Origin of the sequence: Pseudonocardia acidicola (genome assembly GCF_012911935.1) — a bacterium.
In the GTDB taxonomy this organism is placed as follows: domain Bacteria; phylum Actinomycetota; class Actinomycetes; order Mycobacteriales; family Pseudonocardiaceae; genus Pseudonocardia; species Pseudonocardia acidicola.
Genome location: NZ_JAAXLA010000042.1, coordinates 1 through 57,671, shown reverse-complemented (window position 1 = coordinate 57,671; position 57,671 = coordinate 1). Strand labels below are relative to the sequence as shown.

The 57,671-nt window shown below is 74.4% G+C and carries 50 protein-coding genes (1 of these 50 running past the window's edge); 31 read left to right on the top strand and 19 right to left on the bottom strand.

Annotated elements, in window-relative coordinates:
* Both HF526_RS21170 and HF526_RS21165 read right to left on the bottom strand, forming a co-directional pair.
* On the bottom strand, positions 1-2,200 hold the 5' portion of the coding sequence (locus HF526_RS21170) for an HAD hydrolase family protein (protein WP_169383283.1). 479 nt of this gene lie to the left of the window's left edge; 2,200 of the gene's 2,679 nt are visible here — the first part of the coding sequence; the start codon lies at positions 2,198-2,200; the stop codon falls past the left edge of the window.
* Between the two features lie 121 nt (positions 2,201-2,321).
* Positions 2,322-2,630 carry a putative quinol monooxygenase gene (locus HF526_RS21165; RefSeq protein WP_169383282.1) on the bottom strand — a complete coding sequence of 103 codons (309 nt, stop codon included), beginning with the start codon at positions 2,628-2,630 and terminating at the stop codon, positions 2,322-2,324.
* 240 nt (positions 2,631-2,870) lie between these two features.
* On the opposite strand from HF526_RS21165, the gene HF526_RS21160 reads away from it, so the two are divergent.
* The 15 genes from HF526_RS21160 (at position 2,871) to HF526_RS21090 (ending at position 17,271) form a co-directional block, all read left to right on the top strand.
* Complete coding sequence (locus HF526_RS21160; RefSeq protein ID WP_239028964.1) at positions 2,871-4,568, top strand: PucR family transcriptional regulator; 1,698 nt, start codon at positions 2,871-2,873, stop codon at positions 4,566-4,568.
* A 136-nt stretch (positions 4,569-4,704) separates the two neighbouring features.
* Positions 4,705-5,013: a WhiB family transcriptional regulator gene (locus tag HF526_RS21155; RefSeq protein ID WP_169383280.1), complete on the top strand. Its 309-nt coding sequence runs from the start codon at positions 4,705-4,707 to the stop codon at positions 5,011-5,013.
* Between the two features lie 54 nt (positions 5,014-5,067).
* Positions 5,068-5,556 carry an Hsp20 family protein gene (locus HF526_RS21150; RefSeq protein WP_169383279.1) on the top strand — a complete coding sequence of 163 codons (489 nt, stop codon included), beginning with the start codon at positions 5,068-5,070 and terminating at the stop codon, positions 5,554-5,556.
* Between the two features lie 13 nt (positions 5,557-5,569).
* On the top strand, positions 5,570-6,109 hold the full coding sequence (locus HF526_RS21145) for a YflT domain-containing protein (RefSeq protein WP_211177572.1): 540 nt from the start codon (positions 5,570-5,572) through the stop codon (positions 6,107-6,109).
* 4 nt (positions 6,110-6,113) lie between these two features.
* Positions 6,114-8,012, top strand: coding sequence for a molecular chaperone DnaK (gene dnaK, locus HF526_RS21140; RefSeq protein WP_169383278.1), 1,899 nt, complete (start codon positions 6,114-6,116; stop codon positions 8,010-8,012).
* Between the two features lie 9 nt (positions 8,013-8,021).
* Positions 8,022-8,660: a nucleotide exchange factor GrpE gene (locus tag HF526_RS21135; protein ID WP_169383277.1), complete on the top strand. Its 639-nt coding sequence runs from the start codon at positions 8,022-8,024 to the stop codon at positions 8,658-8,660.
* Positions 8,661-8,676: 16 nt separating this feature from the next.
* Entirely contained in the window at positions 8,677-9,765 is a 1,089-nt protein-coding gene (locus HF526_RS21130; protein WP_169383276.1) for a DnaJ C-terminal domain-containing protein, read from the top strand.
* 14 nt (positions 9,766-9,779) lie between these two features.
* Positions 9,780-10,133 carry a chaperone modulator CbpM gene (locus tag HF526_RS21125; RefSeq protein ID WP_169383275.1) on the top strand — a complete coding sequence of 118 codons (354 nt, stop codon included), beginning with the start codon at positions 9,780-9,782 and terminating at the stop codon, positions 10,131-10,133.
* Complete coding sequence (clpB, locus tag HF526_RS21120) at positions 10,124-12,754, top strand: ATP-dependent chaperone ClpB (protein WP_169383274.1); 2,631 nt, start codon at positions 10,124-10,126, stop codon at positions 12,752-12,754. Before HF526_RS21125 ends, clpB begins: the two co-directional genes overlap by 10 nt.
* The gene (gene trxA / locus HF526_RS21115) at positions 12,751-13,293 is read left to right on the top strand and encodes a thioredoxin (RefSeq protein WP_169383273.1); all 543 of its coding nucleotides are present in this window, start codon (positions 12,751-12,753) and stop codon (positions 13,291-13,293) included. The genes clpB and trxA overlap by 4 nt, the downstream gene beginning before the upstream one ends.
* Complete coding sequence (locus HF526_RS21110) at positions 13,290-13,730, top strand: hypothetical protein (protein ID WP_169383272.1); 441 nt, start codon at positions 13,290-13,292, stop codon at positions 13,728-13,730. The genes trxA and HF526_RS21110 overlap by 4 nt, the downstream gene beginning before the upstream one ends.
* Positions 13,727-14,011 carry a UBP-type zinc finger domain-containing protein gene (locus tag HF526_RS21105; RefSeq protein ID WP_338051635.1) on the top strand — a complete coding sequence of 95 codons (285 nt, stop codon included), beginning with the start codon at positions 13,727-13,729 and terminating at the stop codon, positions 14,009-14,011. Before HF526_RS21110 ends, HF526_RS21105 begins: the two co-directional genes overlap by 4 nt.
* A 37-nt stretch (positions 14,012-14,048) precedes the next feature.
* Positions 14,049-15,761 carry an FAD-dependent oxidoreductase gene (locus tag HF526_RS21100; RefSeq protein WP_169383271.1) on the top strand — a complete coding sequence of 571 codons (1,713 nt, stop codon included), beginning with the start codon at positions 14,049-14,051 and terminating at the stop codon, positions 15,759-15,761.
* A 28-nt stretch (positions 15,762-15,789) separates the two neighbouring features.
* Entirely contained in the window at positions 15,790-16,239 is a 450-nt protein-coding gene (locus tag HF526_RS21095) for a DUF1931 family protein (RefSeq protein ID WP_169383270.1), read from the top strand.
* A gap of 48 nt (positions 16,240-16,287) precedes the next feature.
* Complete coding sequence (locus tag HF526_RS21090; protein WP_169383269.1) at positions 16,288-17,271, top strand: AraC family transcriptional regulator; 984 nt, start codon at positions 16,288-16,290, stop codon at positions 17,269-17,271.
* On the opposite strand, the gene HF526_RS21085 is transcribed toward HF526_RS21090, so the two are convergent.
* The 4 genes from HF526_RS21085 to HF526_RS21070 all read right to left on the bottom strand — a co-directional run bounded on the left by HF526_RS21085 (position 17,262) and on the right by HF526_RS21070 (position 22,066).
* A complete protein-coding gene (locus HF526_RS21085) occupies positions 17,262-18,908 on the bottom strand; it encodes an MFS transporter (protein ID WP_169383268.1) in 1,647 nt (548 codons plus the stop codon). The genes HF526_RS21090 and HF526_RS21085 overlap by 10 nt on opposite strands.
* A gap of 11 nt (positions 18,909-18,919) precedes the next feature.
* Entirely contained in the window at positions 18,920-19,837 is a 918-nt protein-coding gene (locus HF526_RS21080; protein WP_169383267.1) for a SigB/SigF/SigG family RNA polymerase sigma factor, read from the bottom strand.
* A 127-nt stretch (positions 19,838-19,964) separates the two neighbouring features.
* Positions 19,965-21,086, bottom strand: coding sequence for a zinc-dependent alcohol dehydrogenase (locus HF526_RS21075; RefSeq protein WP_211177571.1), 1,122 nt, complete (start codon positions 21,084-21,086; stop codon positions 19,965-19,967).
* Entirely contained in the window at positions 21,080-22,066 is a 987-nt protein-coding gene (locus HF526_RS21070) for a Gfo/Idh/MocA family protein (protein WP_211177570.1), read from the bottom strand. The genes HF526_RS21075 and HF526_RS21070 overlap by 7 nt, the downstream gene beginning before the upstream one ends.
* Before the next feature lie 51 nt (positions 22,067-22,117).
* Here HF526_RS21070 and HF526_RS21065 point away from each other — a divergent pair, with 51 nt between their 5' ends.
* Complete coding sequence (locus HF526_RS21065) at positions 22,118-23,296, top strand: glycosyltransferase (protein WP_169383266.1); 1,179 nt, start codon at positions 22,118-22,120, stop codon at positions 23,294-23,296.
* A gap of 20 nt (positions 23,297-23,316) precedes the next feature.
* Here the strand turns inward: HF526_RS21065 and HF526_RS21060 are convergent, their stop codons facing one another.
* The 3 genes from HF526_RS21060 to HF526_RS21050 all read right to left on the bottom strand — a co-directional run bounded on the left by HF526_RS21060 (position 23,317) and on the right by HF526_RS21050 (position 26,980).
* The gene (locus HF526_RS21060; protein WP_211177569.1) at positions 23,317-24,477 is read right to left on the bottom strand and encodes a hypothetical protein; all 1,161 of its coding nucleotides are present in this window, start codon (positions 24,475-24,477) and stop codon (positions 23,317-23,319) included.
* Positions 24,478-24,609: 132 nt separating this feature from the next.
* Complete coding sequence (locus tag HF526_RS21055; RefSeq protein WP_169383265.1) at positions 24,610-25,485, bottom strand: tryptophan 2,3-dioxygenase family protein; 876 nt, start codon at positions 25,483-25,485, stop codon at positions 24,610-24,612.
* A gap of 31 nt (positions 25,486-25,516) precedes the next feature.
* A complete protein-coding gene (locus HF526_RS21050; protein WP_169383264.1) occupies positions 25,517-26,980 on the bottom strand; it encodes a cytochrome P450 in 1,464 nt (487 codons plus the stop codon).
* Between the two features lie 108 nt (positions 26,981-27,088).
* Here HF526_RS21050 and HF526_RS21045 point away from each other — a divergent pair, with 108 nt between their 5' ends.
* The 9 genes from HF526_RS21045 (at position 27,089) to HF526_RS21005 (ending at position 34,773) form a co-directional block, all read left to right on the top strand.
* On the top strand, positions 27,089-27,682 hold the full coding sequence (locus tag HF526_RS21045) for a TetR/AcrR family transcriptional regulator (RefSeq protein ID WP_211177568.1): 594 nt from the start codon (positions 27,089-27,091) through the stop codon (positions 27,680-27,682).
* Positions 27,683-27,819: 137 nt separating this feature from the next.
* Positions 27,820-28,902, top strand: coding sequence for an amidohydrolase family protein (locus HF526_RS21040; protein ID WP_169383263.1), 1,083 nt, complete (start codon positions 27,820-27,822; stop codon positions 28,900-28,902).
* Positions 28,899-30,029, top strand: coding sequence for an amidohydrolase family protein (locus HF526_RS21035; protein WP_169383262.1), 1,131 nt, complete (start codon positions 28,899-28,901; stop codon positions 30,027-30,029). The genes HF526_RS21040 and HF526_RS21035 overlap by 4 nt, the downstream gene beginning before the upstream one ends.
* Entirely contained in the window at positions 30,026-30,505 is a 480-nt protein-coding gene (locus HF526_RS21030; protein WP_169383261.1) for a Rieske (2Fe-2S) protein, read from the top strand. The genes HF526_RS21035 and HF526_RS21030 overlap by 4 nt, the downstream gene beginning before the upstream one ends.
* A 7-nt stretch (positions 30,506-30,512) precedes the next feature.
* Positions 30,513-30,725: a hypothetical protein gene (locus HF526_RS37015; RefSeq protein ID WP_169383260.1), complete on the top strand. Its 213-nt coding sequence runs from the start codon at positions 30,513-30,515 to the stop codon at positions 30,723-30,725.
* An 83-nt stretch (positions 30,726-30,808) separates the two neighbouring features.
* Positions 30,809-31,579 (top strand): FCD domain-containing protein, encoded by a 771-nt coding sequence (locus HF526_RS21020; RefSeq protein WP_169383259.1) that lies wholly within the window; start codon positions 30,809-30,811, stop codon positions 31,577-31,579.
* 89 nt (positions 31,580-31,668) lie between these two features.
* Entirely contained in the window at positions 31,669-31,830 is a 162-nt protein-coding gene (locus HF526_RS21015; RefSeq protein WP_169383258.1) for a hypothetical protein, read from the top strand.
* Positions 31,831-32,241: 411 nt separating this feature from the next.
* Entirely contained in the window at positions 32,242-33,870 is a 1,629-nt protein-coding gene (locus tag HF526_RS21010; RefSeq protein ID WP_169383257.1) for an FAD-dependent monooxygenase, read from the top strand.
* A 48-nt stretch (positions 33,871-33,918) separates the two neighbouring features.
* Positions 33,919-34,773 carry an SDR family NAD(P)-dependent oxidoreductase gene (locus HF526_RS21005; RefSeq protein WP_169383256.1) on the top strand — a complete coding sequence of 285 codons (855 nt, stop codon included), beginning with the start codon at positions 33,919-33,921 and terminating at the stop codon, positions 34,771-34,773.
* A gap of 49 nt (positions 34,774-34,822) precedes the next feature.
* Here the strand turns inward: HF526_RS21005 and recD are convergent, their stop codons facing one another.
* From recD to HF526_RS20980, 5 genes are all read right to left on the bottom strand, one after another.
* On the bottom strand, positions 34,823-36,718 hold the full coding sequence (gene recD / locus HF526_RS21000; RefSeq protein WP_169383245.1) for an exodeoxyribonuclease V subunit alpha: 1,896 nt from the start codon (positions 36,716-36,718) through the stop codon (positions 34,823-34,825).
* Positions 36,715-40,089 carry a UvrD-helicase domain-containing protein gene (locus HF526_RS20995; protein WP_169383255.1) on the bottom strand — a complete coding sequence of 1,125 codons (3,375 nt, stop codon included), beginning with the start codon at positions 40,087-40,089 and terminating at the stop codon, positions 36,715-36,717. Before HF526_RS20995 ends, recD begins: the two co-directional genes overlap by 4 nt.
* A complete protein-coding gene (recC, locus tag HF526_RS20990) occupies positions 40,086-43,475 on the bottom strand; it encodes an exodeoxyribonuclease V subunit gamma (RefSeq protein WP_169383254.1) in 3,390 nt (1,129 codons plus the stop codon). The genes HF526_RS20995 and recC overlap by 4 nt, the downstream gene beginning before the upstream one ends.
* 46 nt (positions 43,476-43,521) lie before the next feature.
* Entirely contained in the window at positions 43,522-44,973 is a 1,452-nt protein-coding gene (locus HF526_RS20985; RefSeq protein ID WP_338051634.1) for an SDR family oxidoreductase, read from the bottom strand.
* Between the two features lie 74 nt (positions 44,974-45,047).
* On the bottom strand, positions 45,048-45,431 hold the full coding sequence (locus HF526_RS20980) for a DUF6319 family protein (protein ID WP_239028953.1): 384 nt from the start codon (positions 45,429-45,431) through the stop codon (positions 45,048-45,050).
* Between the two features lie 175 nt (positions 45,432-45,606).
* Here HF526_RS20980 and HF526_RS20975 point away from each other — a divergent pair, with 175 nt between their 5' ends.
* Together HF526_RS20975 and HF526_RS20970 are read left to right on the top strand one after the other, a co-directional pair.
* Positions 45,607-46,077, top strand: coding sequence for a MarR family transcriptional regulator (locus tag HF526_RS20975; protein WP_169383253.1), 471 nt, complete (start codon positions 45,607-45,609; stop codon positions 46,075-46,077).
* The gene (locus HF526_RS20970) at positions 46,074-46,529 is read left to right on the top strand and encodes a universal stress protein (RefSeq protein WP_169383252.1); all 456 of its coding nucleotides are present in this window, start codon (positions 46,074-46,076) and stop codon (positions 46,527-46,529) included. Before HF526_RS20975 ends, HF526_RS20970 begins: the two co-directional genes overlap by 4 nt.
* Before the next feature lie 14 nt (positions 46,530-46,543).
* Here HF526_RS20970 and hrpB read toward each other — a convergent pair whose 3' ends face one another.
* From hrpB to HF526_RS20950, 4 genes are all read right to left on the bottom strand, one after another.
* On the bottom strand, positions 46,544-49,069 hold the full coding sequence (hrpB, locus tag HF526_RS20965) for an ATP-dependent helicase HrpB (protein WP_169383251.1): 2,526 nt from the start codon (positions 49,067-49,069) through the stop codon (positions 46,544-46,546).
* Positions 49,070-49,105: 36 nt separating this feature from the next.
* Complete coding sequence (locus tag HF526_RS20960; RefSeq protein ID WP_169383250.1) at positions 49,106-49,453, bottom strand: DUF3040 domain-containing protein; 348 nt, start codon at positions 49,451-49,453, stop codon at positions 49,106-49,108.
* A gap of 54 nt (positions 49,454-49,507) precedes the next feature.
* On the bottom strand, positions 49,508-51,208 hold the full coding sequence (locus tag HF526_RS20955) for a carbamoyltransferase C-terminal domain-containing protein (RefSeq protein WP_169383249.1): 1,701 nt from the start codon (positions 51,206-51,208) through the stop codon (positions 49,508-49,510).
* Between the two features lie 116 nt (positions 51,209-51,324).
* Positions 51,325-51,723, bottom strand: a complete 399-nt coding sequence (locus HF526_RS20950; protein ID WP_169383244.1) for a hypothetical protein — start codon at positions 51,721-51,723, stop codon at positions 51,325-51,327.
* A gap of 169 nt (positions 51,724-51,892) precedes the next feature.
* On the opposite strand from HF526_RS20950, the gene HF526_RS20945 reads away from it, so the two are divergent.
* The 3 genes from HF526_RS20945 (at position 51,893) to HF526_RS20935 (ending at position 55,254) form a co-directional block, all read left to right on the top strand.
* Positions 51,893-53,095: an acyl-CoA dehydrogenase family protein gene (locus HF526_RS20945; RefSeq protein ID WP_338051633.1), complete on the top strand. Its 1,203-nt coding sequence runs from the start codon at positions 51,893-51,895 to the stop codon at positions 53,093-53,095.
* Positions 53,088-54,260 (top strand): acyl-CoA dehydrogenase family protein, encoded by a 1,173-nt coding sequence (locus HF526_RS37010; protein WP_169383248.1) that lies wholly within the window; start codon positions 53,088-53,090, stop codon positions 54,258-54,260. Before HF526_RS20945 ends, HF526_RS37010 begins: the two co-directional genes overlap by 8 nt.
* Before the next feature lie 112 nt (positions 54,261-54,372).
* Positions 54,373-55,254 carry an endonuclease domain-containing protein gene (locus HF526_RS20935; protein ID WP_169383247.1) on the top strand — a complete coding sequence of 294 codons (882 nt, stop codon included), beginning with the start codon at positions 54,373-54,375 and terminating at the stop codon, positions 55,252-55,254.
* Between the two features lie 44 nt (positions 55,255-55,298).
* Here the strand turns inward: HF526_RS20935 and HF526_RS20930 are convergent, their stop codons facing one another.
* Positions 55,299-56,099 carry a cyclase family protein gene (locus HF526_RS20930; RefSeq protein WP_169383246.1) on the bottom strand — a complete coding sequence of 267 codons (801 nt, stop codon included), beginning with the start codon at positions 56,097-56,099 and terminating at the stop codon, positions 55,299-55,301.
* Between the two features lie 103 nt (positions 56,100-56,202).
* On the opposite strand from HF526_RS20930, the gene HF526_RS20925 reads away from it, so the two are divergent.
* Positions 56,203-57,671: ATP-binding protein (locus HF526_RS20925; protein WP_275404123.1), on the top strand; the 1,469-nt coding region annotated here is incomplete at its 3' end.

Here is a 57,671-nt window from a genome sequence, read left to right as displayed (position 1 = left end):
GTCCGCCGCCGGCGCGGCGGACCCGCACGCTGTGGCGGTAGGCGTCGTCGACGCTGACGCCCGGCCGGGCACGCAGCGCGATCCGCAGCCGGTCGAGCACGGCCAGCCGGTCGGGGCCCAGCAGGCTGACGGTGGTGGCGGTGTCGTGCCGGTAGGCGACGGCCCCGTACTCGGCCACCCCGCCGGCCAGCCCGTACGCCGCGCAGCGCGCCCAGACGTCGGGCAGCGACCGCCCGGTCACCGGCACCGGCCGGAAGCCGTGCCGGGACAGCGCGTGCACCGCGCGCAGCGCCGTCGGCGTGGTGATCGGGAAGCCGAGAGCGTCGGACTCGACGACGCCGTCGAGGTCGAGTGCGCACAGCGGGCCCGCCGCCACCGGCGGAGCCGGGTACAGCCGGGTCAGGTACCGGCGCACGGCCCGGCTGCAGGCCGCCGCGTCGGCCGGCCGGCCGGTGATCGGGTCCTGCAGGTGCACCAGCTCGTAGAGCAGGTAGGCCTCGGCGCCGCCGGCCGGTCCCGCGCGCAGGGCCTCGTCGATGTCGTCGTCCGGCCCGCCGGGGGCGGCCCCGGCCAGGTCGTAGCGTGCGTCGTAGGACGCCCGGTCGGTGTTGGCGAACGCCTTGGTGTCCGGGTCGGTCTTGCGCAGCCGGCCGTCGCCGTCGCGGTACCAGTGCGACAGCGACGTCGCCCCGTCGATGACGGACGGCCGGTCGGGCCGGCACAACCGGCGGGCGGCCGGGTCGAGCACGGGCTGGCGCAACAGCAGCCCGGCCCGGCCGAAGCCGCGGGCCGTCAGCCGCGCGGCCAGCTCCCACACCGGCTGCTGGCCGTTCATCCGCAGGCTGCGGTCGGTGACCGCCGGCAGCGCCGCGGCCCGGGTGTGGACGTGCCGGGCGATCTCGGCCGCGTCGGCCGCGGTCGGCGCGGTGAGCCGCTGCTCGGGCGCGGGTGTCGCGCGGTAGACCAGCCCGTCGCGGAAGCCGTAGGTCGGCGCGACCAGCCCGGACAGCGCGGCGGCCACCGCGATGGCGTGCCGCCCCAGGTAGCCCTGGCCGCTGCCGGCGACCTCGACGAGCCGGCTGCGGCCGTCGACATCGACGGCGTAGGTGACCGCGAGGTGCCCGCGCTCGCCGCTGCTCGGGGTGGGGGAGAGCTGCCGCACCGTGAGCAGCGGGGCGGGGAGGCCGAGCAGCTCGGCCAGGGCCGCCCGCACGGCCGCCGGGTCGAGCTGCCGATGCACCGCCCAGTGCCGGTAGGGCAGCGTCTCGGCGGGCAGTGCGGTGAGTCCCGCGGGCGGGTCGTCACCGAACAGCGGAAGCAGCAGGACCGGTCGTGGCGCGCCGTGCCGGGCCAGCAGCGCGATCGTCTTGCGGTAGGCCGACCCCGTGTTGGGCGGGTCGTCGACCACGGCCACGGTGGCGCCGGCCGCGACCGCGGTGCGCAACCGGTGGCCGTCGCCGGGCAGCAGCAACCGGCTGGGGCGGACGGTGAGCGCCGACGCGGGCGTGCCGCGCCGGCGCAACTCCGCGGCGACCAGCGGCGCGAGGTAGCTGCCCGAGGTGCGGATCCCGACGATCACGCACCCGCCCACGGCGCGGTCCGGGCGGGCGAGCAGGCGCTCGGCGAGCGCGCCCATGTCGGCGGGGGCCAGGTCGAAGCTGCGGAAGCAGGACGGCATGCGCAGCAGCTCGCTGCGCAGCGCGGGTGGCAGGTCCCCGGCCTCGGCGGCCAGCCGCCGCACCGTGAGCTGCAGCCCGGTGGGGCCCGGCGCGTACGCATCGCGGTGCCGCTCTCCCGGTGCCCCGGCGGCGGCCACCGCGTCGGCCAGCAGGTCACGCACCCGGCGCGCCTGCTCACACCAGCGCAGGGCCCGGCGGTTGCCCGGGGGCAGCCTGCGCACGGTCTCGAGCCCTTCGGCCAGCAGTCCCGCGAGGTGTCGCGGGCCGCCGCCGAGCATGCCACCGGCGCGGCGCAACGACAGCACGTCGCGTTGCAGGTGGTCCTCCACGATCTGCACGGCGCCGGCGGCGAGCAGGAAGGCGTCCAGTGCATCGTCCGCGTCGGTGCACCGGACCAGCCGGTCGACGAGCTCGGGGAGGTCGGCCAGCAGGTCGGTGACCAGCAGCGCGTCCGGCGGCGCCGCGCGGGCCCCCACGGTCGGGCTGAAAAGACCGTGATCCCGGTCGGTCCGCGCGGGCATGGGCGCACGCTGCCAGCCGGGCCGTTAACGGTTGGCAAAGTGGCGGTGAACCCGTCGGCACCCGTTCGGACGAGGCGACGAACGGTCGGACGAACGGTCGACGAGGGGCGCCGGAGGGCGTTCAGGGGAGCTTGGTGGCCAGCACGTCGAGCTTGCGGATGTGGGGCTCCGCGGTGAACAGCTCCGCGGAGCGCCCCATCAGGGCCTGTGCGACCTTCCCCTCGAGGTGTGCCTGCCGGCCTGCTTCGTCTGCGAACACGTCGAAGATGCCGTAGGTCGAGTCGCCCAGGCGGACGGCGAACCAGGCCATCGTGCCCGGCTCCTCGTCGACCAGCGCCTTACCGTCCTGCAGGAACTGCTCGATGTCGTTCTCCTTGCCCGGTCGGGCCGTCATCGTCACGAGCAGCCCGACGGTGGGGTTCGCGGCCATGCTGGTTCCCTTCGGCGATATGACGGAGCCGCCAGCGTGGCGGGACGCCGTGGCGCGCCGCTTTCGCCCGCCGGGGCCAAAGCGCGGCACGACCCTCACCCCCCCAGCACGAAGAACACCGCCGGCCTCGACAAATCCGGTCGAAGGGAGTGCGCTGGTGCGCGTGAAAGCCGATACTGGGTCGATGCCGCGCCGGCTGAGCACTCGGGGCGTTGTCCGGACGAGTCCCGGGTGACCTTGATGGTCGCCGGAATCGTGGGCACCTCGCAGACACGGGAGCAGCTGTCCTCGCTCCGTGCGCTCGTCGTAGTGGGCATGATGATGTTCCGTGGGGGCGGTGCCGAGGAGATCCTCCGCCTGGCCATGACGTCCGTGCCCTCGTTGTGCCGTGGCTGGACACACGCGATCCACCTCGTCGACGGTGACGACCTGCAGCCGTCGGTGGTCGGAAGCCCGCGGCCCCCGGATCCGGCGCTGTTCGACCTGGCCGGCGCCGAGGGGCCGGTGCCGGTGGAGGGCGCGGCCTGGGGCCGGGCTCTGCCGCTGTCGGGCTTGGGCCGCAGCCGCGGCTACCTGGTGGTCGGCGCCGACGGGGAGCCCTCGGAGGAGGAGCGCTTCCTGCTGCGGGTACTCGCCGAGGAGGCCGGGGCGGCGCTGGCCACCGCGGCCCTCGTGGCCGAGCAGCAGCTCCAGGCCGATGAGCTGCGCCGGTTGAGCGACCGGCTGGCCGGGGCGAACGCCCAGCTCACCAAGTCCGTCAGCGACCTGGAGCGCCGGAGCGCGGTGCACGAGACGCTGAACCGGGTACCGGCCACCGGTGATCGGGCGGCCGGCATCGTGGCGGCCGTGCACGAGCTGACCGGGCTGCCGGTCGTCGCGGAGGACCGCTTCGGCAACGTGCTCGCGTGGTCGGGGCCCAGTCGCACGAAACCGGTTCGCAAGGTCTCCGCCCGGCAGCGGGCCGATGTCCTCGGCCGCGCGCAGCGCGACGGGCGCCCGGTCCGCGACCGCGATCGGCTGGTCGCGCTCGCCCAGCCGCGCGACGCGGTGCTCGGCGTGCTGAGCCTGATCGATGCGGAGCGCACCGCCGGTCCGCACGAGGTGCTCGCCCTCGAGCTGGGCGCGACGATGCTGGCGATGGAGCTGGCCCACCGCCAGGGCGTGGCCGAGGTGGAGCTGCGGCTGCGCCGCGACCTCGTCGAGGACCTCATCTCCGGCACCGACGAGGACGGCGCCGTCACCCGGGCCCGGGCGCTGGGTGTCGACCTGCACCGCTCGCACCGGGTCGTCGTCGTGCGCGGCCGGCCCGGGATCGGGGACGAGGCGGTCGCCAACGCGGTGCTGCACGCCGCCCGCGGCCTGGACGCCGGGTCCTTGATCGCCCGCCGGTCGGGGTCGGTGATCCTGCTGGCGAACCGCCCGGCCGGCTGGGGCGACGAGCACCGTTGGCACGAGATCCACGCGGCGGTCAGCCGGCACCTGCGTTCCTCCGCGGTGTCGATCGGCGTCGGCGGGCACTGCGAGCGCCCCGCGGACTTCCCGCGTTCGTGGCAGCAGGCCGAGCGTGCGCTCGCCATCCGGCAGCGGTCCCGCAACCCCGAGGGCATCACCGCCTACGAGGATCTCGGCCTGTACCGGGTGCTCAGCGACAGTGACGGGGACGCCGAGGTCGACCGGTTCGTGCGGGAGTGGCTGGGCGCGCTGCTCGACTACGACACCCAGCACCACTCGGAGATGGTGCGGACGCTGTCGACGTATCTGGACTGCGGCGGGAACTACGACGAGACGGCCGCCGGGATGTCCATCCACCGCAGCACGCTGCGCTACCGGCTGCAACGTATCCGTGAGGTCAGCGGATTCGATCTCGGCGACGTCGACCACCGGTTGAACCTGCATGTCGCGACGCGCGCGTGGAACCTGATGGCGGAGCCGGGCTGACCCGCGGCGGCCGGGGTTTGCCGGCCCGGCCCGGCCGATCCCCGGTGGTGGTCCGTCCTGACGGATCGACCGCGCCGACCAGCGTTGGCTCCGCCGGGACCAGGTAGCAGCCTCGTGCCGCCCGCACCATCGGTCGATGACCGAGTGGATCGATCGGGCGGCCTGTCGCCAGTTCGACGCGGAGCTGTTCTTCCCGGTGGGTTCCGGCGCTCCCGCGAAGCGCCAGACAGCACGGGCGAAGGCGGTCTGTGCGTGCTGCCAGGTGACCGCCGAGTGCCTGGATTTCGCGCTGCGTAACGGCGAGGTCGACGGCGTCTGGGGCGGCCTCGACGCCGAGGAACGCCGCGCACTGCGCAACGGTCGACCTGCGGGGGCGAAGTCCGCCGACGAGGTTGCATCCGTGGGACCGATACCGCACGGCGGCGGCGCTGCGACGGTGGGCTGAGCTCGGTCGTGCCGAGCGGCCGCCGAGCACAACCAATACTGCTGGAGGCCCGCTGTGACACTCATGCGATTCGATCCGTTCCGTGAGCTCGACCGGCTTGCCGAGCAGGCTCTGCACACCGGCGCCCGGGCCCTGCGCAGCATGCCGATGGAGGCCCTGCGGCGCGGCGACGAGTTCCTGATCTTCCTGGACCTCCCGGGTGTGCTGCCCGACGACGTCGACGTCACCGTCGAACGCAACGTGGTGAGCATCCGGGCCACCCGGGCACCGCAGCGTCAGGAGGGCGACGAGGTCATCGTCGACGAGCGGCCCTACGGCCAGTTCGCGCGGCAGCTGTTCCTCGGCGAGAACCTCGACCCCGGCCGGCTCTCGGCCGATCTGGAGAACGGGGTGCTGAACCTGCGGATCCCGGTCAGCGAGCAGAGCAAGCCGCGCCGGGTGCCGCTGGGCGGGCAGCCCACGGCCACCACCGCCGACACGTCCGGCGCCGGCGCGTCGGACACCGCCAACCAGCAGTCGACCGAGCAGTCGACCACCGTCTGATCCGGAGGTCACGATGACCGAGCAGCCGAGCTCCCCAACCGGGGCGACATCCGGTCCGGCCGCGAACAGCGCGGCCGTACCGGGCGCCCGGGCTCCCGCCGAGCAGCGGCCCCGGCGGGCGATCGCATCCTTCTTCAGCTACGCCGAAGCCGAGCGGGCGGTGGATCGGCTGGCCGATCTGGACTTCCCGGTCGAACGGGTCGCCATCGTCGGACGTGACCTGCAGATGGTCGAGCAGGTCACCGGCAAGATGACCCTCCTCAGGGCCATCTGGCGCGGGGCCCTCAGCGGCGCCATTCCCGGCGTCCTGATCGGCTGGATCTTCGGACTGTTCAACTGGATCAACCCGCTGATCTCCGCCGTGCTGCTCGCGCTGTACGGGCTGATCTTCGGCGCGATCGTCGGCGCCATCATCGGCGGGATCGTCTACGCGGTGCAGCGCGGCGAACGGGATTTCGCATCGGTCACGATGATGCAACCCCAGCACTACGACCTGGTTGTGGACGAGGAGGTCGCCGACGAGGCGGCCCGGCTGCTCGGCATGGGGGTGTGAGGAGATGGCCAGGGCGGCAGGTATCGACCTGGGCACGACGAACTCGGTGATCGCGGCCTGGGAGGGCGGCGAGGCGCAGGTGATCCCGAACGCGGAGGGGTCCCGGACCACTCCTTCGGTGGTCGCCTTCACCGAGAACGGTGAGCGGCTGGTGGGCCAGTTGGCCCGCCGGCAGGCCATCCTGAACCCGAAGGGGACGATCTACTCGGTCAAGCGCTTCATGGGGCGCAAGTACGAGGAGGTCGAGGAGGAGGCCAAGCAGGTCACCTACGACGTCGTGCCCGACGAGAACGGGAACGCGCGGATCAAGGTCCGGGACAAGCTGTACGCCCCGGAGGAGATCAGCGCGCTGATCCTGCGCAAGCTCGCCGACGACGCCGGGCGCAACCTCGGTGAGAAGGTCACCGAGGCCGTGATCACGGTGCCGGCCTACTTCAACGACGCGCAGCGCACCGCCACCCGCGACGCCGGCCGGATCGCCGGCCTCGAGGTGCTGCGGATCATCAACGAGCCGACGGCGGCGGCGCTGGCCTACGGGATGGACAAGCGCCAGCACGAGACGGTGCTGGTGTTCGACCTCGGTGGCGGCACGTTCGACGTCAGCATCCTCGACGTCGGCGACGGCGTCGTCGAGGTACGGTCCACCTCGGGTGACACCCACCTCGGTGGGGACGACTTCGACCGGCGGATCGTCGACTACCTGGCCGATCAGTTCCAGAAGGAGAACGGGATCGACCTGCGCCAGGACCCGCAGGCGCTGCAACGGCTGTACGAGGCCGCGGAGCGGGCGAAGATCGAGCTGAGCTCGGTCACCCAGACCCAGGTCAGCCTGCCCTTCATCACCGCGGACGCGACGGGCCCCAAGCACCTGACCGCGACGCTGAACCGCTCGACGTTCGAGCAGCTCATCGCCGACCTGATCGAGCGCACGATGGGTCCGGTCAAGCAGGCGATGTCCGACGCCAAGATCAGCGCGGACGACATCGACGAGGTCATCCTCGTCGGCGGGTCGACCCGGGTCCCGGCCGTGCAGAGCCTGGTCCGCCGGCTCACCGGCGGCAAGGAACCGAACATGACGGTCAACCCCGACGAGGTCGTGGCCGTCGGCGCGGGGATCCAGGCGGGCGTGCTCAAGGGCGACGTGCAGGACGTCCTGCTGCTCGACGTCACCCCGCTGTCGCTGGGTGTGGAGACCCAGGGCGGCGTCATGACCCGGCTCGTCGAGCGCAACACGACGATCCCGGCCCGGCGCAGCGAGACGTTCTCCACCGCGGCGGACAACCAGCCCGCGGTCGACGTGGTCGTCCTGCAGGGCGAGCGGGAGCGGGCGGCGGACAACCGGGTGCTCGGCCGGTTCCAGCTCACCGGCATCCGGCCGGCCCCGCGCGGCGAGCCGCAGGTCGAGGTCACCCTGGACATCGACGCCAACGGCATCCTCAACGTCACCGCGCGGGACAAGGACACCGGCGCCGAGCAGGGCATCACGATCTCGGAGAGCTCGAACCTGGACTCGAGCGAGATCGACCGGATGGTGACCGAGGCCGAGCGCAACCGGTCCGCCGACCAGGCGCTGCGCCAAGAGGTGGACGCCCGCAACGAGCTCGACCAGATCGCCTATCAGGTGCAACGACGGCTCGACGAGCTCGGCGACGCCGCGCCCGCACACGAGCGGGCCAGGGCCGAGATGCTCGTGGCCGACGCCCGGCAGGCGGTGCAGGACCAGGCGCCGCTCGACCGCGTGCGCGAGCTGACCAGCGAGCTGCAGCAGGTGTTCGCCGGGTTGCAGGCCGCCTCGGCCGGCGCCGGTGCGGGTGCCGCAAGTGGTGGTCCGGCCGGCGGCGCGGCGCGCGAGCCGAGCAGTGGCGACGACGACGTGATCGACGCCGAGTTCGATCGCAGCTGAGGTAGGCCCATGACTGAGCAGCTGCCGGAGCAGAGCTCGGGGACCCCGCGTCACCCGGCCCAGTCGGAGTCTGACCGGCAAGAAACGGTCCGACAGGCGCCGGAGCAGCAGGGCCCCGAGCGGGAGCAGCCGCACGCCGGGGTGGTCGCCGATCCGGGGCCGGCGGCCGCCCCGGTGGATCGGGCCGGGGAACCGGCCACCCCGGCCGACCGACCTGATGCCGCCGAACTCGAGGACCGGTGGCGGCGCGCCGCCGCCGACCTGGACAACATGCGCAAGCGCTTCACCCGGGAGGTGGGCCGCGAGCGCGCCGCGGAGCGGGCACGCGTGGCGGCGGCGTTCCTCCCGGTGCTCGACACGATCGACCTCGCCCTGGAACACGCGGGGGCCGACCCGAAGTCCATCATCGAGGGCATCCGGGGGGTCCGTGACCAGGCGGTGGCGATCCTGGCGCGGCTGGGTTACAGCCGCCAGGACGAAGCGGGCGTGCCGTTCGACCCGGCTCGGCACGAGGTGGTCGGCGTCGTCGAACCCGACGCCGCCGGCGCCCCGCCGGGAGCGGTCGTGACCGTCGTCCGGCCGGGGTACGGCGCGCCGGAGCAACAACTGCGTCCGGCCGCGGTGACCGTCGCGCAGTCGTCCGGCTGATCGGCGGTGATCACTGATGGCCCGTGACTACTACGAGGTGCTCGGGGTCTCCCGGGACGCGGACGCCGCGGAGCTGCAGCAGGCCTTCCGGCGCCTGGCCCGGGAGAACCATCCCGACGTCAACAAGGACCCCGCGGCCGAGGAGCGGTTCAAGGAGATCAACGAGGCGTACAGCGTTCTCGAGGACCCGGAGAGCCGGCGCAAGTACGACCGCTTCGGGGAGAACTGGCGCCACGTCCCGGACGACTGGGAGGAACGCGTCGGTGCGGGTGCGCGGGCCGGTGGTGGCTTCGGCGGCGGGTTCCGCGGCCGCGGCGGCGGGTTCCGCAGCGGCGGCTACGGCGCCGGGTTCGGCGACACCGGCGGTGGCGTCTACGAGGGATTCGAGGGCATCGACATCGAGGACCTGCTCGGTGGGATGTTCGGCCGCCGGGGCCGGACCGGGCCGGTGGCCGGGGCCGACCAGGAGGCCGAGCTCCCGCTGACCGTCGAGGAGGCCTACCGCGGTGGACGCCGCGGGGTCACCCTCAACACGGCGAGCGGCTCGCGCAACTACACCGTCAACATCCCGGCCGGGGTCACCGACGGCCAACGGATCCGGCTGGCCGGTGAGGGTGGCCGGGGACTGGGCGGGGGCCCGCCCGGCGACCTCTACCTGATCGTCAAGTTGATCCCGCACCCGCGGTTCCGGGTCGAGGGCCGCGACATCACGACCGACCTGCTGCTGGCGCCGTGGGAAGCGGCACTGGGCGGCACCGTCCCCGTCACCACCCCCGGCGGCGAGACGAAGGTGACCGTTCCGGCGGGTTCCTCGACCGGGCGCCGGTTGCGGCTGCGCGGGGAAGGTATGCCCAACCAGCACGGCCGCCCCGGCGACCTGTACGCCGAGATCAAGATCGTGGTGCCCCCGCGGCCCACCGATCGCGAGCGTGAGCTGTTCTCCGAGCTCGCCGCCACCTCCACCTTCGATCCCCGGCGCGGGCAGACCACCCGCGGCGACACCACCAGCGGGGAGGAGCCGGGCGGCGACACGAAGCGCGGCGGTAGACGCGGTGGTTCGCGCCGGCGCAGCGCCGGCGCGAGCGGCGGCACCGACTCGACATGAAGGGCGAGTGAACGATGACTGTCCACTATCCGCCCGTTCGACAGCGGACCGGCCTGAGCCAGGACGAGTTCGCCCGCCGTAGCGGCCTGCATCCGGATCTGCTTCGCCGCTTCGTCGCGCTCGGTCTGGTCCAGGCCACCCGCGGCCCGGGCGGCGACCTGATCTTCGCGACCAGCGAGCTGCCCAGGGCGGCCCGCATGCAGCGGCTGCGGGCCGGCCTGTCGCTGAACTACACAGCGCTGGGGCTCGTGATGGATCTGCTCGACCGCATCGAGTCGCTCGAGACCGACCTGCGCCACATCCCCAGCCACATCCCCAGCCACACCCCCAGCCACATCGCCCGGGCACGGAGCGTGACATGGACCTGAACCGTCTGACCCAGATGTCCCAGCTGGCCTTGCAGGCCGCACAACAACTCGCGATCCGCGCAGGGCACACCGAGGTGGACGGCGAGCACCTGCTGCTCGCGCTGCTGGAACAGCCCGACGGCCTGGTACCCCGGCTGCTCAGCGGGATGGGCGTCGACGTCGACGGCCTGCGGTCCGCGCTCGAGGCGGAGCTCGCGCGCAAGCCGCGCACCACCCGGCCGGCGGCCCAGCCGGGCCAGATCTCGGTCACCCAGCGGCTGGCCCAGGTGCTCGACGCCGCCGAGCGCGAGGCCCGGCGGATGAAGGACGAGTACGTCTCCGTCGAGCACCTGCTGGTCGCGCTGGCCGAGGAGGGCCAGCGCAGCGCCGCCGGGCGGCTGCTCGCCCAGTACGGCGTCACCCGGGACAGGTTCCTGCAGGAGCTGACCAGGGTGCGCGGCAACCAGCGGATCACCTCGGCCACCCCGGAGGGGACCTACGAGGCGCTGGCCAAGTACGGCCAGGACCTTGTCGAGGCCGCCCGGGCCGGCCGGCTGGACCCGGTGATCGGCCGCGACGCCGAGATCCGCCGGGTGATCCAGATCCTGAGCCGCAAGTCCAAGAACAACCCGGTGCTGGTGGGCGACCCGGGCGTCGGCAAGACCGCGATCGTCGAGGGCCTGGCCCAGCGCATCGTCAACGGCGACGTCCCCGAGGGCCTGCGCGACCGGACGATCTTCGCCCTGGACATGGGGCTGCTGGTGGCCGGCGCGAAGTACCGCGGCGAGTTCGAGGAGCGGCTGCAGGCGGTGCTGTCGGAGGTGAAGGCCGCCGAGGGCCGGATCCTGCTGTTCGTCGACGAACTGCACAACGTCGTCGGCGCGGGCGCCGCCGAGGGCGCGATGGATGCGGGCAACATGCTCAAGCCGATGCTGGCCCGCGGCGAGCTGCACATGATCGGGGCGACCACCCTCGACGAGTACCGCCGCCACATCGAGAAGGACGCCGCCCTGGAGCGCCGGTTCCAGCCGGTGATGGTGGACGAGCCCAGTGTCGAGGACACCATCTCGATCCTGCGCGGGCTGCGCGAACGGCTCGAGGTGTTCCACGGTGTCCGCATCCAGGACAACGCCCTGATCGCGGCCGCGACGCTGTCGCACCGCTACCTGACCGACCGGTTCCTGCCGGACAAGGCGATCGACCTGGTCGACGAGGCGTGTGCCCGGCTGCGCACGGAGATCGACTCGATGCCCGCCGAGCTGGACGAGATCACCCGGCGGGTGATGCGGCTGGAGATCGAGGAGGCCGCGCTGGCCAAGGAGGACGACCCGGCCAGCGTCGCGCGCCTCGACCAGCTGCGCAAGGAGCTCGCCGACCTGCGCGCACAGGCCGATGCGATGCGCGCGCAGTGGGAGGCCGAGCGCCAGGCGATCAAGCGGGTGCAGGAGCTGCGCGCCGAGCTGGAACAGGTGCGCCGCGATATCGAGGAGGCCGAGCGGCGCTACGACCTCAACCGGGCCGCCGAGCTGCGCTACGGCCGGCTGTCCGAGCTGGAGCGCAAGCTGGAGGCCGAGGAGCAGCGCCTCGCCGAGAAGCAGGGTGAGCACCGGCTGCTGCGCGAGGTCGTCACCGCCGAGGAGATCGCGGAGATCGTCGCGGCCTGGACCGGGATCCCGGTCTCCCGGCTCACCGAGGGGGAGCGGGAGAAGCTGCTGCGCCTCGACGAGATCCTGCACGAGCGGGTGATCGGCCAGGACGAGGCGGTCCAGGCGGTCAGCGACGCGATCATCCGGGCCCGGTCCGGGATCAAGGATCCGCGCCGGCCCACCGGGTCGTTCATCTTCCTGGGCCCAACCGGCGTCGGGAAGACCGAGCTGGCGAAGGCGCTGGCCGAGGCCTTGTTCGATTCCGAGGACAACATGGTCCGGATCGACATGAGCGAGTACCAGGAGCGGCACACGGTGTCGCGGTTGGTCGGCGCGCCGCCCGGCTACGTCGGCTACGAGGAGGGCGGCCAGCTCACCGAGGCGGTCCGCCGCCGGCCCTACTCGGTGGTGCTGTTCGACGAGATCGAGAAGGCGCACGCCGACGTGTTCAACACGCTGCTGCAGGTCCTCGACGACGGCCGGCTGACCGACGCGCAGGGCCGCACCGTCGACTTCCGCAACACCGTGATCATCATGACCTCGAACATCGGGTCGCAGTACCTGATCGACGGTGTGACTCCCGACGGGCAGCTGCGGGACGAAGCGCGGGAGCTGGTGCTGGCCGAGCTGCGCAGCCATTTCCGGCCAGAGTTCCTCAACCGTGTCGACGACACGGTGCTGTTCAAGCCGCTCACCCCGGCCGAGATCGAACGCATCGTCGAGCTGATGCTCGACGATCTGCGCTCGCGGCTCGAGGAGCGCCGCATCTCCCTCGAGGTGAGCGACGATGCCCGGCGGTTCATCGCCGAGCAGGGCTACGATCCGGTCTACGGGGCGCGGCCGCTGCGCCGGTTCATCGCGCGCGAGGTGGAGACCCGCATCGCCCGGGCGCTGCTACGTGAGGCGGTTCCCGACGGGGCGACGCTCCGCGTCGAGCTCAAGGGTGACGAGCTCGTGATCACGCACACCGAACAGACGGTGGGGGCGCAGTCATGAGCAGTGGTGCCAGCGGCACCGGCACGGTGCGTAAGAGCGTGGTCACCTGCCCGCACTGCGGGCGGCGCAACCGCGTCCCGGCGGCCGCGGACAGCATCCCGAAGTGCGGCAACTGCCACAACCCGCTGCCCTGGATCGTCGACGCCGGCGACGACGACTTCGCCGAGATCGCCGAGCGGTCCCCGGTGCCGGTGGTGATCGACATGTGGGCGACCTGGTGCGGCCCGTGCCGCATGGTCAGCCCCGCGCTCGAACAGCTCGCCATCGAGCGGGCCGGTCAGATCAAGCTCGTCAAGGTGGATGTGGACCGGTCGCCGCGGCTGTCGGCCCGGTTCGAGATCCGGGCGGTACCCACCTTGATGGTGATGCGCGGCGGCGAGGTGATCGCCCGCCAGCCGGGAGCGGCGCCGGTGCACGTGCTGCGCAACTGGCTCGACGAGGCCCTCGGGGCCACCGGGCAGAGCACCGCCGCGAGTGGCCCGGACGGCAGCATCGCCGGCAGCAGCGACCGCCTCGGACAGGAGAACAGGTCATCATGAGCACCCTGAGCGAGCGCCTCTGGCAGTGGCCGTTGCGAGCCACCGCCGGCGTATACATCGTGGACTCCGGCCTCAACAAGTGGGGCGCGGACGGGGAGGCGGCGAAGCAGCTGCACTCGTGGGCGTCCGCCACCTACCCGTTCCTGAACAAGCTCGACCCCCAGCAGTTCGCGAAGCTGCTGTCGGCCGGTGAGGTGATGCTCGGCGGGATGCTGCTGACCCCGTTCGTGCCCGCCGGGGTGGCCGGGCTGGGGTTGCTGGGCTTCGGTGCCGGCCTGCTCGGGCTCTACTTCAAGACACCGGGGATGCGCCGCCCGGGCACGCCGTTCCCGACCCAGGAGGGCATCCCGCTGGCCAAGGACGCCTGGCTGGTCGGGATGGGCGCGGCCCTCGTGCTCGGGGGCAGCGACGGACCCGGCGCGACGGGCGCCGCGTGACGGCCGGAGTCCCGATCGGCGAGCCCTTCCCGGATCCGCACCTCGGCTGGATCCGGGACGTCGCGCCGCGGACGCCCGAGGGCTGCGAGGAGTGCCTGCGGATCGGGTCCCCCTGGGTCCACCTGCGACTGTGCCTGACCTGTGGGCACGTGGGGTGCTGTGACTCCTCACCGATGCGGCACGCGCGGGCGCACGCCGGCGTCGTCGGGCACCCGATCGTGCAGTCGTTCGAGCCCGGTGAGGACTGGCGGTGGTGCTACGTGGACGAGGTGTTCGTATGACTCCTGCAGACGTGCTCCTTCCCGTGGAGGCGAGGTCATGACCGGGACCAGCGCGAGTGCCGCCGGGATGGACGCCCTGCTGGCCTCGGTCCCGACGGAGGAGACCCCCGACCTGTACGGCGCGTTCCCCCGGCTCGACGAGGGCCAGATCCGGACGCTCTCGGCGCTGGGCGAACGCCGGCCGACCCAGCGGGGCGAGGTGCTCATCGCCGAGGGCGAGCCGGAGCGAACCTTCTACGTCGTGCTCGGCGGCCGGGCGGCGGTCGTGGAGTGCTACGGCACGTCCGACGCGCGGGTCGTCAGGGTGCACGGGCCGGGGCGCTTCCTCGGCGAGATCGGCCTGTTCACCGGGCAGCCGGCGTTCTTCACCACGGTCGCCGCCGAGCCGGGGGAGGTGCTCGCCGTCCCGGCCGAGCGGATCCGGCAACTCGCGCTCACCGATCCCGCGCTCGGTGACCTGCTGTTGCGCGCCTACCTGATCCGCCGGGGCCTGGCGCTCGGCGAGGGCATGGGCTTCCGCATCGTCGGTTCCCGGTTCTCCGCGGACAGCCGCCGGTTGCGCGAGTTCGCCGCGCGCAACCGGCTGCCGCACCGGTTCATCGACCTCGAGTCCGACCCGTCGGCCGAGGCGATGTTGCAGCACCTGGGCATCAGCCCGGACGAGACGCCCGTCGTGATCTGGCGGGACCGTGTGCTGCGCAACCCCGGCAACGCCGAGCTGGCCGCCCTGATGGGGCTGCGCGACGACGCCTCGAAGCCGGAGATCTGCGACCTGGTCGTGGTGGGGGGCGGCCCGGCGGGCCTCGCCGCCGCGGTGTACGGCGCGTCGGAGGGGCTGGACACCGCGCTGCTCGACGCGGTGGCCACCGGCGGGCAGGCCGCGCGGACCTCGCGCATCGAGAACTACCTGGGCTTCCCGGCCGGGATCTCCGGTGGCGAGCTGACCGAGCGCGCGATCATCCAGGCCGAGAAGTTCGGCGCGCGGTTGACCGTGCCGGCGCCGGTCGTCGGGTTGGAGCGCGCCGACGGGCAGTACGTGCTGCGGCTGGCCGACGGTGACGGGGTCGCCGCCCGCACGGTCATCGTGGCGACCGGGGTGAGCTTCCGCAGGCTGCCGGTGCCCAGGCTCGAGGAGTTCGAGGAGACGAGCGTCTACTACGCCGCGACGCCGGTCGAGGCGCAGATGTGCGTCGGTGACCCGGTGGTCGTCGTCGGTGGCGGGAACTCCGCCGGGCAGGCCGCGTTGTTCCTCGCCGACCACGCCGCCGAGGTCCGGTTGGTCGTCCGGGAGCACAGCCTGGACGAGTACATGTCGCGCTACCTCGCCGACCGGATCGAGCGCGACCCGCGCATCGAGGTGCTGGTGCACCACGAGGTCCGGGAGCTCGAGGGCGAGAACGAGATGCTGGAGGCCGTCGTCGTCGAGGACACCGACACCCACGAGCGCCGCACGCTGCCCGCGCGCGAGCTGATGGTGTTCATCGGTGCCGACCCGTGCACCAACTGGCTGCAGGGCACGGTAGCCGTGGACTCGGGCGGGTACATCCTCACCGGCGCCGACGCGATCCGGGCGACCGCGGGGGTCGCCGACGAACCGCGCCGGCAACCACTGCCGCTGGAGACCAGCGCGCCGGGCGTGTTCGCGGCCGGTGACGTGCGCAGCGGTTCCATCAAACGCGTCGCCTCGGCCGTCGGCGAAGGCTCGATGGCCGTGCGCCTGGTGCACGAGTACCTGGCGTCGGCGCGGTGAGGCGGTTCGAGGTTCGGAGGCGACACCGATGAAGGTCCCGGGCACGTCCCAGTTCGAGCGGTTCTTCCGCTCGGTGGGCAGCGTCGACATCGACAAGGGTGACCTGGCGCGCTACCACGACTTCGTCGACGAGAAGATCGACGACCTCGCGATCGCCGGTCGGATCTCGGCCACGTCGAACGGCCGGGACGTGATCGAGCCGCAGGACCTGCCGATCACCAAGGGCCTGCAGGAACGGATGCGCGAGTTCGACAAGGTCGAGGAGGCCGAGGACATCCGCGCCCTGCTGCGCCAGCTGAGCCGGCGACCCCCTGACGACGTGACGTTCTCCGAGGACACCGAGAACATGCTTCCGGAGGTCTTCGGCGGGATCAGCATCGCGCTGGCCCGCTCGTTCCGGTTGATCGATCCCACGTTGGCGAACCCGTCCACCGAGCACTGGGACCGCGCGTTCCAGCTGTTCCGGCTGCTCCTCTAGCCCGGGGCCCGGGCGCCCCTGTCCGTTCCGACCAGTTGTGAGCTCGCGATGGCTGATCCCCAGTATTTCGCGTTCAGTGAGTTCGACCCGGACGTCGCCGAGTCGGTGAGCCGGGAAGGCGACGTCGTCACCTCATTGGACCTGCTGCACCGCCCGACGCCGGAGTTCTCCTACGACGCCTACGGCATCTCGCGCGGCCCGCTGAGCGTCGAGGAGATCTGGTACACCGACGAGACCCGGGTCGGCCTGCCCGCCGACGACGACACCGGCTACGCCGTCAGCCTGCCGTTGCAGGGCGCCATGCAGGCCGGTCACCGCGGCCGCGAGATGGAGGTTGCCCCCGGGCAGGCCGCCGCGTTCCAGCCCGTCGGCGGCATCGACATCATCACCGACTCCGACTACGACTTCCTCGTCGTCCGGATCGACGCCGGCGTTCTCGAGGACACGCTGGAGGACCAGCTGGGGCACTCCGTGCAACGCCCGCTGCAGCTGGCCCCCACGATGGACCTGGAGACGGCCGCCGGCCGGGTGTGGGCCGGGCTCGTGCGATTGGTCCTGGACGGGGCCCCGCCGGGCGGCGGGCTGATGGACAACCCGACGATCGCCGAACCGCTGCAGGAGTCGCTGCTGGTGAGCCTGCTGCAGACCATCGACCACCCGTACCGGGAGGAGCTCGAGGCGCCGATGCACACCTGGGCGCCCGGGCCGGTCCGGCGCACCGTCGATCTCATCGAGGCCTTCCCCGAGATCCCGTTCACCGTCGCCGACCTGGCGCACGACGAGGGGCTCAGCGTGCGCGCGCTGCAGCAGGGCTGGCTGCGTCACCTGGGCGTGCGGCCCACGCACTACCTTCAGCGGGTCCGGCTCGGGCGGGCCCACCTGGAGCTGCAGCAGTACGCGCCGGGGGAGACCACCGTGGTCGGCACAGCGTACCAGTGGGGGTTCCCGAACCCGGCGCGGTTCGTCGACGCGTACGGCAAGCGGTACGGGCTGCCGCCCGCACAGACCCTGCGCGGCCCGGCCTACGCCTGAGCAGGCACGGCCGACCACTCGGTCGCGTACGCCCAGACCAGGTGCCGGACCCGGGGCTCGGTGCCCGGGGCGACCAGCCGGCGGGCCCACGCCTCGGCGTCGCGATCCATCGCCGTGCCGCGCTCCAGGTGCTGGCGCAGGTGCTCGGGCCAGTCCGCCACCGTGAACACCTCCAGGAAGCACCCCGGGTCCTCCAGATCCCGGAACAACCCCCACAGCTTCGCCCCGGTACGCCGCCGCGCCCGGCCCACCGGGCGCATCGCGACCAGGAAGTCCGCGACGTTCTCCGGGGGCACCCGCCACTCCACGGTGACCAGCACCGGGCCGGTGTCGATCCGGGGGACGGGCGGCGGCTCCGGCAGGTGCCGCACCGCGGTGACGTCGGGGGACTGATCGTGCAGCGACAGCCGGCGCCAGGCCACGGGCACGCTCAGCGCCAGCCCGATCCCCGCGACGGTCAGCGCCGCCCCGGGCCCGGCCAGCTGCGCGATCGCACCCCACAGCACGCCGCCCAGCGCCTGCCCGCCCATGTAGGCGAGCTGGAAGTACGCCAGCGCCCGGGCCCGGGTCCAGCCGGGCAGCACCACCTGGGCGGACGCGTTGAGCGTCGAGAGCACGGCCACCCAGGCCAGGCCGGTCACCATCAGCGCGCCGGCGACCACCGGCACGGACCGGACCACACCGGCGACCAGCATCGCGGCCGCGTACACCAGGGCGCCCCCGCCGACCACGAGCTCGGTGCCGGCGCGGGCCCGGACGACCGGCACCACGAACGCGCCGAGGATCGCGCCCACGCCCACACCGCCGAGCAGCAGCCCGTAGCCACCGGCATCGAGCCGGAGCGGGCCGCGGGCCACCACGGGCAGCAACGCCCACAGCGCGCTCGCGAACAGCATGAACATCGCCGACCGCACCAGCACGGTCGCGAACAGCGGCGAGCTGCGCACGTAGCGGGCGCCGGCCCGGACCGCGCGCACCAGCCGTTCGTGGCCGAGCGGGCGGGGATCGGCCTCGCGCCGCCACAACGCCAGCACCAGCAGCACGCCCAGGAACGAGACCGCGTTGAGGGCGAACGTCGCCTCCGGGCCGATCGTGGAGATCAGCACGCCGCCGATCGCGGGCCCGATCGCCCGGCCGACGTTGGCGTTCGCCCCGTTGAGCAGCGCGGCCGCCGGCACCTCGTCCGGCCCGACGAGTTCGGGCTGGATGGCCTGGAAGGACGGCACCGAGAGGGCCTGCCCGATGCCCATCACCGCGATGAGCCCCAGTAACAGCGCCGGCGTCATCCTCCCCGCGGCGGTCAGCGCGGCGAGCGCGCCCGCCCCCAGGGTCATCAGCAGCTGGCCGCACAGCAGCAACCGGCGCCGGTCGAACATGTCCCCCAGCGCGCCCGCCGGGACCACGAGCAGGAAGACCGGCAATGTCACCGCGGTCTGGACCAGGGCGACGGCGAGCCCGTCGCCACCCAGGTCGCCCATCAGCCACTGCGCGCCGACCAGCTGCGCCCAGGTGCCGAGGTTGCCCACGAACTGGGCGATCCACAGGGCGCGGAACACCCGGCGGCGCAGCGGAGCCCAGGCGGGCGGAACGGCCCGCCGTGGGCCCGGGAGGTCGGCGGTGGCGGAACCCGACGCCATGCCCGGCCGGCTCAGGTGCCGGCGGTCAGCGCCCGACGCAACCGGGTCAGGGTGGCGGTCAGCAGCCGGGACACGTGCATCTGCGAGATCCCGATCTCGCGGGCGATCTGGGTCTGGGTCATCTCTCCGAAGAACCGCAGCAGCACGATGGTGCGCTCCCGGTCGGGCAGGGCCTCCAGCAGCGGGCCGAGCGCCTGCCGGTTCTCCACCAGCGCCACCCCCGGATCAGGCCGGCCCAGCGCCGCGCCGAACCGCGTCACCCCGCTGGCCCCGGGCTCGGTCCCGGCCGGCTCGTCGAGGGAGAAGCAGTGGTAGGCGTGGTGCACCTGCAGCCCGTCGACGACGTCCTCGACGTCGATGCCGAGCCGGGCTGCGATCTCCCGCGGTCGTGGTGACCGTCCGAGCTCCTGGCCCATCGGCCCGACGACGCCGTAGATGGCGACCTGCAGGTCCTTGAGCCGGCGGGGGACCCGGATCACCCAGGCCCGGTCCCGGAAGTAGCGGAGCACCTCGCCGCTGATGGTCGGCACGGCGAACGACAGGAAGTCCGGACCGCGATCGGGCTCGAACCGGTCCACCGCCTGGATCAGCCCGAGCGTCGCGACCTGCTCGAGGTCCTGCAGCGCCTCGCCGCGGTGGGCGTAGCGCCGGGCGACGTGCCGGGCCACCGGCAGGTGACCGGTGATGAGCTGCTCGCGCAGCGCCGTGCGGCGCGGGTCTCCCTCGGGCAACGCGGCCATCTCGGCGAACAGGGGCGCGAGGTGCGCGTAGCCGTCGGTACGCCGACGGGACGCCGGTGGCCCGGTACGCGCCGGGCCTGGACGCTCGGGTATGCAGCGGCCGGGTTCCCGGTCCGGCTCGCTGGTCCGACTCTGGGCCGTTGCGTCCGAGCGCAGCTCCGGTGGTGCGCAGAGGCGTTGCTGGGTCATCTGAGAGGTCCCCTCTCCTCGGCGGTGTACCGCCATGGCACGTGATGTTGGCCGCAGGCCCCCGGTGTGCACCTCGGCATCGGGGGGCCAAGCTGCAGGAAGCGATTCGCCTCCCCGGGCCGGGGGTTCAGGCCCCGGCCGCGAAGGTGAAGACGGCCTGGATCACGTGCCGGCGCCGGGCGGCCAGGTCGGCCAGCAGCGACGGGCCCTCGGCCAGCGGCACCACGTCGGTGACCAGGTGCTCGAGCACGGCGGCGCCCTCGGCCTCGAGCAGGTCGAGGGTCTCCGCGCAGAGCCGCTCCCGGCCCCAGTGCTGCGCGGTGCCGCGGGGCACCCGGCCGATCTGGGCGCACCGCACGCCCAGCCCGTTGTGGTGGAACTCCTCGCCGAGCCGCAGTGTGGCGGCGTCCTCGGGGCCTCCAGAGGTGTAGAACGCGAGATCGACGACGGTGCCCTGGGGCCGGCACAGCCGCAGCGCGCACGCCAGCGCGGCGACCCGACCGCGGCACTGCAGCACCACGTCGGCGCCGCGGTCGCCGGGGCCGTGCCGCCACCGGGTCTTGAGCAGCACCGCCGGATCGGTCGCGTCCGGGTCCAGCCCCTCGAGCCCGAGCCCCTCCGCGGCGGCCCGCCGCGCCGGGGTGGGGTCGAGCACGACCACCTCCGCGGCGCCGTGCCGGCGGGCGAACAGCCCGCTGAGCAACCCGACCACGCCGCCGCCGACGACGGCGACCCGGCGCCCGCGGACGCCGTCGCCGAGCGAGCGGACATCGGTTCCGCACTCCTCGGCGGCGGCGTGCAGCAGGCCGTTGGCGCAGATCGGTCCCATGTGTGCGACGTAGATGCCGAGCAACGGGTCCAGCTCCGCAGGCAGCGCGACGATCCGGTCGCGCAGCGGATCGGCCGCGTAGCCGGCGCGGTGCCCGTAGGTCATCGCGACCGGTGTCCCCGGCGGCAGTCCGGGTACCGCGCCTGCGCCCACCCGGCCGACCTCCATGTAGCCCAGCCGGGTCACCGGGTAGCCGGTGGCGGGGGCGTCCCGGCGGAACAGTCCCAGCTCGGGGTCGAAACGGGTGTGCAGCGCGGGATGGGTGCCGGTGTAGAACGCCAGCTCGGTTCCCGCAGACAGCCCGCTGACCAGGGTCTGCACGGTGACCGGGCCGGGTGCGCGGGGTACCTCGCGCACGGTGGCGCGGCCGGGTCCGTCGACCACCAGCGCCCGGTCGGTGACCGCCGGCGCGCTCAGCACACCGGCTCCGGCTGCCGGGATGCCGCCGACCGGGCCAGCGCGCACGCGACCCGGTGGCTGCGCAGCGCCTCGGGGTAGTCGGGCAGGTCCGCCTCCGGTGGGGGAGCGGCGCCGTGCACCGCGTCGACGAACACCCGGTCGGCGGCCCGGCGCGCGACGGCCGGGTCGACGTTCCACCGGTGGGTGCCGGCCGCGTCCCGGGCCTCCAGGCCGTTCTCGGCGACGCTGAGCACGAGGTCGTCGGTGACCAGGTCCAGGCCCGCACCGTCCTTCCAGCCCAGCGCGCACGTCGCCGCCAGGGTGCCGACCGCCCCGCCGGTGAACCGCAGCACGGCGGCGGACGCGGCGTCCACCCTCGCGCCGGGCAGTGGGCCGCCGCTGAACGCATGCACCTGCGCCACCTCCCCGGCCAGCACCCGGGCCAGGTCCAGCACGTGCACGACCTGCTCCACCAGCTGGCCACCGGACCGCTCCGGGTGGATCCACCACGGCACCGGTGGCACCCGGTCCAGCCAGCGAGCCTGCACCAGCCGCACCGTCCGCCCGGCCAGCAGGCCCCGGGCCCAGCGCACCGGCTCGGCGAGACGCCAGTGGAGGCCGACCCGGGCCAGCGTGCCGGTGGCCGCGAGCCGCGCGGCGATCCGCTCCGCGGTCGCCTCGTCGCGAGCCGGCGGCTTCTCCACGAACAGTGCGACCCCCGCCGTGGCCAGCCGTTCCTCCACCGGTCCGTGCGCGAACGGTGGCACGCACACGTACACGGCGTCGAGGTCGTGGGCGAGCAGTGCCTCCACGTCGGGCTCCGCAGCGACCCCGTGCGTCCGGCCGAACGCCGCGGCCCGGGCCGGGTCGGCGTCGGTGGCCGCGACGAGCTCGGCGTCGTCGAAACCGGCGAGGATCCCGGCGTGCCGGGTCGCGACCCCACCCGTTCCGACGAAGCCGATCCGGCACCTGGTCGAGGCGCCTCGGGGTGGTGCGAGCACGTCGTGCGGTACCAGGATTGAGGACCTCCGAAACGGGGACCTGGTGCAGCCATGACGATGACAGTTCTGGTCAACGCCGGACCGTGGCTCTCGGTTCCGCCTGCAGGCTACGGGGGAATCGAGAACGTGGTGGCCGCGCTCGTGCCCGAACTGCGTCTGCGGGGCATCCGGGTGCTGCTGGCCACCGTCGAGAGCAGCACGCTGCCGGTGGACGAGCGGATCGCGGTGTTCCCCGATGGCCAGTTCGCCATGTTGCAGCGCCCGTACAACCGGGCGATGGGTGTCGCGGCCGCGCATCTGCACCGGGTGGTCCGCGAGGTGCGCCGCGAGGGCGGTGCCGGCATCGATCTGGTGCACGACCACCAGGAGGCGTTCGGCCCGACCGTGCTGGCCGCGCTCGGCCCGGACGCCCCGCCGGTGCTGCACACACTGCACTGGGACCTGGCCAAGCACCCGGACCTGTACGGCAGCTTCGACGGCGGCGGTGGGCTGTGGGTCAACGGGGTCTCCTTCGCCCAGCTGGCCACCGCTCCCCGGGCGTTGCGCCGGCTCAGCGTCGGGCACGTGCACCTGGCCACCCCGCTGGCCGTGCACGCCGACCGCCGCCCGCAGCACCGCAAGCGGGGGCACCTGGTCGTGCTCGGCCGGATCACCGCCAACAAGGGCCAGCACGTGGCCGCCCGGCTGGCCCACCGCACCGGCCGCGATCTGGTGCTGGCCGGACCGGTCGGGCCGTTCCACACCGCCGAACAGCTGACCATGGCGCCGCCGGAGGACGCGAACCCCGACATCCGGTACTGGCGCGACGAGGTGGCGCCGCTGGTGGACGGCCGGCGGGTGCGCTGGGTCGGGACCGCGTGCGGCGCCGAGCGTGACGAGCTCGTCGGGTCGGCCGCGGCGTCGCTGTTCCCGATCAGCTGGGAGGAGCCCGGCGGTACCGCCGTCGTCGAGTCGCTGTCGCTGGGCACCCCGGTGGTGGGCTTCCGCCGCGGCTGCCTGCCCGAGTTGGTCGAGCACGGCCGGACCGGGCTGCTCGTCGATCCGGGCGACGAGAACGCGTTGGCCGCCGCGGCCGGGCGGGCCGCCGAGCTGCAGCCGCTGGACTGCTGCCGGGAGGCCGCTCGGCGGTTCACCCCGGCCCGGATGGCCGATCACTACCTGCGCCTCTACGAGCGGGTGCTCGCCCGCAGCGGGCGCCGGGTGGACCTGCTGCGCGCGGTGCCGGGCTGACGGCACCGCGCAGGAGGCGTTCAGCAGCGCCGCCGGGCCCGCCGCGAGCGCGCGTGCAGCTCCCTGGGGTCCGGGTGGAACCCGTAGGCCGCGGCCCGCACCGCCTGCTCGTTCTCGAGTCCGGACCCGACCGCCCCGCCCGCCGTGGCCAGCGTGCTGACGATCCAGGCGAGCGCCGCGTAGTCGGCGTGGCCGACCGGGTGGTGCAGCGACCCCTGCAGCATCGACGGCGCGATGAGCAGCTCCGCGGCGGCGAAGGTGGCGATGAACAGCCCGACGTAGGACACGCACACCGCGATGGCGAGCGTGATCGTGGTGCACAGGTTGAACAGCCGGGCGTGCGAACGCGGCAGCGTCTCCGAGGGCCATTCCCACAGCTCGTGCCCGATGATCAGGTAGCCGACCAGGGCGACCAGCGCGGTCATCATCAGCAGCGCCAGCCGCCCGCCGCTGGAAGCATCCCCCATCTGCCAGATGGTCTCGGTGGTCAGCGCCAGCGCGGCCGTACCGAGCGCGGCGACGAGCAGCTTGGACAGCCCGAGGATCGCCCGGCTGGGGCGGTTCGCGCGCACCATCCCGATGAGCAGCCGCGGCCGTCCGACCCAGCGGCCCGCGATGAACCCGATCTCGCCGTCGGTGTGCCCGGCGATCGCGCGGCGGATCATCCGGACGGCCTCCACCAGGCGCGGCGGCGGGGTGCCGGCCGGGCGCTCCGACTCGGGCCCGAGGGCGCTGAGCCACTCCACCAGTGCCGCGATCGTGCGCCGGGCCGACCGCCGCTGGCCGACCCCGAGTGCCGGCAGGCACACCAACCCGCTCCGGCGGGCCGCCGAGGCGTGGGCGACCAGGGGAGTGCGGCCGATGTAGAGCGGCAGGTCGGTCAGGCAGATCACCAGGTCCCAGCCCTCCCGCACCCGGCACTCGTCGGCCAGGGTCAGCAGGCCCTCCAGTCCCGCGCCGGGCGCGGGCACCTGATCGCCCCATCCGGTACGGATGTCCCACCGCACCCGGTCGTCGACGCGCTCGGCGAGCAGGCCGGCCAGGTCCCGGGTCAACAGTTCGGCGAGGGCCGCGGGGTGGTCGGGCGGCACCGCCAGCAGGCCGACGACCACCGTCCGCGTGACCGGGCCGGCCGCGGTCTCGTCCCGAGAGGGTCCCCGAGGGGCCCGCGCCGGCCTCATGGCGTGCTCCCTCCCACCGCAGCCGATCCGCGGGTTCGGCACGGATGATCGCGGCGAGGCGGCCGGCCGGGGAGGACCTCCCAGCGCGAAGGCCGGCCGGCGCGCTGGGCCCGCCGGGCCGGGTTCACCGGGTCATGGCCGGTCCGAGGGTTGCCGGCGCCCGATCTCGGCGCGCACCGCGTACAGCTCGGGGAAGAAGCTGATGTCGAGTGCGGCCCGCAGGAACGCCACCCCGCTGGAGCCGCCGGTCCCGCGACGGACCCCGATCGTGCGCTCCACCGTCTTGAGGTGGCGGAAGCGCCAGAACTGGAAGTTCTCCTCGAGGTCCACGAGCTCCTCGCAGGCCTCGTAGGCCTCCCAGTGGTCGTGGGCGTGGTTGTAGATCCGCTGCAGCACGGGAAGCAGGCTCGGGGTGAACTCGTGGCGGCGGGTGACGTCGCGCTCCAGCACCTCGCGCGCAACGGTGTGGCCGTGCCGGGCGAGGTAGCGCAGGAACTCGTCGTACACGCTCGGCCGGGCCAGCTCGGTCTCCAGCACGGCGCGGGCCGCCGAGTCGTGCGCGAACAGCTCCAGCATCGCCGGGTCCTTGTTGCCGAGGGCGAACTCGACGGCGCGGTACTGAAAGGACTGGAAGCCCGAGGAGGTGCCGAGGAAGCTGCGGAACTCGGCGTACTCCGACGGCGTCAGGGTGGCCAGCACCGACCACTGCTCGGTCAGCGTGCGCTGGATGTGCTTGACCCGGGCCAGGCCCTTGAGGGCCGGGCGCAGGTCGTCGGCGGCCAGCTGCTCGCGCACGGCCGCGAGCTCGTGCAGCACCAGTTTGAGCCACAGCTCGGAGGTCTGGTGCTGCACGATGAACAGCAGCTCGTCGTGGTGCTCGGGCCTGCTGACCGGGTGCTGGGCCGCCAGCAGTTCGTCGAGGTGCAGGTAGTCGCCGTAGGACTTCTCGACGCGGGAGTCCCGGGCCGTGCCCTCCTCGATCGGGCGCGGGGCCTCGCCGTCCGCCACGGGGCGACCGTACCGGAGCGAGCGGCCCGGATCAGCCCGCCGGCGTCAGCGGCGTGAACCGGACCGGGATGCCGCCCACCGGCACCGGCAGCGAGGTGTTGTCCCAGCGCAGCCGGTAGCCGGGCTCGACGCTCCAGCGGTAGGTCCGCAGCATCTCGTGCAGGATCGCGGTCACCTCGAGCGTGCCGAAGTGCAGGCCGATGCACTTGTGCACGCCACCGCCGAACGGCACCCACGCGTCGCGATCCGACCGGTCCTCGCGGCGGTCCTCGGCGAAGCGCTCCGGGTCGAACCGGTCCGGGTCGGTCCAGCATCCACGGTCGAAGTGGTTGACGGCCTGCGCGACGATGATCCGGGTCCCCGCGGGCAGGTAGTGCCCGGCGACCGCGGTGTCGCGGACCGCGGTGCGCATCACGACCGGCACCGGGGCGTTGATCCGCAGTGCCTCCTTGATCACCAGTTCGAGGGTGCGCAGGCCGCGCAGCGCCGCGACGTCGGGCGGCGCGTCGCCGAGGGCGAGCGACTCCGCGCGGGCCCGTTCCTGCCACTGCGGGTTGCGGGCCATGTGGTAGGCCGCGGCCGCGGCGGTGGTGGTCGAGGTGTCGTGCGCCGCCATCATCAGGAAGATCATGTGGTTGACGATGTCGGCGTCGGAGAACCGCTCGCCGTCGGGTGTGACGGCCTGGCAGAGCGCGGAGAACAGGTCGTCGCCGTTGCCGGCGCGCTTGGCCGGCAGGTTGTCGTGGAACCACTGTTCGAGGACCGCCCGGCCGGCCAGACCCTTGCTCCAACGGCTGCCGGGGACCGGCCAGCGGACGAACGCGTTGGCGGCCCGCACGCAGTTGACGAACGCGGTGTTGATCCGGTCGGCCTCCGGGCCGCTGCGGCCGTCCATGAACACCCGGGTGGCGACGTCGAGGGTGAGCCGCTTGAGCGCGGGATAGAGCCGGACCGCCCGGTCGGTGTCCCAGCGCGGCACGATCTCGCGGACGACGGGCACGGTCTCGTCGACGTAGCGCGCGATCCGGCTGGACGTGAACGCCTCCTGCATGATCCGCCGGTGGGCCTTGTGCTCGTCGAAGTCGAGCAGCATCAGGCCGCGATGGAAGAAGCGGTCCACCATGAACCGCCAGGCCTCCTGGGAGAACGCCTTGTCGGCGTTCGTCAGTACCTCGCGCGTCGCCTGCGGACCGGCGACGACGGCCACCTTGCCGCCCGGCACGCCCATCCACGACACGGGCCCGAAGCGGTCGAATCGGCGCCGGGTGAAGTCGGAGCCGTACCGGATGTAGCGCGGGGTGTGGCCGAGCAACGGCAGGCCGTTGTCGCCGGGCACGGGCAGCAGACCCGATCCGGTCGGTGGGGGCGCGAGCGGCTCGCCGGGACCGGTCGGGGGCCGCAGCAGCGCGTCGTCCACCCGCTGCGGCACCGGGAGCAGCAGCACCGACGAGAACCGCTCGCGGGCGGAACGGACCACTCGCTCTGCCGTGGACATGGCGCCTCCGATTTCGACACTTCAGCGTGGGACGGCTCGACGCTAGACATATGACGTCACAATGTCCAGAGACTTGACTTGTTCGGCACTATGGTCCACGGTATCGAGATGGTGGCGCGATCGATGGCGGAGCGGGCGCGTGCCCTGATGCGCGACGAGGCGCTCGACGCGGCCGAGGAACTGCTCGTCGACCGCGGGTTCCGCGGCTTCCACATGCGCGACCTCGCCGTCCGGCTCGGGATCAGCCGGCAGACGCTCTACAACGAGTTCGCGGGCAAGCAGGGACTCGCGTCGGCGCTGGTGCTGCGCTCGACCGGGCGCTTCCTCGACGAGGTCGAGCAGGCGCTCGCCGGCGAGGACGGCCTGCACGCCGCGTGGGTCGCCGCGGTCCGTACCGCGATCACCGCCACCTCGGAGGACCCGCTGCTCAAGTCGCTGCTCACCGGCGACGACGGCGAGGGCGGCGACGGGTTGCTGCCGCTGATCACCACCGAGAGCGAGCCGGTGGTGCAGGCCGCCCGCGACCGGGCCGCCGGCTACCTGCTGCGCCGCTGGCCGGACCTCGACCCGGACGAGGTCGCCGTCGCCGCCGAGGTCGCCACCCGGCTGACGATCAGCCACATCGTGCTGCCGCTGCACCCCGCCGAACGGGTGGCCGAGCAGATCGCCACCGTGGTCGAGCGCTACCTCACCCGCGCCTGACGCCGCCCGCCCCGCGCTCGCAGGCGCGTTACGTCTCCACAACGCGTTGTTGGCTCTGTTGCTGCCGGGCCTAGCTGCTGGTATATCAAGATACCGAGATCGGCGGACGGTCACCGGGGACCGGGCGGGAGCGGCGCGTGAATCCAGCCATCGGCGCTATCGACTGCGACGTGCACAACGCCGTCGCCGACATCGCGGAGCTGTTCCCGTACCTGCCCGAACGCTGGCGTGACTACTGCGTCGAGCACGGCGTCACCAGCCTGGCCCCGGCGTCCTACCCGTCGAAGGTCGCGCTGTCGGCGACACCGGAGAGCCGGGCGGGCGGCGGCCCGGCCGCATCCGACCCCGACGTCGTCGCCGGCCAGGTCCTCGGCACCGGCACCGATGTCGCGATCCTCAACTGCCTCTACGCGGTGCAATCCATCCGCAACGAGGACTGGGCCGCCGCGATGGCGAGTGCGGTCAACGACTGGCAGGCGCAGCGCTGGCTCGCTGCCGACCCGCGGTGGCGCGCGTCCATCGTGCTCGCTCCGCAGAATCCGCAGCGGGCGGCCGCGGAGATCGAGCGGCTCGCCGGGCATCCCGGGTTCGTCCAGGTGCTGCTGCTCGCCGGGTCGCAGGCCCCGCTGGGCACCCGCGGGTACTGGCCGATCTACGCCGCGGCCGCGGCGGCGGGCCTGCCGGTCGGTATCCACCCCGGCGCCACGGGCGCGAACGCGCCGCTGCCGGTGGGCTGGCCGTCGACCTACCTCGAGGAGTACGCGGGCTCCTCGCTCGCCGTCCAGAGCCAGCTCACCAGCCTGGTCTGCGAGGGCGTCTTCGCGAAGTTCGCAGAGCTCACCGTCGTGCTGCTGGAGAGCGGCGTGACGTGGCTGCCGTCGCTGATGTGGCGGCTGGACAAGAACTGGAAGGGCCTGCGCCGGGAGATCCCGTGGGTCACGGACCCGCCGTCCGCGGTGATGCGCCGGCACGTGCGGCTGAGCACCCAGCCCTTCGACGGCCCCGACGCCCCCGAGCAGGCGCAGCGCTTCCTGCCACGCTTCCTGGCCCAGATCGGGTCGGTGGACATGCTGCTGTTCGCCAGCGACCACCCGCACTGGCACCACCGCGACCCCGAGCAGGCGCTGCTGCGGTTCCTCTCCGCCGACGAGCGGCGGAAGGTGTTGCGCGACAACGCCCTGGCCGCCTACCCGAAGATCCAGGAGAGGGCACCGGCATGACGGATCTGCTGACCGACCCCGCCGCGGCGGCGCGTGAGGCCGCCCACGGGCGGCCCCGCCCCGCGCTCGGCATCATCGACTGCGACGTGCACAACGCCGTCCCGAACGACGCCGCGCTGCGGCCCTACCTGCCGGCCCGGTGGCGCGACCACATGGACCACGTCGGGTCGCGCACGTTCTCGCCCTACGAGAACGGATTCGTCTACCCGAAGGTCGGCCCCGGCGGCGGGTCACGGGCCGATGCCTGGCCGCCCTCGGGAGCGCTGCCCGGTTCGGACCTGCCCTTCATGCGCGAGCAGTTGCTGGACCGTTTCGGGATCGACCGCGCGATCCTCAACTGCCTCTACCGGGCCGCGGAGCAGCGCCACGAGGAGTACGGCGCGGCGCTGGCCCGGGCGGTGAACGAGTGGCAGGTCGAGCACTGGCTCGAACAGGACGCCCGGCTGCGCGCGTCGATCACGGTGACGTTCGAGTCTCCGGAACCGGCCGCGGCGGAGATCCGCCGCGCCGCCGGGCACCCGGGGTTCGTGCAGGTGCTGCTGTTCCCGCGGACCCTGGCCCCGCTGGGCAGACGCCGGTACTGGCCGATCTACGAGGCGGCGCAGGAGTGCGGGCTGCCGGTCGGGATCCACTTCGCCTCGACGACCGGCGCCCCGATCACGTCCGCGGGCTGGCCGTCGTTCTACATCGAGGACCACACCTCGATGTCGGTGGCCTTCCAGGCCCAGGTCACCAGCCTGATCCTGGAGGGCGTGTTCGACCGGTTCCCGCAGCTCACGGTCGTGCTGATCGAGGGCGGCTTCGCCTGGGTGCCGCCGCTGATGTGGCGGCTGGACCACCTCTACCACCGGCTGGGCGCCGAGGTCCCCGACCTGCAGCGACTGCCCTCGGAGTACCTGCGCGACCGGGTGCGGATCACCACCCAGCCGATCGAGGAGCCGGAGCGCCCCGCCGACCTGCTCGACCTCATCGACGAGATCGGCCGGGACATCCTGATGTTCTCCACCGACTACCCGCACTGGGACTTCGATCACCCGCAGCGCGCGTTCCAGACGAAGCTCCCGCCCGATGTGCACACGCGGATCATGCGGGGCAACGCCCTCGACTGCTACGCCCTCGGCACATGACGGCCCCGGCGGCGCGGCGCCACGTCGTGGTGGCCGAGGTCGGCGAGATCCCCGCGGGCGGCAGCAAGATCGTCGAGGTCGACGGGCGCTCGATCGGGGTGTTCAACATCGGCGGGGAGTACTTCGCGGTGCGCAACGCCTGCCCGCACGCCGGCGGTCCGCTGTGCGAGGGCGTCCGTTCCGGGTTCGTGCGTTCCGACGGGCCCGGCCACTACGACTACATCCGGCGCGGGGAGTTCCTGCGCTGCCCGTGGCACCAGTGGGAGTTCGACATCCGCACCGGCCGGTCGTGGTTCGACCCGCAGAAGGTCCGGGTCCGCCGCTACGACGCCCGCGTGGCCAGCGGCGCGGAACTGCTCGCCGACGGTGCCGACCTGGCTCCCGACCTGGTCGGCGCCGGTCTGCAACCGGGCCCCTACACGGCCGAGACGTACGTCGTCCGGGCGACCGGGGAGTACGTGATCATCGAGATGTGATCCCCGGGTGGGCCCCTCGTTCTCCGCCCACGTCTCGGGCTACACCCCGGTCCTGCTCGGTGGGCTGCGCGAGTCGGCCACGTCGCCGGCCGCCGGATGGCGGCGGGCCACCCGAACCGCTGGTGGACCACCCTCGTGCTGTGCGCTGTGCGCTGTGGGCGCGGTCGGGCTGTGGGCGAGGTACAGCACGGTGCGCGGCCTGCCGGAGCCGGCGAGCTGAGCGCCGGCCCACCCGTCGCTATCCTGGCCGCCGCGGGCCGTCGCACCGGCGGCCGCGGGGTGGATCGAGGGGCGGGCATCGCGGTGACGACGCAGACCGGCGACGTCGCGCTGACGCTGGGCAAGGTCACGACGCGTTCGGACCTCGTTGCCGAGTCGCTGCGCGCCGCCATCCTGTCCGGTCGGCTGCGTCCCGGCCAGACGCTGGTGGAGCGCCAGTTGGCCACCATGCTGGGCGTGTCGAAGACTCCGGTGCGCGAGGCGCTGATCGCGTTGACGTCGTCGGGGCTGATCGTGATGTCCCGGCACGCCGGGGCCGTGGTCCGCACGCTTTGTGCACCCGAGGTGCGCAAGATCTACGAGCTGCGGCTGTTGCTCGAACCGTGGGCCGTCGGGCGGGCGACGCAGCGGGACGCCGCGGGGGCCGCGCGGCACGCGCGGGAGGCGCTGGCCGAGGCGGAGGCCATGGCCGCGGCCGACGACCAGGTGGGGCTCAACCTCGCCAACCGCCGCTTCCACCGCGAGCTGTACTCGCGGGCCGACAACGAGCTCGTCACCGCCCAGCTCGACCAGATGCAGGACCTGATCGCGCTGGCGCTGCAGGTGGCCGAGGTGTGGACCGGGGGTGCGCGCCCGTTCGGCAGCGTCGAGCGCGCCGAGCACGCCGGCATCCTCAGCGCCGTCGAGGCGGGTGATCACCGGCGCGCGGAGGCGCTGGCCCGGGAGCACGTGGTGCACGCCGGGTCGGCGCTCGACCTCGCCCCGGCCCCTGCCTTCCCGGCCGTGGTGGGCGCCGAACCGGACGTTGCGGGGCACAGCGCCGCAGCTCCGTCCGACGGGCCCGGCGCGGCGTAGCGTTCGGATCGGGCGCGGCCGACCGGCCGGTCCCGTGCCGGGCCCACCCTGGCCGACCCGGCGCCCGGACGAGGAGAGGCGGTCGCGCGATGGGACTGCTCCTGGCACTGCTGGTGATCTGGGTCCTGATGATCGTGCTCGGATTCGCGATCAAGACGCTGTTCTGGCTCGCGGTCATCGGCGTCGTGCTGTTCATCGCGACCGGAGTCGTCGGTGCCATCCGGCGTCGCGGGAGGGCCCCGCTGAGATAGCACACCCGCGGGTCCCGTCACGCCGTACCGCATTCGATGACGGCGGCATCACCGACGCGTCCGCTTTCCTGGCCGCGTCATACCCCTGCACGAGTTGCTTCTGATGTCGTTGCCGGAGCGAGATGTCATGCCGCGGCCGGACGACAACGTTCACGGGCCGGGTGATGCTGAGAAAGTCCTCAGCGTTTACCGAATCAATGGACGCGCTGGGCGCATTCCAGGGGGAGAGACGAGGAACCGCGAATGCGGCCGCCTCGTCCGAGTCCGACGTGACACCGTCCGTGAGTGCGGAAGATGCCACGCCGACGGAATCGTCATGGCCGGATTCGGCGATCGCCGAAACGCATGTTCCGCCCGCCGAATGGTGCCCGTGATCGTGTCGGTCGCACATCTCGTCCACGGAGGTGGCACATGGAGCATGACATCGATGCACTCGTGGTCGGTGCCGGGCCGGTGGGCCTGACGACGGCGATCGCGCTGCGCCGGCTGGATCTGCAGGTGCGGATCGTGGACGAGGCTCCCGACACCAAACGAGAACCTCGGGCGGACGTCATCTTCCCGCGGGCCGGCGAGGCGCTCGGCGCCCTCGGCGTCGGCGAGACGCTGCGGCGGAACGCGAACGAGATGCGGGAGGTGAACATCTACGCCGATGGCCGGCACCTGGGCCGGTTCCAGGTGGGCCGCTTCGAGTCGGCGTACCCGCGTGCCATGACCATCGAGCAGCACGACATCGAACGGCTGCTCGCCGAAGGGCTCGCGGGGCTGGACGTGAAGGTCGACTGGCGGACCAGGGCGACGGACCTGCGCGTCCACCCCGACCGGGTCGAGGTGCCGCTGAGCGGGCCGAACGGCGAGCTCGAGACGGTCACCCCGGCCTGGGTGATCGCGTGCGACGGCGCTCGCAGCATGATCCGGGAACGGCTCGGCATCCCCTTCCAGGGGGAGCGGCGGAAGAACATGCAGGTGCTGCAGGGAAACGTCGTACCGACCTGGCACCTGACGGACCAGCCGGGCCACGGCTACTTCTTCCTCGCACCGCACCGGTCGATCATCGCGTTCCCCACTCCGCACAACGGCTACCGCTTCTTCTGTGTCCGCGACGATCCCGAACCCGGCCGGACGGAGACCACGCTGCCCGAGTTGCGCGATCTCATCGCGACCACCGCGCACATGCCCGATCTGGAGCTCGCGCTGACCGACCCGCCCTGGATGAACCGGGCCCGGTTCGCCGACCGGGTCGCCGCCGAGTTGCGGCACGGCCGGGTGCTGCTGGTCGGCGATGCGGCGCACTCCTGGGCGCCCATCGGCGGGCACGGGATGAACGTCGGGATGCTGGGCGCGTACAACCTCGCCTGGAAGCTCGCCGCGGTGCACCGCGGTCAGGCGGCCGACACCCTGCTGGACACCTACAGCCTCGAGCAGCGCGCCCTCGCCCACGGCGTCATCCGCGACATGCGGGCCAACATCATGGAGATGTTGCTGCCGCCGCTCGCCCACCGGGCGCGCAACGTCTTCCTGAGGGCCACGCTTCCCTCCCCGACGTTCGCGCGCCGGACCGAATGGATGATGAGCGACTTCGGCCGGAACCACCGGAAGAGCCCGCTGTCCTGGGAGCGCTCCGGCCGACCGCGGCGTGGGCCCCGGGCCGGGGACCGGATCCCGGACGTCGCACTCGTCCCGCCGGCCGGCGTCGAGGCCCGGGTGCCGGTGCCCGCCGCCGGCCCTCTGACCGTCACCGCCGGTGAGCGGCAGGCGAGCCTGCACCAGCTCCTCCGGTACGACCGCTGGACCCTGCTGCTGAATGCGGCCGCTGCGGACACCGCCACCCTGGGCGCGCTGCGGAACGCCTGCGCGGCGTGCCCGGCCCCGGTGGCGGTCGTCCCCATCACCCCGGGACCGGACGCCGCGCGGACGCTGAACCGGCCCGACGAGCTCACCCTGGTCCGGCCGGACGGGTACGTCGGCCTGGTGGCACCGGCGCACCGCGTCGACCTGCTGCGCGACTACCTCGCCACGTTTCTCGCCGCGCCGCATCGCTGATCAGCGCTCTCAGCGTGGTTTCAGTGACTGGTCCCTATCGTCGCATTCGTGACGACCGCCCTGATCACCGGAGCGAGCGCCGGCCTCGGTGCCGCGTTCGCCCGCCGTCTCGCCGCCGAGGGCCACGACCTGGTCCTGGTGGCGCGCGACCGCGGCCGCCTGGAGGCGACCGCGGCGCAACTGCGGGCTGCGCACGGTGTCGGTGTCGAGGTGCTACCGGCGGACCTGACCGTCCCGTCGGCGCGGGCGCTGGTCGAGTGGCGGCTGTCCGAACCCGGGCTCACCCCGGTCGACGTGCTCGTCAACAACGCCGGCGTCGAGACCGACGACGAGTTCCCCGGCGCCCTGATGGCCGACCTGCAGGCCGAGATCGACCTCAACGTGACCGCCGTGCTGCGGCTGACCCGGGCCGCGCTACCCGGCATGCTGGCCCGCGACCGCGGCTCGGTGATCAACGTGGCCAGCTTCGCCGGTTACCTGCCGGCCCGTGGCTCGGCGTACGGGGCGAGCAAGGCGTGGGTGCTGAGCTTCACCGACACCGTCGCCGCGTCGGTGTCCGACACCGGGGTGCGCGTCATCGCGCTGTGCGCCGGGCGGATTCGCACCGGCAGCCACGAGCGGGCCGGCCGCCCCGTCGGCGCCCCCGGCTCCCCGCTGTGGCTCGACCCGGACGACGTCGTCGAGGCCTGCCTGCGCGACCTGCGTCGCGGCCGGCGGATGTGCACACCGGGCCGGCTGTACCGCAGCGTGGTCGCCACCCTGGAACTGCCGCGACGCACGCTGCGGCTGCTGGCCCGGCTGGCCGGGCGCAGCCGCGAGCAGCAGCCGGCCGCGGCGCCGGCCCCGTCGCTCGCCGGGGCGGGGGCGGGGGAACGGGACCGCGGCGAGCACCTGGTGGCCTGAGGGCCGTTGCCGGGCAGGACCGGGCCCGCGGCCGGGTCGGTGGACGACGTCAGCGGCCCAGCCGCTCGCGCAGCCCGCTCGCCCGGCTCACCGGCCGGCCGACGGCGACCCGCACCGCCTGCTCGGTGCCGACCACCCGGACCACCGCCCGCGCCCTGGTCACGGCGGTGTAGAGCAACTCCCGGGTGAGCAGCGGGGACTCCGCGGGCGGCAGCACCACGGTCACCCGGGCGAACTGGCTGCCCTGGCTGCGGTGCACCGTCATCGCGTACACGCTCTGCACCCCGGACAGCCGCGCGGGCGCGATCAGCGTCGGGCTGCCGCCGCGGGCGAACGCCGCCCGCACCCCCGTGCCGTCGCGGACGATGACCCCGGTGTCGCCGTTGTAGAGCCCGAGGTCGTAGTCGTTGCTCGTCACCAGCAGCGGACGACCGGGGTACCACTCGCCCTCGGTGCCGTCACCCGGACCGCCTGCCCCCGGCCCGGCCGCGGCCAGCCAGTTCTCGATCTCCGCGCTCCAGCGCGCGACCCCGTACGGGCCGCGGCGGTGCCCGCACAGCAACCGGTGCGCCTCCAGCGCGCGCAGCGCCGCCGCGGCGTCCCCGGCGCGGGCGGCGGCGGTGACCTCGCGGGCCGCGGTCAGCACGTCGGCACGCAGCCCGTCCAGCCCGGCCGGGTCCCGGCCCTCCAGCGAGTCGGTCTCCACGAACAGCAGGTCGTCGGTCCCGGCGCGCAGGTGGGCCAGCGCCTCGTCGGCGTCGCCGCGCTGCACCGCACGCGCGAGCCCGGCGATGGCCCCGCCGAACCGGAACGTGCGGTCCAGGGTGACCACCCCGTGCACGACCGGCGCGTCGCCGGACCGCAGCGCGCCGACCGTGCGCAGCCGCGCGTCGAGCGCCGGTTCGGGCTCGCCGGCGGCGCGGGCGAGATCGCCCAGGACGGCGCCGGCCTCGACCGAGGCCAGCTGGTCCGGGTCGCCGACCAGCACCAGCCGGGCGTCCGGCCGGACCGCCTCCAGCAGCCGCGCCATCAGGGTCAGCGACACCATCGAGGTCTCGTCGACGACGATCACGTCGAAGGGCAGCCGGTTGGTCCGGTCGTGCCGGAACCGGCTGGTCGAGCCCGGGCGACGGCCCAGCAACCGGTGCAGTGTCGACGCGGGCAGCGTGCCCAGCCGTGCCCGGTCGGCGGCGGACAGCTCGGCGGTGTGCTCGCGGACCGCCTCCTCCAGCCGAGCCGCGGCCTTGCCGGTGGGCGCGGCGAGCGCGACCCGCGGCGGCGGGCCGGGCTGGTCGTGCAGCAGCGCGAGCAATCGGGCGACGGTCGTGGTCTTGCCGGTGCCGGGGCCGCCGGCGAGCACGGTGACCCGGCGCAGCGCGCTGACCGCGACGGCGAGCCGCTGCCGGTCGGGGCCGTCGGCGGTGAACAGCCGGTCCAACCCGGCCCGCAACCGCTCCAGGTCGACCGGCGGCGGCGCCGCGGCCGCGCGGTCGCGCAGCTCGATGCGCACCAGTTCCTCCTGGCGCCAGTACCGGTCCAGGTAGAGCAGCCCCTCGGCCATCCGCAGCGGCCGGCCGGCCGGTACCTCGGCGTCGCCGGTGCCGGCGGCGACCAGGGGACTGCGCTCGCACGCCGCCCGCCACCCGGCCGGGGCGGGCCAGGGCAGCGCGGAGACGTCGAGCAGCTCGTCACCCTCACCGAGCACGGTGTGGCTGACCGCGTCGAGGTCCACGCAGACCGAGCCGTGCCGAATCCCGCGCACCACCAGCGCCGCGGCGAGCAGCGGCAGCTCGTTGGGCTCCCCGCCGAGCCGGCCGAGCCGGGTGGCGACGTGCACGTCGGCCGCGGTGAGCACGCCCGCGGCGTTGAACACCTGCAGCAGCCCGGACGCCGAGCGGGCGAACCGCGGGTCGTGGACGTCGATCTCGGTGCCGGACGCGGTCACGCCGCTCCCTCGTCGAGCAGTCGGGACAGGTCCTCGACCAGCGCGGCCGGGGGCGCCCAGCTGAACACCCCGCACGGCACGCCGCCGACGGTCGGGGTCTCCGGGCCGCACATGCCGCGCAGGAACAGGTAGAGCACCCCGCCGAGGTGCCGGTCCGGGTCGTATCCCGGCTGGCGCCAGCGCAGGAAGCGGTGCAGGGCAACCGAGTACAGCAGCGCCTGCAGCGGGTAGTGCGCCGCGATCATCGCGTCGGCGAGCAGCGGCGGGCTGTAGTGCGCGGCCGTCAACGGCTCCCGGCCGGCCGGGCCGACCGGGCCCAGCCAGTTGGTCTTGTAGTCGACGACGAGGTACCGCGGTCCGTCCGCGGACCGCAGCCGCAGCACCGCGTCGACGCTGCCGGTCAGGTAGCCGCGCAGCGGCTGGCGGGCCAGCGCCGGGGAGCCGAGCAGCTCGGGATAGCGGCGCAGCGGGTCGTCGCCGGGCAGGTGCCGGCGCAGCAGCGGGACGACCGCGCCGAGGGTGAGCCCACGGGTCGGGGCGTCGCCGCCGGCCAGCGGGAACTCGAAGTCGAGCTCGGCGAGCCGGTCGGCCGGGGCGACGTCGCGCAGCGCCATCCCGCCCGCGAGCGGACCCAGCGGGGTCTGCACCACCGGGACCAGCGCGGCGGCGAGCTGATCGGGGTCGAGCGCGGCGGGCCGGCGCTCCAGCTCGTCGCGGGCGCGGGCGGCGAGCTCGCCGAGCAGGTCGGGCGCCGTGGTGTCGGCGGTCTCGAACACCGCGTGCACGAGCGTCCCGAACCCGGTGCCCACGGGCAGCTCGGCCATCGGGGACGGCACTGCCGAACCGGGCCCGCCGGTGACCGCCGGCACCGCCACGCCGGCCGAGTCGATGTCGTCGGGCTCGTCGCTGATGCCGCGCACCTCCGGCTCGCTCCCTACCCCCGCCGGGCCGTGCGCGTCGGCGGTCAGCGCGCTGTAGGAGGTGCGCCGCCACGCGGTGTCGAGCACCCGGTCGAACAGCGCCGCGCTCATCCCCCGAACCGGCTCCACGGGCGGCCGCCACGTTCCGTCCGGGCGATTCCCGACCGTCTCCACGGCCAGGTTCGCCGACTCCAGGGCGCGCAACCCGGCGAGGACCGCCGCGTCGGCCGGCACGGCGTACGCCTCCGCCGGCGTCGTGCCCGGAGCGGGGCGGCCGATGAGCAGCCGGTGCAACGCCGACGGCGCGGTGTTCGTGCTCGGCACCCACCAGGTGACGACCTGGCAACGGGCCCGGGTCATCGCGACGTAGAGCAGCCGCAGGTCCTCGCCGGCCTCCTCGGCGCGATGCCGCGCGGCCCGCTCCGCCCAGCCCGGCCCGGCCTTGCCGCCGACGTCGAGCACCCGGCCCCCGGCGTCGTCGTGCAGCAGCAGCATGTCGGGCTCGCGGGGGACGAACCGGTCCCAGCCGAACGGCACGTACACGATCGGGAACTCGAGGCCCTTGCTGCGGTGCACCGTGACGATCTGCACCGCGTCGGCGTCGGACTCCAGCCGGCGGCTGCGCTCGGTGCCGGTGTCGGCCTCGGCGTCGGCGATGCGGTGCCGCAACCACTCGACCAGCGCCGTCGGGCCGAGATGGCCCTCGGTCGCGGCGCCGTGCAGCGCCTGGCCGATGTGCCGCAGGTCGGTCAGCCGCCGCTCCCCGTCGGTGACGGCGAGCAGCCGCTGCGGCAGCCGGGTGCTGGTCGTGACGGCCTCGAGCAGCGCGGCGACCCCCCGCTCGCGCAGCACCCCGGCCCAGCCGCGCAGCGTGGTGCCCAGCTCGTCGACCAGGTCCTCGCCGGCGCACAGCTGCGCGACGGTGTATCCGAGGAAGCAGGTCAGCGCGGCCGCCCGGACCCGGCTCGCCCGCTGCGGCTGCTCGACGGCCTCCAGCAGGGTCAGCCACTCGGCCGCGGTCGGGGTGGCGAACACGCTGGCCGTGCCGGTCAGCACGGCCGGCACCCCGGCGGCGTGCAACGCGTCGCGGACCAGCGAGCCCTGTGCGTTGGTCCGCACCAGGACCGCGACGTCGCCCGGGCGCACCGGCCGTTCCCCGTCGCGTTCCCGCAGCCGCGCCGAACCGGCCAGCAGCGTCGCGACGTCCGCGGCGACGTCCGCGGCCACCACCTCCCGGGCCGGGCCGACGGTGCCCAGGTTGCGGCCGGTCAGCGTCGGCAGCCGGTCGCGGCCCACCACCCGCAGCCGCAGCGGCGTCGTCACCGGGGCGCCGGTGAGCCGCTGCCCGGGATGCGCGGAGGCCACGGGCCGCACGACGATCCGCTCGTCGCCGAGCGCGGCGCCGCAGAACACGGTGTCCAGCGCGGCGAGCAGCCCGGCGTCGCTGCGCCAGTTGGTGCCGAGCGTCGCGTGCGCGCCCGCGGAGTCGGCCGCGGTCAGGTAGCTGACGACGTCGGCGCCGCGGAACGCGTAGATCGCCTGCTTCGGGTCGCCGATCAGCACCAGCGTGGTCGAGAGGTGGAAGGCCCGTTCCAGGATCTCCCACTGCACCGGGTCGGTGTCCTGGAACTCGTCGACCAGCACGACCTTGTAGCGGGCCCGCAGCCGGGCCCGGGCGGCCGCCCCCCGCGACCGGTCGGACAGCGCGTCGGCCAGCCGGGTCAGCATGTCGTCGTAGCTGAACAGCCGCCGCGTGCGCTTGCGCCGGTCGACCTCCCGGCGGACCGCCTCGGCGAAGCTGCGGCGCACGCCCGGCCCGCTGCGCGCGTCGGCACCGGCCGGTTCGAGGCGGGCCTGGCCGTCGGCGACGGCGCGGCGGGCCAGGTTCAGCGCGACCTCGCGGGTGAAGTCGGGGCTGCCCGCACCGGGAGCGGCGTACTTGCGCACGTAGAAGTCGTCGACGACCTCGGTGACCAGGTCGTCGACGGTCTCGACGAACACCGCGTCCGGATCGGCGTCGCCGACCACGCCGAGCCCGGCCAGCATCTGCTGGCAGAACTGGTGGGTCGTGGCGATGGTCGCCGCGTCGAAATGCGCGAGGGCGTGCGTGAGGCGGCGGCGCCGCTGGGCGACCTCCGCGTCGTCGGCGTCCGCCAGCAGCGCGAGGACCCGGTCGTCGCCGGACCGCGCCGCGGCCGGGTCGGCGAGCCCGCGCTCGGCCGCGACCAGGCGCTCCCGGACCCGTTCCCGCAGCTCCTGGGTGGCCTCCCGGCCGAACGTCACCAGCATCAGCTCGGGCAGCGCGGCCCGGCCCTCGGCCACGTAGCGGGTGGCGAGCGCGGCGATGGTGAACGTCTTGCCGGTACCGGCGCTGGCCTCCAGCACGGTGGTGCCGGTGGGCAGCGGCCCGCACACGTCGAACACGGCCGGGGCGAGGGTGTGGATCGTCACGGGTGGTCGACCTCCTCGGCCGCGAGCAGCGGCGTCCACAGCCGGACGGCCAGCGCGCCGAACCGGCCGGGTCCGCCGGGCGCCTCGAACAGCACCCGGGCCGGCGCGCCGCTGCCCCAGACCAGCTGGTGCGCCGGATCCTCGTTCTCCGGGCCGAACCCCTCCGACCAGGCCTTGCCCGCCGACGCCTCCGCCTCCTCGGCCGCCCCGCCACCGGCGAGGGTCCGGGCGTAGGCGCAGCTGCTGGCGGTGGCCAGCGGCAGCGGCTCACACAACCCGGCCCGGTGCAGCGCGACGAGATCGGCGAGCACCGCGGCGGCCACCGCCGGCTCGACCGGGCCGAGCGTGGACCGGGCGACCCCCGAGTAGCCGCGGCCCAGCGTGACCGCGCGCCACGCGACACCGGGGTGGGTGACGGTCAGCGCGAGCAGCTGGACCCAAGCGCGCAGCCGGTGCTTCGGTCCGAGCCGCGAGTACTCGACGCGGACCACGGCCTCCCCGTACAGCCCGCCCACGGTGCCGACCACCCGGGTGCCCGCCACCTCGGCGGCCACGTCGCGCGCCGCCGCCTCCCCGGTGCGCACCATCCCGGCCACCGCGACCAGCGGCTCGACGTTGCCCACCACCTTCTCCAGCAGCCGATGCCCCAGCGCCCCGGGCGGCAGCTCGCCGCGCCGCCACTCGGCCTGCCGGCAGCGGTCGAGCTCGTGGCCGGCCAGCCGGTCGCGCAGCAGCCGGTTGCCGACCGCCCACGTCGCGAGCCCGTCGAGGTCCACCGGCAGCGCGTCCGCGGGATCGTCGTCCTCGGCGAACAGGGTCACCCCGACCCGCTGCCGCAGGAACGCCTTCGCCGGGTGCTCCAGGAAACGGGCCAGATCGTCGAGCTCGACGGTGTCCCGGTACGGCGCCGGGGGCAGCGGTTCGGGAAGGAACCGCGCGGGCGGGGTGCGGTCCCCGGCGGCGGCCTGCGCGCCGGCCAGCCCGGCCCGGTCGAAGCTGAACGGGCCGCTGGTGCCGAGCGCGCCGTCGGCGAAGTTCCGGGCGTCGAACGGCTGCAACGGGTGGCGCACCACGACCTGATCGCGGGCCGGTCCGCCGCCCGCCGCGCGGGCGGTCGCGTCGAGGGTGTCGAGCAGCTCGCCGAGCGGGACCGCCGGTGGGCGGCGGGCGTTGGTGCGCTCGTCGGCGCCGGAGTGCACGACGACGAGATGCTCGGTCGCCGCGCAGATCGCGTCGAGCAGCAGCTGGCGGTCCTCGCTGCGCGGGTCGCGCTCGCCCACCCGGGGGTGGCGGGCCAGCACGTCGTCGCCGTCGGCCTCGCCGGCCCGGGGGAACACGCCGTCGTCGAGCCCGAGCAGGCACACCACGCGGTGCGGCACCGAGCGCATCGGGACCAGCGTCGCGACGGTCAGCGTGCCGGTGCGGAAGTTGGCCCGCGTCGGGCGGCCGCGCAGCCGATCCGTGAGCAGCCCGCGGATGTCGGCCAGGCCGAGCGGCACGGTGCCGGCATGCGGTCCGGCGGCGCGGGCGACGTCGGCGAGTTCGGCGCGGGCCTGCCCGGCCTGCCAGGCGTCCGTCGGTGCGGTCGCGGTGAGCGCGTCGAGCGCGCCGGCGAGCGCGGCGCACCACTGCGCGAGGGTCCGCTCTCCGGTGAGTCCGGCCAGCACCGCGCCGAGCCGGTCGACCAGCTCGGCGAACCGGCCGACCAGCTCGACGTCGGAGCTGTCCACGTCGTCGAGCGGCAGCGCGGTGCCCAGCCAGTGCTGGTCGTCGGCCGACATCGCGACGCCCAGCAGCATCCGGTCGAGCCCCGCCGCCCAGGTGTTCTGCGGAAAGCCCTCAAGCCGGTAGGGCCTGCGGTGCTCGCCGTCGAGGCCCCAGCGCACCCCGGAGCCGACGACGAGATCGCGCAGCCGGTCCAGATCGTCATCGTCGAGGTGGAAGCGGCGGCGCACCGGCGCGGACGCCGCCAGGTCGAGCACCTGGGACGCGGTGAGCCGGGCGTCGGCCAGCTCGAGCAGCCCGGCGACGGTGTCGAGCAGCGGGTTGACCTGGCGCAGCGCCCGGTCGGCCAGCCTGACCTGCAGCCGGTGCCCGGGATGGGCGAGATCGGCGCCCGGCGTGCCGCCCGCCTCACCCGGGCCCAGCCCGAACGACGCCGAGATCAGCGGCGCGAACGTCTCGATGTCCGGGCACATCACGAGGACGTCGCGCGGCTCCAGCGTGGGGTCGGCGGCCAGCAACCCGAGGACGACCTCGCGGAGCACCTCGACCTGCCGGTCGGGGCCGTGGCAGGAGTGCACCTGGACGCTGCGGTCGGCGGGATCCAGGCGCGGCAGCGCGTCGGTGACGGCGGGCGCGCGGTCGTCGCGCAGGGCGTGCTGCAGCAGGCCGAGCAGCGTGCCGGGGTGGGCGGCCCCGGGATGGTGGTGTACCGCCGCCCCGGCCGGCAGCCGCAGCTGCAGCTCCCGCACGTCGCGACCCAGCGACGCGAGCAGCGGGTGCTGCGGCACGTCGGCGCTGGCGTCGGTGGCCCGGTGCCGCACCGTGCCGGCGAACGGCGCGACCGCGTCCCACAGCGCCGGCGAGGGGTGCGGCAGCCAGAGGTGGACGTCGCGCTGCTGCGCCAGCGCGGCGAGCACCGCGAGATGGCCGGCGGGCAGCCGGGTCGGGCCGAACAGCGAGAACCGTGGCGGCAACTCGACGACGCCGGGGTCGGTGGACAGGGCGGCGCAGGCGGCGTCGAGGCGTTCGGCGGGGCCGGGGGTGCCGATCCGCTCCCGCAGCCGGCGCCACAGCTCGGGCTGCCAGCGCAGGTCCTCGGGCAGGGCCGTGCCGCCGGCTGTGTCGTCGACGTCCTCCCCGTCGCGCCACGCCCGCAGCATCCCGGGCCGGTGCGCGGCGTAGGAGGCGAACAGGTGCGCGAGCCGCCGGGCCACCGCGTACCGGCGGCCGTGCCGGTGATCGGGGCCGGCAGCGCCGTTCCCCGCGCCGTTCCCCGCGCCGTTCCCCGCGGCGCCCAGGTGTGCGCTCAGCGCCGCGAACCGGGCCTCGCCCGCGCTCTCGTCGACGACCTCCAGCAGCGGCCACACGGCGCGGGCCGGGTGCCACGGATCGGCGTCCGCGTCGACGCCGGCCGCGGCGCAGATCGCCTCCGCGACCACGGTGGCGGGGGAGGGGAACAGCACGTGCGCGCACACGCCGTCGCCGCGGCCCGCGGTGGTTCCGAGCCGGTGCGAGAGCCGCTGCCCCAGCCAGCGCTCGATGCCGCGCTCGGGCACGGCGACGATCTCGGCCGCGAACGGGTCGGACAGCGGCGTGCGCAGCACCTCGGCCAAGGCGTCGGCCAGCCGGTCGGCGCGTTCGGCGCGGTGCACGTGGAGCACGCCAGGGAACCTAGCCGGGGGCACCGACGGTGTGATCAGGTGGCCGTCACCAGTTCGATGGCGCGTAGTCCTTGAGGAAGCAGCCGTGGAGGTCCTCGCCCGCCTCGCCACGCACGATCGGGTCGTACACCCGGGCCGCGCCGTCGACCAGGTCGAGCGGGGCGTGGAAGCCCTCGTCGGCGAGCCGCAGCTTGGTCGGGTGCGGGCGCTCGTCGGTGATCCAGCCGGTGTCCACCGCCGTCATCAGGATCCCGTCGCGCTCGAGCATCTCACCGGCGCTGGTGCGGGTCAGCATGTTCAGCGCGGCCTTGGCCATGTTCGTGTGCGGGTGCCCCGGGCCCTTGTAGGCGCGGCTGAACTGGCCCTCCATCGCCGACACGTTGACGACGTACTTGCGCCGCGCCGCGGCCGCGGCCATCGCCGGGCGCAGCTTGCTGACCAGGATGAACGGCGCCGTCTGGTTGCACAGCTGCACTTCGAGCAGTTCCAGCGGGTCGATCTCGTCGACCATCTGGGTCCAGCTGTTGCTCTCCGCGGTGTCCGGCAGCAGGCCGCCGGCGTCGATGGCCGTCCCCGCGGCGATCCGCTCGGGCGAGGCGCTGCGCGCGGTGAGCGCGAGCTCGGTCAGCGTCTGCGGGGTCTCCTGCAGGGCGCTGGTCAGCGCGGCCGGGTGCGCGTCGCTGATGTGGGAGAACGTCACGACGTCGGGCAGATCCCCGGCCGGCAGCGGTGCCCGCTCGGCCTCGACGAGCGGGGCGTAGGAGCCGGGGGAGCGGCGCACCGTCTGCGCAGCGTTGTTGATCAAGATGTCCAGCGGGCCCTGCGCGGCCACGGTGTCGGCCAGCGCGACGACCTGGGCCGGGTCCCGCAGGTCGATGCCGACGATCCGCAGCCGGTGCAGCCACTCCGCGCTGTCCTCCATCGCGGTGAACCGGCGGACGGCGTCGTTCGGGAACCGGGTGGTGATCGTGGTGTGCGCGCCGTCGCGCAGCAGCCGCAGCGCGATGTACATCCCGATCTTGGCGCGCCCGCCGGTGAGCAGTGCCCGGCGGCCACGCAGGTCGGTCCGGGCGTCGCGCTTGCTGCGGTTGAGCGTGGCGCAGGGCGGGCAGAGCTGGTGGTAGAACGCGTCGACCAGGTGGTAGCGCTTCTTGCAGATGTAGCAGGCGCGCGAGCGCAGCAGGGTGCCCGCGGTCGCCCCGGTGGCCGTGGCGACGAGGGGCAGGCCGCGGGTCTCGTCGTCGATGCGGCCGGGGGCACCGGTGGCCGTCGCCGCGGTGATCGCGTCGTCGGCGGCGGCGACCGCCTCGCGCTTCGCCGCGCGGCGCCGCTGTTTGATCATCTTGTAGACGCGGGCGGTGGCCCGCCGGACCCGGACCGCGTCGGGGTGCTCCACCGGCAGGTCGTCGAGCGCGGCGAGCACCCGCAGACAGGTCTCCAGCTCGTCGGGATCGATGCCGGTTGCCGCCACGTCCCGGTCCTGCTCCGCCGTGGTCACAACCGCTTGCACTCCTCGCCCGTCCGCCGCATGGCCGCGGAGAACTGTACGCAGCCGGGTCCGGTCGACCGGCGTCAGTCCTCCAGCTCGGCCAGCGCCTTCTTGGCCTGCTCCAGCTCGGCCTCCAGCTCGGCGACCCGGGCCGCGCGCTGGGCACGTGCCGCGCCGATGATCTCCTCGATCGGCCCGGACAGCTCGGCGTGCAGTTCGGCGGCGGCTCGCGACACATCGGCCGCGCTGACCGGCAGCGCCCGGGCGAGCCACTTGGTGCCCTGCTTCAGGTCGGCCTGCCAGTCCCCGTCGGCGGTGCCGCTGACCGTCAGCGTGAGCTCGACGACCCGGGTGGTGCGTGCCGTGGAGCCCTTGGGCCGGCCGCGGCGACGCTTCTCCGGCACCGCGCCGGCCTCGGCGGCTGGTGCGGCCTTCTCCGGCTGGTCCTCACGCGTGTCCACGTTCATCTTGCGGCGTGTTCCCTCTCCTGGCGGCCCCGGCTGCCGGGGTCGGACGGTGCGATCGACAAGGGTGATCGTAGAACAGATGTTCGACGTGGCCGCCTCCGGGCGCGCCGGAGTGTGACCCGTGGAGCAGACCTGTGCATAGGTGACTTATATAAGTCAGTGATGTAATTGACCGGTGACCCGCTCCGCGCCGACGACCGGCACCGACCTCACCCAGCTCGCCGTGGCCCTGGAACGCACCGCGAGCTGGCTGCGCCGGGCGAGCCGGCCGGTCGAGTGGAACGCGGTGGCGATGTCGACGCTCGACGCGCTCTCCCGGACCGGCCCGCAACGCGTCTCCGGCCTGGTGACACAAGAACGCATCACCCAGCCCGGGATGACCGGTCTGGTCGCGCGGCTGGCGGCGGCCGGGCTGGTCGAGCGCAGCCCCGATCCGCGGGACGGGCGCGCGACGCTCGTCGCGATCACCCCGGCCGGGCGGGAGTACGTCGCGACGTTCCACGAGAGCAGGGCCCGGACCGTGGCGGCGCACGTCGGCAACCTGCCGGATGAACAGCAGCGGGCCCTGCTGAGCGCGACGGCGGCGCTCACCGCCCTCGCCGCGCAGCCGATCGCCGAGGACGCGGTGCGGGGGGACCGGCGATGAGCGACGCGTTCGAGCTCGGCTGCGACGGCCCGGCCACCGTCGTCGTCGGGGTCGACGGCTCGGACACCGGCTGGCGCGCGCTGTACTACGCCGTCGGCCAGGCCCGACGGCAGGGCAGCCGGGTGCTCGCCGTCTACGCCGAGCGGCTGCCCGCGGCGAGCTTCGCCGTCGCCGGCACGGTCGCGATCCCGACCCTCGACGAGGCGGCCGACGCGCAGTTCCGGGCCTCGCTGCGCACGACCGTCGAGGAGTTGGGGCGCGAGCAGGGCGTCGACGCGCAGTTCGTCCTGGCCGAGGGCGACCCGGTGCTCGCCCTGACCCGCGTCGCCGAACAGGTGCACGCCGACGCGATCGTGGTCGGGGCGAGCATGCAGGCGGGCCACCGCCTGTTCGGATCGGTCGCGGTCCGGGCGGTCCGCGCCGGCGGCCGGCCGGTGACGGTCGTCCCCTGAGCCTGCCCGGCGGCTCAGCCGCGGCGGCTGCGCGACGGGCGGCGTGCCGGGGCGGCGGTGAGCGGGTCGGCCGGCCAGTCGTGCTTGGGATAGCGGCCGCGCAGCTCGGCGCGGACCTGCGGATACCCCGTGGACCAGAACGACTCGAGATCCCCGGTCACCGCGGCCGGGCGGCCGGCGGGGGAGAGCAGGTGCAGCACGACGGGAAGCCGGCCGCCCGCCACGGTCGGCGTCCGGGTCCAGCCGAACACCTCCTGCACCCGCACCGGCAGCACCGGCCGGTCGCCGGAGTAGTCCAGCGCGATGTGCGAGCCCGACGGCACCTCGATCCGTTCCGGCGCCAGCTCGTCCACCGTCGACGCCAGTTGCCAGCCGGTCAGGGCGCGCAACGCCGCCCCGGCGTCGATGCGGCCCAGATCGGCGCGGCTGCGGGCCGTCGCCAGTGGCCCGGCGAGCCAGCCCGCCGGGTCCTCGGCCCCGGCGAGCAGCGACTCCTCGTCCACCGCAGGCCAGGGCTCCCCGATCACCCGGTGCAGCACGGCGAGCCGGTCGCGCAGGGAGCGGGCCGCGGTGGTCCAGTGCAGCAGGCCGGTGCCGGCCGCGCGCAGACCCGCGACCAGCGCGGCGCGCACCCGTTCCGGGTCCGGATCCGCCAGCGGCCGCTCCTCGAGCACGATCGCCCCGAGCCGCCGGACCCGTCGCGCCCGCAGATCACCGGAGCGCCACGCCACCTCCTCGCCGTCCGCCAGCAGCGTCGGCGCCGCGCGCTCGGCGAGCTCCCGGTCGGCCGGTGCGGCCAGCCGGACCCGGGCGTGCGCATCGCCCGGCCTGCGGTCGGCGATCGCCACCGCCAGCCACTCCTGCTCGGCCAGCGGGCTGCCCGCCGGCAACTCGACCGCGGTGCCGCCCGCCATGAGGTACAGCGGCGACCCGGGGCCGCGGCGGCGGGCCAGCCGTTCCGGGTGGGCCAGCGCGACGACGAGCGCCGCGTCACCGGCCGCGGCGGGTTCCGCCGCGGCGCCGGGCCGCCCGCCCGCCGCGCGCCCGCCCGTGGCGCGCACCTCGGCATCCGCGGCGCCGGGCACCGCTCCCGCCAGCCGCGTCAACCGCCGCACCTCCCGGCGCCAGCGCCCCGACCCCGGCGCCGCCCCGCTCCGCAGCCGTCCGAGCTCCGCGCCCAGCTCCGTCCCGGCGGTCAGCGTGTCGTCGTCGAGGACCGCGACGACCTCCGCCGCGGTCCGTGCGCCCACCAACGCCGCCCCGTCCAGCAGGGCGCGGGCCAGTCGGGGGTGCAGCCCGAGATCGGCCATCCGCTGTCCCCGCTCGGTCACGCGATCGGCGGCCAGCGCGCCCAGCGCCCGCAGCACCTCCTGTCCCGCCCGCAACGGGCCCTCCGGCGGCGCGTCCCACCAGCGCAGACCGCCCCCGTCGGGGGTGCCCCAGCAGGCCAGGTCGAGGGCCAGCCGGGTCAGGTCGGCGGTGCGGATCTCGGGTTCGGGATAGCGGGGCAGCGCGGCCGTCTCCGCCTCGGGCCAGCAGCGGTAGGCCCGGCCCGGTGCCTGCCGCCCGGCCCGGCCTGCGCGCTGCTCCGCGACCGCCGCCGACACCCGGACCGTGACCAGCCCGGCCAGGCCGCGGCGGTGGTCGACCCGCGGCACCCGCGCCAGTCCGGCGTCCACGACGGCACGCACCCCGGGCACGGTCAGGCTCGACTCCGCGATCGACGTCGCCAGCACCACCCGGCGCCGCGGACCGGCCACCAGCGCGGCGTCCTGCTCCGCGGCGGGCAGCCGGCCGTGCAGTGGCACCACGTCGGCGTCGGCGAGCCCGGCGAGCGCGTCGGCGGTCCGGCGGATCTCCGCGACGCCGGGCAGGAAGGCGAGCACGTCGCCGTCGCCGTCGGCCAGCGCGGTTCGCACGGCGCGGGCGACGGACGCCTCCGGACGCTCACCGCGGGCCGGTGGGACGTGGTGCACCGCGACCGGGAACGTCCGCGCCGCCACCGACAGCACCGGCACCCCGCCGAGCACCGCCGTGAGCCGGTCCGCGGCCACGGTGGCCGAGGTGGCGAGCAGCCGCAGATCCGGACGCAGGCCCTCCCGGGCGTCGAGCAGCAGCGTGAGCAGCAGGTCGGCGTCGAGATGGCGCTCATGGACCTCGTCGAGCAGCACCGTGCCCACCCCGGCCAGTTCCGGGTCGCGGGCGAGCCGGCGCAACAGCAGCCCGGACGTCACGACCTCGATCCGGGTGCGCGCCGACACCCGGGAGTCGCCGCGCACCGAGTAGCCGACGGTGTCGCCGACCTGCTCGCCGAGCAGCGCCGCCATCCGGGCCGCGGCCGCGCGGGCCGCGACCCTCCGGGGCTCGGCGACCAGCACCCGGCCGGCGCCGGCCGCGCCCAGGGCGAGCGGCACCACCGTCGTCTTCCCGGTGCCGGGTGGCGCGACGAGCACCGCGGCGCCGTGCGCGTCCAGGGTCTGCGTGACGTCGTCGAGGACGGCCCGCACCGGGAGATCGGGCAGGTCGGCGGGCAGTCGCACGGGGAACCAGTCTGCCCGCTACGCGCCGGGTGGTCCTCAGCCCACCCCGGTGGCGGGCGGCCCCGCATCGCGGGGGGCCGGCGGGGTCTGCGGCCGCGGGCGCAGCGCCCGGAAATGGACGGTCGCGCAGACCAGCGCGGTGCCCAGCATGCTCACCGCGACGGCCGCCACGCCGCCCAGGCCGCCGGCCAGGAGCGCCACGGCGAGCAGGACGCACGTCCCGCAGAACACCGGTGCCCGCACGGAATGCGACAGCAGAAGCGGCTGGCCGGTCCGGAGTTCCTCGGCCAGATCCGGGAACTGCAGGACGAGGTGGCTCTCGAGATCCTCGAGCCGTCGCTGCTCACCGACGGTCAGGCGCGGCTCGGACTCCGGAGGTGTCACGGCTGCGGGGTACCCCTGCACGCGTGCGGTCCACACACCTCCGATCGGACCCTTTCAGGTACGCCGGACGGCCGTTGCAGACCACCGGCCCGGGATCGGCGGCTCATCGCGTTTGCGGATCAGGTAGGGCGGCATGAGCAGGGCGTGCATCGAGGTGTTCTGCAGGCACGCCAGCGAGTCCTCGGGACTCTCGGCGAGCGGATCACCGGGTTCGCTCAGCGGATTGTTGAGCAGCACCGGGCAGCCGGTTCGGGCCCCGAACGCGGCGAGCAGCGCGTGCAGGAACGGGCTGTGCGCCGGATCCACCGTCTGGATCCGCGCGGTGCCGTCGACATGGGTGATCGCCGGCAGCACCGCGCGGCAGGGCTCAGGGACGCCCGTCGCGAGCAGCCTCGACGGCGCCGGGCCCGCGTGGTCGACGATCCCCGCCGCGGCGTCGCGCGGCACCACCGATGCCGGCGGGTGGAACCACTCCCGGCCGGTGACCCGGGAGTTGATGAAGTCCTGCATCCCGGGACGGCGGGGGTCGGCGAGAATGCTGCGGTTACCGAGCGCGCGCGGCCCGGACTCGCTGCGGCCCTGGTGCAGGCCGACCACCCGGCCGAGCTCGAGCAGGTCCACGGCGTCGGAGACGAGGTCGGCGGGCTGGGAGGCGACCAGGCCCGCCGCGGCGGCCGTGACGGCCTCCTTGATCGCCCGCTCGTCGGGCGGGGGGCCGAGGAAGTCGTCGGTCCAGCGGAACTCGCTCGGCTCCCCGAGGCACTCGATCATGCCGTACAGGGCGCAGCCGAGCGCCGTACCGCCGTCGTGCGGGCTGGGTGGGACGAACACCTCGTGGAACGGCCCCTCGCGGATCAGCCTGCTGTTCGCGGAGCAGTTCAGTGCGGTGCCGCCGGCGAAGCACAGGTCCTCCAGGCCGGTCTCGCGGTGCAGCCAGTCCGCGATCTGCAGCATCGCCGCCTCGAACGCGGCCTGGCCCGCCGCGGCGAGGTCCGCGCAGTCGGTGAAGGAGCCGGTGCCGTCGCAGAAGTGGGTGAACCGGTCGTGCTGGGCGAACAGTTCGAGCCAGGCGTCCGGGATGAGCACCCGGTTCCCGTCGACGACGAGGCCGGGCAGCCCGAACGCGCCGGGCCGGCCGTACGGGGCCAGCGCCTCGACCTTCGCCTCGTTGCCCTCGCCGGGGAACATCGCGCGGGTCAGCAGTGCGTAGAAGCAGCCCAGGCCGGTCGGCTCGCGCCAGTCACCGTGCCACAGGTGCTTGCCGAGGCACTCGACCCGGCCGCGCTCGCACACGTAGAACGACGCGACCTCGAGCATGTGCGGGGTGGCGTCGTACCCGGCCGGCTCGGTGAAGTCCGGCGCCCGGCTGCCCTGGGCGTCGATCACCATCACGGCGGCGGCGTCGAACGGCGACGGGGGGAACGCGCTGAACAGGTGCGCGAGGTGGTGGGACAGCCGGGTGACCGGCGTGCCGGTGCGGAAGGTGAGGACCGTGGCGAGTTCGTCGCGGTAGGTCTCGAGGTTCTCGCTCTCGGGGTCCGAGGAGTAGCACTCCACCACGAGGTCGACGGGCTCGGTGAGCGCGGGAAGCCGTGGCACGTAGAGGTTCGTCAGGTCCCCGGGGCGGCCCCAGTGGTGCCGGTGCCGGGTGATGCGCTCCTTCTGCAGGCTGTACACCGTCCGGGGTCCGCGGGCGAGGCAGACCGATGCGCCCTCGGCCCGGTTGATGCCGATGACGGTGGGAGCGTCGCGCATCGCCCTCACCTCCTGGGGTCGCGCGAGACGCTGGAGCTACCCCGGTCGGGCGCCCGCAAAACGCCGCGCGACCCCGCTCGGCGCGGGGCCGTTCGGCGGTGCCACGACCGGCTCGGCTACGCCGCCGGTGCGGCGACCGGGCCGCGCCCGGTGGCGCCGGCGGCGGTCCGCGGCGCGGTCAGTGCCGACACCACGACGACGGCGAGGGCAGCGCCGGCGGCGACGGCGAACAGCACCGTGTACGCGGTCCCGGCGGGGATCGTCCGGCCCCCGACCTGAACGGTGAACCCGGCGGTCACCGCGGCCACCACCGCGCGCCGCGACAGCAACGCCGACACCGGGCTGAACAAGGCCATGGAGATCCCGATCGGGAGCAGCAGCAGGCCCGCGGCGACCAGCGACTGCCCGAAGCCGTACCCCGTCGCGACCGGGGCCTGCAACACCTGGGTGCTCGTCATCAGCGAGGCGAACATCGCGAACCCGACGAGCACCGAGGTCACGTTGGTCCACAGCACCGCGGGGCGGGCGCAGACGCGAGGAACTCACCAGCGCGATGCCGCCGCCGACCCGATGTCCGGTCGAGGCGCTTCACGGGACTGCCGCCGCAGCCCGCCGTCGTTTACGGTCAGAACTGACTGCCACGCGGGCAGCTCGGAGGAGTCGCGGGGAGAGCAGTTGAGTCAGGTGAGTACCGGCACGGACGCCACGGACGCCACGCGTGTCGCGGAGGCCGCCCGGCGGGTGATCGCGGAGCACGATCCACGGTCGGTGCCGCAGCGGGAGTTCCTCGGGGCCTGCTTCGCGGCCGGCCTGTCCTGGGTGCACTTCCCGGAGGGCCTCGGCGGTCTCGGGGTGTCCCGGGGGCTGCAGGCCGTCGCCGACGAGATCCTGCAGGGTGCGGGTGGTCCCGTCCCGTTCTACGTCAACCCGATCGGCTACGGCATGGCCGCGCCGACGGTGCGGGAGCACGCGCAGTCGGCCGGCCTGGCGCGGGAGTGGCTGCGCCCGCTGGCCACCGGCGAGCACATCTGGTGTCAGCTGTTCAGCGAGCCCGGCGCCGGGTCCGATCTGGCCGGGCTGGCCACCTCGGCGGTCCGCGACGGCAACGACTGGGTGATCAACGGGCAGAAGGTCTGGACGAGCCTGGCGCACCGCTCCCGGTGGGCGCTGCTGCTCGCCCGCACCGACCCCGACCAGCCCAAACACAAGGGCCTGAGCTACTTCGTGCTGGACATGCACGCCCCCGGCGTGCAGACCCGGCCGCTGCGGCAGATGACCGGGCAGGCCGAGTTCAACGAGGTCTACCTCAGCGACGCGCGGATCCCCGACGCGCACCGGCTCGGCGCCGTCGGCGACGGCTGGCGGGTCGCGATGACCACGCTGATGAACGAGCGTTCGGCGATCGGCGGGGGATCCAGCGTCCGCGGCACCGGCACGATCGCCGATGCCGTCGCGCTGTGGGCACAGCGTCCGGACCGGCACACCCCGGTGCTGCGCGACCGGCTGGCGGCGCTGTGGACCAGAGCCGAGGCGCACCGGCTCACCGGCGAGCGCGCCCGGCGGTCGGCCACCGCCGGCTCGCCGGGGCCGGAGGGCTCGATCAGCAAGCTGGTCTCGGCCGAGCTGAACCAGCACGTCTACGAGTTCTGCATGGAACTGCTCGGCCCGGAGGCCACGCTCTACGGCTCCTACGCGGTGAGCGAGAACGGCAGGGACGCCGACCGGCGGGGTCCGGTGCAGCAGCGGTTCCTGCGCTCGCGCGCCAACACGATCGAAGGTGGGACGTCCGAGGTGCTGCGCAACATCCTGGGGGAGCGGGTGCTGGGCCTGCCCGGTGACCTGCGGGCCGACGCGAACCGGCCGTGGCGGGAGGTGCCCCGTGGCTGAGCCGTCGCCTACCTTCGTCTTCTCCGCCGAGCAGCAGGACCTGCGCCGGGCGGTCCGGCAGTTCTGCGCCGAGTTCTCCGACGAGGCGACGGTGCGCCGGCTCATGGAGTCGCCGATCGGGTACGACCCGAAGCTGTGGTCGCGGCTGGGCACCGAGCTCGGGGTGCTCGGGCTCGCCGTGCCCGCGGAGTACGGCGGGGCCGACGGCGGGCTGGTCGACCAGGCCGTCGTCGTCGAGGAGTTCGGGGCCGCGCTGCTGTGCGGCCCGGTGTTCGGGACGGTTGCGCTGGCCATCCCGGCACTGGTCGCGGCGTCCGATCACGCGGCGAAGGCCGAGCTGCTGCCCCCGCTGGTCGAGGGCGCCCGGACCGCGGCGCTGGCCGCGCCGGAGCGGGGCGGGCGCTTCGAGCCGGCCGCCGTCGCGGTCCGGGCCCAGGCCGCGGGGGAGAGCTGGACGCTCACCGGGGAGGTGGCCCAGGTCGTCGACGCGGCCGCGGCCGACCTGTTGCTCGTCACCGCGGCAGGCCCCGACGGTTTCGCGCTGTTCGCCATGGAGGGCGCGGCCACCGGAGTGGCCCGCACACCGTTGTCCACGCTGGACCTGACGCGGCAGCAGGCGGCGCTGCGGCTGGAGGACGCACCCGCGCGGCTGCTCGCCGGGCCCGACGAGATCGCGCGGGTCGTCGGGCACGCGTTCGAGGTCGGCGCGGTGCTGCTGGCCGCCGAGCAGGTCGGCGGCGCGCAGCACCTGCTGGACCTGACCGTGGAGTACGCGAAGAGCCGGATGCAGTTCGGGCGCCCGATCGGCTCGTTCCAGGCCGTCAAGCACCGGTGCGCCGACATGCTCGTGGCCGTCGAGCACGCCCGTTCCACGGCCTACCACGCGGCGTGGGCGCTGCAGGACGGCACCGACCACCCGGCGCTGGCGACCGCCATCGCGCAGGCCACCTGCTCGGACGCGTACTACCGGGTCGCCGCGGACACCGTGCAGGTGCACGGCGGTATCGGCTTCACCTGGGAACACCAGGCGCACCTGTACTACAAGCGCGCGGTCACCGACGCCGCGTTGCTGGGCGGCGCCGAGGCCCACCGCGACCGCATCGCAACCCACGTCCTCGACACGGCCGCCCCGTCTCCCGTCGCGCCACCCGTAGCGGCAGGCTGAGCGAGGTTCGTCGAGAACGGCGTTGCGGTAGAAATCCCGCGCTGAAACGACCGTAACGCCGTTCTCGATCAAACGCCCACGGGAACGGGGCCCGGTCGGTGATCGTGGTCGAATGCTGGACGGGCCGTTTCGGGGTGCGGAGGCGATCGCGCGCGGAACGGTCACGCCCGGCCGGTTGCGCGGCCCGGCGTTCGACCAGGTGTTCCGCGGCATCTACGTCCCGGCCGGGACGAAGGTCGATCTGGTGGTCCGGTCGCGTGCGGCGGCGCTGCTGCACGGCGGTCGTGGTGCGCTCGCCGGGTACTCCGCGGCGGCGTTGCTCGGAGCGGGGTGCCACCCGGCGAACGCGCCCGCCGAGATCGTGGACCCGTGGGGGACCGTCCGCGCTCGCCCGGGCCTGCTCGTCCGCCGCGGCCGGCTCGCCGCGGACGACGTCTGCACGGTCGCAGGCTGCCGGGTCACCGGCCCGGTGCGCACCGCCTGGGACCTGGCCCGCCGTCTCGAGCTCGTCGAGGCCGTCGTCGCCGTCGACGCGCTGGCCCGGTGCGCAGGCTTCGCACTGCGCGCCCTTCTGGACCACCGCACCGCCCACCCGGGAGCCCGCGGCTGCCGGCGCCTCGACCGGGTCGTCGCCCTCGCCGATCCCCGGGCCGAGTCCGCGATGGAGACGCGGTTGCGGCTGCTGCTGATACTCGGCGGGCTGCCGGTACCGGAGTCGCAGTATCGGATCGTCGACGAGCGCGGACTCGTCCTCGCCCGCGCCGACCTGGCCTACCCGGATGCGAAGCTCGCCATCGAGTACGACGGCGAGTTCCACTTCCGGCGCGACCGCTCCGGCCGTGACAACCGCCGCGACGACGCGTTGGCGCAGATCGGCTGGGAGACCGTGCGCTGCATCGACGAGGACGTGCTGGCCTACCCCTCCCACACCCTCACCCGCATCACTCGCCTCCTCGCCGCCCGGGGTGGGTCGACGAGAACGGCGTTACGGTAGCGAATCCGCCCAGAATCGACCGTAACGCCGTTCTCGATGCCGGCTCACACCGGGACCAGGGCTGTCGCGCGGGCCCAGGCGCCGCTGCCGGCGGCGACCTTGATCGGGAAGCAGGTGATCGTGGCCCCGGTGGGCGGTAGCTCGTCGAGACGGGCGAGCTTCTCGATCTGGCAGTACCGCCGGTCCGCGCCGGCGAAATGCGCGGGCCACAGCCGGTCGGGGTCGCCGGTGGTGCGCCACTCCTCACCGATGCGGGGGTAGGGCCGGTCCAGGCTCCAGGCGTCGGTTCCGATCAGCCGTACGCCGGAGTCGACCAGGTGCAGCACGGCGTCGCGGCCCAGCCCGGACCCGTGCTCCCAGAACTCCGTGCGCCCCCACAGCCGGTCGGCGCCGGTGCGGAACGCGACGACGTCACCGGGGGTGAGCGCGTGGCCGATCGCGCGCAGCCGGGCGTCGATCAGCGCGGGCGTGATCAACTCCCCGGTGCGCAGGTCGGAGACGTCGAGGACGACGAGCGGCCCGATGAACCACGACAGCGGGACCTCGTCGATCGTCCACGCCGGGGCGCCCTCGGCGGTGGCCGCGTAGTGCCACGGGGCGTCGACGTGGGTGCCGGCGTGCGTCGACGCGGTGACCACCTCGCCGGCGAACCCGGCGCCGAGCGGCAGCGCGCCGGCCGGGATGCCGTACCAGTGTTCCCACAGCTGCGCGCCGTCGGTGTGCGAGGTGCGGGCGATCTGCGGTGGCGCGGGCTCGCTGGGGGTCGGCCCGAGCGGATGGCTCAGGTCGACCGGGCGGACCCGGCCCCCGGGCAGGGTGACGACGTCCTCCGGGGCGGCGCTCATGCCGGCGACGCTAGGCCCCGCCACGCCGTGGCTCTGGGCCGGCCGGCCCCCGGTGTGCGACGGTGATCGGCGAGGCGAGGCGAGGCGAGGTGAGGGAGAGCCGATGGCTGTATCGACTCCGGCCGGACGACGGGCGCCGTTCGCGCGACTGCTGGTGGCCAACCGCGGGGAGATCGCGGTGCGGATCCTGCGTGCGGCCGCGGAGCTGGGGATCGCGACCCTCGCGGTCTACGCCGCGGACGACGCCGACTGCCTGCACGTGCACAAGGCCGACGCGGCGGTGCCGCTGCGCGGCTCCGGGGTCGCGGCGTACCTCGACGTCGAGCAGCTCGTCGAGGTGGCCCGCGCGCACGGCTCCGACGCGGTGCACCCCGGCTACGGTTTCCTCAGCGAGAACCCCGCCTTCGCCCGGGCCTGTGCGGCGGCGGGGGTGCGGTTCGTCGGCCCGCGCCCGGAACTGCTGGACGTCTTCGGCGACAAGACCCGGGCCCGGTCGCTCGCGGCGGGCGCCGGGGTGCCGGTGCTCGCCGGCACGGCCGGGCCGGTCGACCTCGCCGGGGCACAGGCGTTCTTCGCCTCGCTCGGGCCGGACGCGGCGGTGATGCTCAAGGCGGTGGCCGGCGGCGGGGGCCGCGGGATCCGGCCGGTGACCCGCGTGGACGACCTGCCGGCCGCGTTCGCCGCGGCGTCCCGGGAGGCGGCGACCGCGGTCGGGGACGGGGCGGTCTACGTCGAGCAGTTGCTGCGCGGCGCCCGGCACATCGAGGTGCAGATCCTCGGCGACGGCACCGCGGTGGCGCACCTCGGCGAGCGGGACTGCAGCATCCAGCGCCGGCACCAGAAGGTCGTCGAGATCGCCCCGAGTCCCGGGCTGGCCGCCGACCTGCGGCAGCGGCTCACCGCGGCGGCGGTCGCGGTCGGGGAGGCGGCCGGGTACTCCGGCGTCGGCACGGTCGAGTTCCTCGTGGGCGGGGAGGGCTTCGCGTTCCTCGAGGTGAACCCCCGGTTGCAGGTCGAACACACCGTCACCGAGGAGGTCACCGGCGTCGACCTCGTCCGCGCGCAGTTGCTGCTGGCCGCCGGGGCGACGCTGGCCGAGCTGGGCCTGACCCAGCCGCCGGCCCCGCGGGGGTTCGCGCTGCAGGCCCGGATCACCACCGAGACCGTCGCGCCGGACGGCGCGCTGCAGCCCGCCGCGGGCACGATCGCCGCCTTCGACCTGCCGTCGGGACACGGCATCCGGGTCGACGCCGGCGGTTACCCCGGTTACCGCACGAGCCTGCGGTTCGACCCGCTGCTGGCCAAGCTGATCGTGCACGCACCGGACTTCCCGACGCTGGTCGCGAAGGCGTACCGGGCGCTGTGCGAAGCCGACATCACCGGCGTCGGCACCAACCTCGCGCTGCTGCGCGGCGTGCTCGCGGACCCGTCTGCTGGCCGCCTTCGCGATGGCCAGGGCGCCGTACTCGACGAAGCTGCCCGGATCGCACAGGTCGTCGAGGTTCTCGCGGGCGGTGCGGTGCCCGGTGCGGCGGCGCCGCTGCACGGCTTCGGGGCGGGCCGCGTCGAGCC

Excerpts from the sequence above, each read along its gene's own strand:
- HF526_RS21010 (WP_169383257.1), top strand. The coding sequence starts at position 32,242 with ATGGAGCATGACATCGATGCACTCGTGGTCGGTGCCGGGCCGGTGGGC.
- HF526_RS21160 (WP_239028964.1), top strand. The coding sequence starts at position 2,871 with ATGGTCGCCGGAATCGTGGGCACCTCGCAGACACGGGAGCAGCTGTCC.
- HF526_RS21135 (WP_169383277.1), top strand. The coding sequence starts at position 8,022 with ATGACTGAGCAGCTGCCGGAGCAGAGCTCGGGGACCCCGCGTCACCCG.
- HF526_RS21050 (WP_169383264.1), bottom strand. The coding sequence starts at position 26,980 with ATGTCCACGGCAGAGCGAGTGGTCCGTTCCGCCCGCGAGCGGTTCTCG.
- dnaK (WP_169383278.1), top strand. The coding sequence starts at position 6,114 with ATGGCCAGGGCGGCAGGTATCGACCTGGGCACGACGAACTCGGTGATC.
- HF526_RS20955 (WP_169383249.1), bottom strand. The coding sequence starts at position 51,208 with ATGCGCGACGCTCCCACCGTCATCGGCATCAACCGGGCCGAGGGCGCA.
- HF526_RS20980 (WP_239028953.1), bottom strand. The coding sequence starts at position 45,431 with ATGAACGTGGACACGCGTGAGGACCAGCCGGAGAAGGCCGCACCAGCC.
- HF526_RS21090 (WP_169383269.1), top strand. The coding sequence starts at position 16,288 with ATGGCTGATCCCCAGTATTTCGCGTTCAGTGAGTTCGACCCGGACGTC.
- HF526_RS21100 (WP_169383271.1), top strand. The coding sequence starts at position 14,049 with ATGACCGGGACCAGCGCGAGTGCCGCCGGGATGGACGCCCTGCTGGCC.
- HF526_RS20935 (WP_169383247.1), top strand. The coding sequence starts at position 54,373 with ATGCTGGACGGGCCGTTTCGGGGTGCGGAGGCGATCGCGCGCGGAACG.
- HF526_RS21085 (WP_169383268.1), bottom strand. The coding sequence starts at position 18,908 with ATGGCGTCGGGTTCCGCCACCGCCGACCTCCCGGGCCCACGGCGGGCC.
- HF526_RS21060 (WP_211177569.1), bottom strand. The coding sequence starts at position 24,477 with ATGAGGCCGGCGCGGGCCCCTCGGGGACCCTCTCGGGACGAGACCGCG.
- HF526_RS21065 (WP_169383266.1), top strand. The coding sequence starts at position 22,118 with ATGACGATGACAGTTCTGGTCAACGCCGGACCGTGGCTCTCGGTTCCG.
- HF526_RS21110 (WP_169383272.1), top strand. The coding sequence starts at position 13,290 with ATGAGCACCCTGAGCGAGCGCCTCTGGCAGTGGCCGTTGCGAGCCACC.
- HF526_RS21015 (WP_169383258.1), top strand. The coding sequence starts at position 31,669 with ATGGGACTGCTCCTGGCACTGCTGGTGATCTGGGTCCTGATGATCGTG.
- HF526_RS20930 (WP_169383246.1), bottom strand. The coding sequence starts at position 56,099 with ATGAGCGCCGCCCCGGAGGACGTCGTCACCCTGCCCGGGGGCCGGGTC.
- clpB (WP_169383274.1), top strand. The coding sequence starts at position 10,124 with ATGGACCTGAACCGTCTGACCCAGATGTCCCAGCTGGCCTTGCAGGCC.
- HF526_RS21035 (WP_169383262.1), top strand. The coding sequence starts at position 28,899 with ATGACGGATCTGCTGACCGACCCCGCCGCGGCGGCGCGTGAGGCCGCC.
- HF526_RS21145 (WP_211177572.1), top strand. The coding sequence starts at position 5,570 with ATGACCGAGCAGCCGAGCTCCCCAACCGGGGCGACATCCGGTCCGGCC.
- HF526_RS21095 (WP_169383270.1), top strand. The coding sequence starts at position 15,790 with ATGAAGGTCCCGGGCACGTCCCAGTTCGAGCGGTTCTTCCGCTCGGTG.
- HF526_RS21080 (WP_169383267.1), bottom strand. The coding sequence starts at position 19,837 with ATGACCCAGCAACGCCTCTGCGCACCACCGGAGCTGCGCTCGGACGCA.
- trxA (WP_169383273.1), top strand. The coding sequence starts at position 12,751 with ATGAGCAGTGGTGCCAGCGGCACCGGCACGGTGCGTAAGAGCGTGGTC.
- HF526_RS20970 (WP_169383252.1), top strand. The coding sequence starts at position 46,074 with ATGAGCGACGCGTTCGAGCTCGGCTGCGACGGCCCGGCCACCGTCGTC.
- HF526_RS21130 (WP_169383276.1), top strand. The coding sequence starts at position 8,677 with ATGGCCCGTGACTACTACGAGGTGCTCGGGGTCTCCCGGGACGCGGAC.
- HF526_RS21165 (WP_169383282.1), bottom strand. The coding sequence starts at position 2,630 with ATGGCCGCGAACCCCACCGTCGGGCTGCTCGTGACGATGACGGCCCGA.
- HF526_RS21125 (WP_169383275.1), top strand. The coding sequence starts at position 9,780 with ATGACTGTCCACTATCCGCCCGTTCGACAGCGGACCGGCCTGAGCCAG.
- HF526_RS21155 (WP_169383280.1), top strand. The coding sequence starts at position 4,705 with ATGACCGAGTGGATCGATCGGGCGGCCTGTCGCCAGTTCGACGCGGAG.
- HF526_RS21030 (WP_169383261.1), top strand. The coding sequence starts at position 30,026 with ATGACGGCCCCGGCGGCGCGGCGCCACGTCGTGGTGGCCGAGGTCGGC.
- HF526_RS21045 (WP_211177568.1), top strand. The coding sequence starts at position 27,089 with ATGGTGGCGCGATCGATGGCGGAGCGGGCGCGTGCCCTGATGCGCGAC.